The 56910-nt window shown below is 66.4% G+C and carries 54 protein-coding genes, 1 tRNA gene and 1 pseudogene (2 of these 56 cut by a window edge); 22 read left to right on the forward strand and 34 right to left on the reverse strand.

The window, feature by feature from the left end; translation table 11 throughout:
• The 3 genes from argS to NDN01_RS11955 form a co-directional block, all read right to left on the reverse strand.
• A protein-coding gene (gene argS / locus NDN01_RS11945) for an arginine--tRNA ligase (RefSeq protein ID WP_272627669.1) crosses the window boundary here: on the reverse strand, positions 1–1459 show its 5' portion. Its footprint begins 269 nt before the window's first position; 1459 of the gene's 1728 nt are visible here — the first part of the coding sequence; the start codon lies at positions 1457–1459; the stop codon falls past the left edge of the window.
• 198 nt (positions 1460–1657) lie between these two features.
• On the reverse strand, positions 1658–2812 hold the full coding sequence (locus NDN01_RS11950) for a DUF1501 domain-containing protein (protein ID WP_272627671.1): 1155 nt from the start codon (positions 2810–2812) through the stop codon (positions 1658–1660).
• Between the two features lie 3 nt (positions 2813–2815).
• Positions 2816–4327 (reverse strand): DUF1800 domain-containing protein, encoded by a 1512-nt coding sequence (locus tag NDN01_RS11955; protein ID WP_272627673.1) that lies wholly within the window; start codon positions 4325–4327, stop codon positions 2816–2818.
• Positions 4328–4537: 210 nt separating this feature from the next.
• On the opposite strand from NDN01_RS11955, the gene NDN01_RS11960 reads away from it, so the two are divergent.
• On the forward strand, positions 4538–4834 hold the full coding sequence (locus NDN01_RS11960) for a hypothetical protein (protein WP_272627675.1): 297 nt from the start codon (positions 4538–4540) through the stop codon (positions 4832–4834).
• On the opposite strand, the gene NDN01_RS11965 is transcribed toward NDN01_RS11960, so the two are convergent.
• The 20 genes from NDN01_RS11965 to NDN01_RS12060 all read right to left on the reverse strand — a co-directional run bounded on the left by NDN01_RS11965 (position 4831) and on the right by NDN01_RS12060 (position 28561).
• The gene (locus NDN01_RS11965) at positions 4831–6006 is read right to left on the reverse strand and encodes a deoxyguanosinetriphosphate triphosphohydrolase (protein WP_272627677.1); all 1176 of its coding nucleotides are present in this window, start codon (positions 6004–6006) and stop codon (positions 4831–4833) included. The two genes, NDN01_RS11960 and NDN01_RS11965, sit on opposite strands and share 4 nt — an antisense overlap.
• Positions 6003–8189, reverse strand: a complete 2187-nt coding sequence (locus NDN01_RS11970; RefSeq protein WP_272627679.1) for an SPOR domain-containing protein — start codon at positions 8187–8189, stop codon at positions 6003–6005. The genes NDN01_RS11965 and NDN01_RS11970 overlap by 4 nt, the downstream gene beginning before the upstream one ends.
• 111 nt (positions 8190–8300) lie before the next feature.
• Entirely contained in the window at positions 8301–9761 is a 1461-nt protein-coding gene (gene ftsZ / locus NDN01_RS11975) for a cell division protein FtsZ (RefSeq protein WP_272627681.1), read from the reverse strand.
• Between the two features lie 112 nt (positions 9762–9873).
• Complete coding sequence (ftsA, locus tag NDN01_RS11980; protein WP_272627682.1) at positions 9874–11136, reverse strand: cell division protein FtsA; 1263 nt, start codon at positions 11134–11136, stop codon at positions 9874–9876.
• A 5-nt stretch (positions 11137–11141) separates the two neighbouring features.
• A complete protein-coding gene (locus NDN01_RS11985) occupies positions 11142–12092 on the reverse strand; it encodes a cell division protein FtsQ/DivIB (protein WP_272627684.1) in 951 nt (316 codons plus the stop codon).
• Positions 12089–12979, reverse strand: a complete 891-nt coding sequence (locus NDN01_RS11990; protein ID WP_443025244.1) for a D-alanine--D-alanine ligase — start codon at positions 12977–12979, stop codon at positions 12089–12091. Before NDN01_RS11990 ends, NDN01_RS11985 begins: the two co-directional genes overlap by 4 nt.
• 23 nt (positions 12980–13002) lie before the next feature.
• Positions 13003–13941, reverse strand: a complete 939-nt coding sequence (gene murB, locus NDN01_RS11995) for a UDP-N-acetylmuramate dehydrogenase (RefSeq protein ID WP_272627688.1) — start codon at positions 13939–13941, stop codon at positions 13003–13005.
• Entirely contained in the window at positions 13938–15341 is a 1404-nt protein-coding gene (gene murC / locus NDN01_RS12000) for a UDP-N-acetylmuramate--L-alanine ligase (RefSeq protein ID WP_272627690.1), read from the reverse strand. Before murC ends, murB begins: the two co-directional genes overlap by 4 nt.
• Entirely contained in the window at positions 15338–16498 is a 1161-nt protein-coding gene (murG, locus tag NDN01_RS12005) for an undecaprenyldiphospho-muramoylpentapeptide beta-N-acetylglucosaminyltransferase (protein WP_272627692.1), read from the reverse strand. The genes murC and murG overlap by 4 nt, the downstream gene beginning before the upstream one ends.
• Entirely contained in the window at positions 16495–17730 is a 1236-nt protein-coding gene (locus NDN01_RS12010) for an FtsW/RodA/SpoVE family cell cycle protein (protein ID WP_272627693.1), read from the reverse strand. The genes murG and NDN01_RS12010 overlap by 4 nt, the downstream gene beginning before the upstream one ends.
• Complete coding sequence (gene murD, locus NDN01_RS12015) at positions 17727–19100, reverse strand: UDP-N-acetylmuramoyl-L-alanine--D-glutamate ligase (RefSeq protein WP_272627694.1); 1374 nt, start codon at positions 19098–19100, stop codon at positions 17727–17729. The genes NDN01_RS12010 and murD overlap by 4 nt, the downstream gene beginning before the upstream one ends.
• The gene (gene mraY / locus NDN01_RS12020) at positions 19097–20176 is read right to left on the reverse strand and encodes a phospho-N-acetylmuramoyl-pentapeptide-transferase (protein ID WP_272627696.1); all 1080 of its coding nucleotides are present in this window, start codon (positions 20174–20176) and stop codon (positions 19097–19099) included. The genes murD and mraY overlap by 4 nt, the downstream gene beginning before the upstream one ends.
• Complete coding sequence (locus tag NDN01_RS12025; RefSeq protein WP_272627698.1) at positions 20176–21549, reverse strand: UDP-N-acetylmuramoyl-tripeptide--D-alanyl-D-alanine ligase; 1374 nt, start codon at positions 21547–21549, stop codon at positions 20176–20178. Before NDN01_RS12025 ends, mraY begins: the two co-directional genes overlap by 1 nt.
• A 115-nt stretch (positions 21550–21664) precedes the next feature.
• On the reverse strand, positions 21665–23080 hold the full coding sequence (locus NDN01_RS12030; protein ID WP_272627700.1) for a UDP-N-acetylmuramoyl-L-alanyl-D-glutamate--2,6-diaminopimelate ligase: 1416 nt from the start codon (positions 23078–23080) through the stop codon (positions 21665–21667).
• Entirely contained in the window at positions 23077–24804 is a 1728-nt protein-coding gene (locus NDN01_RS12035) for a peptidoglycan D,D-transpeptidase FtsI family protein (RefSeq protein ID WP_272627702.1), read from the reverse strand. Before NDN01_RS12035 ends, NDN01_RS12030 begins: the two co-directional genes overlap by 4 nt.
• The gene (locus NDN01_RS12040) at positions 24801–25409 is read right to left on the reverse strand and encodes a hypothetical protein (protein WP_272627703.1); all 609 of its coding nucleotides are present in this window, start codon (positions 25407–25409) and stop codon (positions 24801–24803) included. The genes NDN01_RS12035 and NDN01_RS12040 overlap by 4 nt, the downstream gene beginning before the upstream one ends.
• Entirely contained in the window at positions 25409–26359 is a 951-nt protein-coding gene (rsmH, locus tag NDN01_RS12045; RefSeq protein WP_272627705.1) for a 16S rRNA (cytosine(1402)-N(4))-methyltransferase RsmH, read from the reverse strand. Before rsmH ends, NDN01_RS12040 begins: the two co-directional genes overlap by 1 nt.
• Positions 26356–26856 carry a division/cell wall cluster transcriptional repressor MraZ gene (locus tag NDN01_RS12050; RefSeq protein ID WP_272627707.1) on the reverse strand — a complete coding sequence of 167 codons (501 nt, stop codon included), beginning with the start codon at positions 26854–26856 and terminating at the stop codon, positions 26356–26358. Before NDN01_RS12050 ends, rsmH begins: the two co-directional genes overlap by 4 nt.
• Positions 26857–27198: 342 nt before the next feature.
• Positions 27199–27543, reverse strand: a complete 345-nt coding sequence (locus tag NDN01_RS12055; RefSeq protein ID WP_272627709.1) for a hypothetical protein — start codon at positions 27541–27543, stop codon at positions 27199–27201.
• Positions 27544–27568: 25 nt separating this feature from the next.
• Positions 27569–28561 (reverse strand): cysteine synthase A, encoded by a 993-nt coding sequence (locus NDN01_RS12060; protein WP_272627711.1) that lies wholly within the window; start codon positions 28559–28561, stop codon positions 27569–27571.
• A gap of 113 nt (positions 28562–28674) precedes the next feature.
• On the opposite strand from NDN01_RS12060, the gene NDN01_RS12065 reads away from it, so the two are divergent.
• The 4 genes from NDN01_RS12065 to NDN01_RS12080 all read left to right on the forward strand — a co-directional run bounded on the left by NDN01_RS12065 (position 28675) and on the right by NDN01_RS12080 (position 31030).
• Positions 28675–30030 (forward strand): hypothetical protein, encoded by a 1356-nt coding sequence (locus NDN01_RS12065; protein WP_272627713.1) that lies wholly within the window; start codon positions 28675–28677, stop codon positions 30028–30030.
• A gap of 32 nt (positions 30031–30062) precedes the next feature.
• A tRNA-Thr gene (locus NDN01_RS12070) sits at positions 30063–30138 on the forward strand.
• A gap of 230 nt (positions 30139–30368) precedes the next feature.
• A complete protein-coding gene (locus tag NDN01_RS12075; protein ID WP_272627715.1) occupies positions 30369–30641 on the forward strand; it encodes a type II toxin-antitoxin system VapB family antitoxin in 273 nt (90 codons plus the stop codon).
• Positions 30642–30670: 29 nt separating this feature from the next.
• The gene (locus tag NDN01_RS12080; RefSeq protein WP_272627717.1) at positions 30671–31030 is read left to right on the forward strand and encodes a type II toxin-antitoxin system VapC family toxin; all 360 of its coding nucleotides are present in this window, start codon (positions 30671–30673) and stop codon (positions 31028–31030) included.
• Here NDN01_RS12080 and NDN01_RS12085 read toward each other — a convergent pair whose 3' ends face one another.
• Positions 31031–31357 (reverse strand): DUF962 domain-containing protein, encoded by a 327-nt coding sequence (locus NDN01_RS12085; protein ID WP_272627719.1) that lies wholly within the window; start codon positions 31355–31357, stop codon positions 31031–31033.
• Positions 31358–31567: 210 nt separating this feature from the next.
• Between NDN01_RS12085 and NDN01_RS12090 the strand changes: the two genes are divergently transcribed.
• The 5 genes from NDN01_RS12090 (at position 31568) to NDN01_RS12110 (ending at position 36447) form a co-directional block, all read left to right on the forward strand.
• Complete coding sequence (locus tag NDN01_RS12090) at positions 31568–33139, forward strand: vWA domain-containing protein (RefSeq protein WP_272627720.1); 1572 nt, start codon at positions 31568–31570, stop codon at positions 33137–33139.
• Positions 33140–33347: 208 nt separating this feature from the next.
• The gene (locus NDN01_RS12095) at positions 33348–33569 is read left to right on the forward strand and encodes a hypothetical protein (RefSeq protein ID WP_272627723.1); all 222 of its coding nucleotides are present in this window, start codon (positions 33348–33350) and stop codon (positions 33567–33569) included.
• Positions 33570–33583: 14 nt separating this feature from the next.
• Positions 33584–33742, forward strand: coding sequence for a hypothetical protein (locus NDN01_RS12100; protein WP_272627725.1), 159 nt, complete (start codon positions 33584–33586; stop codon positions 33740–33742).
• A gap of 67 nt (positions 33743–33809) precedes the next feature.
• Positions 33810–34739 carry a class I SAM-dependent methyltransferase gene (locus tag NDN01_RS12105; protein WP_272627727.1) on the forward strand — a complete coding sequence of 310 codons (930 nt, stop codon included), beginning with the start codon at positions 33810–33812 and terminating at the stop codon, positions 34737–34739.
• A gap of 289 nt (positions 34740–35028) precedes the next feature.
• Positions 35029–36447 carry a M20/M25/M40 family metallo-hydrolase gene (locus NDN01_RS12110; RefSeq protein WP_272627729.1) on the forward strand — a complete coding sequence of 473 codons (1419 nt, stop codon included), beginning with the start codon at positions 35029–35031 and terminating at the stop codon, positions 36445–36447.
• Positions 36448–36531: 84 nt separating this feature from the next.
• On the opposite strand, the gene NDN01_RS12115 is transcribed toward NDN01_RS12110, so the two are convergent.
• From NDN01_RS12115 to NDN01_RS12130, 4 genes are all read right to left on the reverse strand, one after another.
• Positions 36532–37452: a M14 family metallopeptidase gene (locus tag NDN01_RS12115; RefSeq protein ID WP_272627731.1), complete on the reverse strand. Its 921-nt coding sequence runs from the start codon at positions 37450–37452 to the stop codon at positions 36532–36534.
• A gap of 131 nt (positions 37453–37583) precedes the next feature.
• Complete coding sequence (locus tag NDN01_RS12120) at positions 37584–39014, reverse strand: serine hydrolase domain-containing protein (protein WP_272627733.1); 1431 nt, start codon at positions 39012–39014, stop codon at positions 37584–37586.
• A gap of 222 nt (positions 39015–39236) precedes the next feature.
• A complete protein-coding gene (locus NDN01_RS12125; RefSeq protein WP_272627735.1) occupies positions 39237–39827 on the reverse strand; it encodes a helix-turn-helix domain-containing protein in 591 nt (196 codons plus the stop codon).
• A gap of 160 nt (positions 39828–39987) precedes the next feature.
• On the reverse strand, positions 39988–41634 hold the full coding sequence (locus tag NDN01_RS12130; protein WP_272627737.1) for an alpha/beta hydrolase: 1647 nt from the start codon (positions 41632–41634) through the stop codon (positions 39988–39990).
• Positions 41635–42172: 538 nt separating this feature from the next.
• Here NDN01_RS12130 and NDN01_RS12135 point away from each other — a divergent pair.
• The 11 genes from NDN01_RS12135 (at position 42173) to aat (ending at position 52802) form a co-directional block, all read left to right on the forward strand.
• Positions 42173–44902 (forward strand): TonB-dependent receptor plug domain-containing protein, encoded by a 2730-nt coding sequence (locus NDN01_RS12135; RefSeq protein ID WP_272627739.1) that lies wholly within the window; start codon positions 42173–42175, stop codon positions 44900–44902.
• 119 nt (positions 44903–45021) lie between these two features.
• A complete protein-coding gene (locus NDN01_RS12140) occupies positions 45022–45528 on the forward strand; it encodes a DUF1993 domain-containing protein (RefSeq protein ID WP_272627741.1) in 507 nt (168 codons plus the stop codon).
• Positions 45528–45932, forward strand: a complete 405-nt coding sequence (locus NDN01_RS12145) for a hypothetical protein (RefSeq protein WP_272627742.1) — start codon at positions 45528–45530, stop codon at positions 45930–45932. Before NDN01_RS12140 ends, NDN01_RS12145 begins: the two co-directional genes overlap by 1 nt.
• 21 nt (positions 45933–45953) lie before the next feature.
• Positions 45954–46586, forward strand: a complete 633-nt coding sequence (locus NDN01_RS12150; RefSeq protein WP_272627744.1) for a hypothetical protein — start codon at positions 45954–45956, stop codon at positions 46584–46586.
• A 151-nt stretch (positions 46587–46737) separates the two neighbouring features.
• Positions 46738–47199: a uracil-DNA glycosylase family protein gene (locus NDN01_RS12155; protein ID WP_443025226.1), complete on the forward strand. Its 462-nt coding sequence runs from the start codon at positions 46738–46740 to the stop codon at positions 47197–47199.
• Between the two features lie 156 nt (positions 47200–47355).
• The gene (locus NDN01_RS12160; RefSeq protein WP_272627748.1) at positions 47356–47652 is read left to right on the forward strand and encodes a hypothetical protein; all 297 of its coding nucleotides are present in this window, start codon (positions 47356–47358) and stop codon (positions 47650–47652) included.
• A gap of 37 nt (positions 47653–47689) precedes the next feature.
• Positions 47690–49318, forward strand: coding sequence for an asparagine synthase-related protein (locus NDN01_RS12165; RefSeq protein WP_272627750.1), 1629 nt, complete (start codon positions 47690–47692; stop codon positions 49316–49318).
• Between the two features lie 52 nt (positions 49319–49370).
• A complete protein-coding gene (locus NDN01_RS12170) occupies positions 49371–50672 on the forward strand; it encodes a DNA polymerase Y family protein (RefSeq protein WP_272627752.1) in 1302 nt (433 codons plus the stop codon).
• Positions 50673–50799: 127 nt separating this feature from the next.
• Positions 50800–51180 carry a hypothetical protein gene (locus NDN01_RS12175; protein ID WP_272628183.1) on the forward strand — a complete coding sequence of 127 codons (381 nt, stop codon included), beginning with the start codon at positions 50800–50802 and terminating at the stop codon, positions 51178–51180.
• A 121-nt stretch (positions 51181–51301) separates the two neighbouring features.
• On the forward strand, positions 51302–52030 hold the full coding sequence (locus tag NDN01_RS12180) for a ParA family protein (protein WP_272627753.1): 729 nt from the start codon (positions 51302–51304) through the stop codon (positions 52028–52030).
• A 10-nt stretch (positions 52031–52040) separates the two neighbouring features.
• Positions 52041–52802, forward strand: coding sequence for a leucyl/phenylalanyl-tRNA--protein transferase (gene aat / locus NDN01_RS12185; RefSeq protein WP_336298366.1), 762 nt, complete (start codon positions 52041–52043; stop codon positions 52800–52802).
• Between the two features lie 35 nt (positions 52803–52837).
• Here aat and NDN01_RS12190 read toward each other — a convergent pair.
• The 6 genes and pseudogenes from NDN01_RS12190 to NDN01_RS12215 form a co-directional block, all read right to left on the reverse strand.
• Positions 52838–53257: pseudogene (locus NDN01_RS12190) on the reverse strand (DUF2155 domain-containing protein); the annotation flags it as partial.
• Positions 53257–53646, reverse strand: a complete 390-nt coding sequence (locus NDN01_RS12195) for an NADH:ubiquinone oxidoreductase subunit NDUFA12 (RefSeq protein WP_272627754.1) — start codon at positions 53644–53646, stop codon at positions 53257–53259. The pseudogene NDN01_RS12190 and the gene NDN01_RS12195, both read right to left, overlap by 1 nt.
• Positions 53647–53703: 57 nt before the next feature.
• Positions 53704–54672, reverse strand: a complete 969-nt coding sequence (locus NDN01_RS12200) for an alpha/beta hydrolase (protein WP_272627756.1) — start codon at positions 54670–54672, stop codon at positions 53704–53706.
• The gene (locus NDN01_RS12205; protein ID WP_443025245.1) at positions 54669–55166 is read right to left on the reverse strand and encodes a DUF192 domain-containing protein; all 498 of its coding nucleotides are present in this window, start codon (positions 55164–55166) and stop codon (positions 54669–54671) included. Before NDN01_RS12205 ends, NDN01_RS12200 begins: the two co-directional genes overlap by 4 nt.
• 10 nt (positions 55167–55176) lie before the next feature.
• The gene (locus tag NDN01_RS12210; protein ID WP_272627760.1) at positions 55177–55767 is read right to left on the reverse strand and encodes a cold-shock protein; all 591 of its coding nucleotides are present in this window, start codon (positions 55765–55767) and stop codon (positions 55177–55179) included.
• Positions 55768–55857: 90 nt separating this feature from the next.
• Positions 55858–56397, reverse strand: a complete 540-nt coding sequence (locus NDN01_RS12215; protein WP_272627762.1) for a regulatory protein RecX — start codon at positions 56395–56397, stop codon at positions 55858–55860.
• 149 nt (positions 56398–56546) lie between these two features.
• Between NDN01_RS12215 and NDN01_RS12220 the strand changes: the two genes are divergently transcribed.
• Positions 56547–56910, forward strand: partial view of a fatty acyl-AMP ligase gene (locus NDN01_RS12220; protein ID WP_443025227.1) — the 5' portion only. It continues 1373 nt past the right edge of the window; 364 of the gene's 1737 nt are visible here — the first part of the coding sequence; the start codon lies at positions 56547–56549; its stop codon lies off the right edge, out of view.

Raw genomic sequence — 56910 nt, forward strand, 5'->3', positions numbered from 1 at the left:
GCTCCAGTTCGGTGGTATCAAGTTGGGACAGATCGGCAGTGCCGCATGTCATTCCGAACTCAGCCGCCTTCCGATTCAGCCGCGCGATGCGTGCATGAGCATATTGAACGTAGAAGACCGGATTCTCCCGCGACATTTCGACGACCTTGGCGAAATCGAAATCCATCTGGGTGTCGGCCTTGCGCGTCAGCATGGTAAAGCGGACGACATCCTTGCCGACTTCCTCGACGACTTCGGCGAGCGTCACGAAATTGCCCGAGCGCTTCGACATCTTCACCGGCTCGCCGGCGCGCAGCAGGCGCACCATCTGCACCAGCTTCACGTCGAACCGGGTCTTGCCGCCGGTAAGCGCCTGCACCGCGGCGACGATCCGCTTCACCGTGCCGGCATGGTCGGCGCCCCAGATGTCGATCAGCGCATCGGCCGACTGCGCCTTCTGGTAGTGATAGGCGAGGTCGGCGCCGAAATAGGTCCATTGCCCGTTCGACTTCCTGATCGGCCGATCCTGGTCGTCGCCGAACTGGGTCGACCGGAACAGCGGCAGCACCACAGGCTCCCAATCCTCGGGCGTCTCACCCTTGGGCGCTTCGAGCACGCCGTCATAGATGAGGTCCCGCGCGCGCAGTTCGGCCTCGGCCGCCTCGGGCTTGCCCGCCGCCTGCAGCTCAGCCTCGGACGAGAACAGGCTATGGTGGATGCCGAGCAAGGCGAGATCGGCCTTGATCAGCTCCATCATCGCCGCAACCGCGCGGACTCGGAACAGCACCAGCCAGTCGCTTTCAGGCAGTGCCGCATATCTGTCGCCGAACTCGGCGGCCAGCGCCTGGCCCACCGGCACGAGATAGTCGCCGGGATACAGCCCTTCCGGAATCTCGCCGATATCGGCACCAAGCGCTTCGCGGTACCGCAGGTGCACCGACCGGGCGAGCGTGTCCACCTGCCCACCCGCGTCGTTGACATAATATTCGCGGATCACCCTGGCGCCGGCGAACTCAAGCAGGCTGGCCAGCGCATCGCCCACCACCGCGCCACGGCAATGGCCCATGTGCATCGGGCCGGTCGGATTGGCGGAGACATATTCGACATTGACGGTCGTGCCCGCCCCCTTGGTCGAGCGGCCGTAATCGTCGCCCTCTTCATGGATCGTCGAAAGCTCCGCGCGCCAGGTGTCGTCGGTCAGCGCCAGATTGATGAAGCCCGGGCCGGCGACCGACACGTCGCGCACCTCGTCCAGCTTGCCCAGTTCGGCCGATATCTTCTCCGCCAGCGCGCGCGGATTGGTCGCCGCGGGCTTGGCCAGCACCATCGCCGCATTGGTCGCGAGGTCGCCATGGCTCGGGTCGCGGGGCGGCTCGACGGTCACATTCGCGCGATCCAGCCCTGCTGGCAGATCGCCCGTCGCGACAAGGGCATCAAGCGCCGCATCGAGATGCGCGGCGAAACGGGTATAAAGGGTCATTGCTGGTCCGGTGATAAGAGCGAGCGCGGCCCTTAGCGGAAGGCGGGGTATGACTCAAATCGGGAGGAGCCTCTCCACACCAACATCGTCACCCGGGACTCGTTCGGGGGTCCACGGTTCCGCAAATCAACCGCTTTCAGTCGTGCGGAGCGGTGGATGCCGGAACAAGTCCGGCATGATGGTGGACCTTTGGTCGTCTCAGGTTCGGACCAGCCCCTCGACCGGCCGCGCCGCGCCCGCATCCGGGAACAGCGCCTTCATCGCCCGCCCCGGCTCGACCGAGAAATGCTCTGCCACCGCCCCCGCGATGAACGGATCGAGCTGGATCGTCGGCCTGAGGTCGCGTCCTTCGAAGAGGGCGGTCTGACCAAGCCCCGGCCAGTCCGCCAATACCCGCCCGCCCTTCACGCTGCCGCCAAGCAGCATCGCGGCGCTTGCCGTGCCATGATCGGTGCCGCCGGTACCGTTCACCGCCACCGTCCGCCCGAACTCCGTCGCGACCAATATCATCGTGTCCGCCCAGAGCGGGCCGAGCCCGGCCTGCAGCGCGCCGACCATCGCGTCGAGGCCGCGAAGCTGCAGGCCGAGCCGCACCCGCTGCTGCGCATGGGTATCCCAGCCATTGGTCTCGATCATCGCGATCCGCGCGCCATTCTCCGGCACGAGCAGTTTCGCCGCCAGCGCGCCGGTCGCCGCGGCATTGCGGCCGTCGTCATTGGTCATGCCGTTGGTCAGCGCGCGCGTGGCCATCGCCTCGCTCCACAATGCATGAAGCTGGCTGTCGCCCTGATAGAGCATCGAGACCCGATCGAGCAGCCCGGCCGACGCATCGGGCAAGGCTGACGGCGCGTAGGAAGAAACCTCATGCCCGCCGCGCAGCGCCATCGGCACCGTCGCCGAGATCGCGATCGCCCTGGCACTGGTCGGCGGCAGGATGCCGAGCATCCGGTTCAGCCAGCCATCCTTGACCTGATAGGCCCCTGCCCCACCCGTCTCGAGCACATTCTGGCCGTCGAAATGCGACCGATCGCGATAGGGCGAAGCCACCGCATGCGCGAACAGCGCCTGGCCCTGGCCGTAAAGCGTCCCGATGCGGCCGAGCGACGGATGCAGCGCGAACATCGAATTCAGTTTGCTCGCGCTGGCAAAATCCTCGGCCAGCACACCCCGTGCGCCCGCAAAGGCCGGATCACCGACCGGCGCCACCGTGCCGAGGCCGTCCGCCGCCCCGCGCTGGATGATGAAGACGAAGCGCTTGTCGGTTTCTGCCTTGGCGAAGGCGAGGCGCGGCGCGAGGCTCATGGCGAGAGCGCCCATCACGCCCGCACCGACGAAGGAACGACGATCGATCATGAGTTATCTCCGCATGAATTCGGGGGCGACGAGCAGCAGCGCGAGCGCCTGCCCGGCGCTTTCCGCCCGGGCCAGCGACTGCGCCGTCCCGGTCGAAAGAGTCGCGGGGAACAGCCTGGGCGCGAGCGCGCGCGCATCGATCTGCTCGCCCGCCTTTGCCGAAAAACGTTCCGCCGCCTCGACCCGGCGCAGGATCGCGTCGGGCCCTGCCCAACTCGCCGCGATATCGTCATAGCCGGCCGGCGATCCCGGCTTCCAGGCCGGCTGGCCGAGCTGGTTGAGCAGGCCAGTCACCGCCTGGGGTTGGACCGTTTTCATACCGAGAGCACGATAGGCCGAGATCGACCATTCCCAGGGCGTCTTGAACTTGGCCGGCTCGGCGGCCCATGCCGCGGGTGAATCGATCAGTACCCGGTAGACGCTGGGCAAATCCCCGCCTGTCTTCACGAAAGCAGCCTGCATCCGCTGCACCAGCGACGGAGACGGCGTGTCGCCGGTGAAATGCCGCGCAAGCTTGGTCGCGATATGGGTCGCGGTCGCCGGGTGCGCGGCCAGGTCGTTCAAAACGGCCTGCGCCTGGCCCTCGCCATTCTGGCCATAGGTCTTGCCCATGATCGTGCGCGTACCCGGCTCGTGCAGCGGCGCAGCGAAGATGAAGTCGCCCGCCGTGCCCTCTACCCCGGCGAAGCGGGCGCGGAGGCCCCGGGTCAGGCCCGCGACGCTCCACCCGGTCATTGCCCGGGCGAATTCGGTCACATCGGCCTGATCATAGCCGGTGCGCACCCCCAGCGTGTGCAGTTCCATGATCTCCCGCGCGAGATTCTCGTTCAGCCCGAGATTGCGGTTGCCACGCCCCGACGCCCGTGCGCCGACCACGCTGTTCGGCCCGACCGACTGCGCCTGGTCGAGATAGAGCAGCATCGCCGGATGCCGCTCGACCGCGTTCAGCATGTCGCCGAACCTGCCCAGAACATGTGGCCGGATCGCCTCGAACTCCAGCAGGCCGCCCAGGCCGACCACCTGCACCTTGTCGATCGAGATGGCGAAATGGTTCGCCCAGAAATGCACCAGCCGCTCGACGAACGGTGCGGGCGTGACGAGCGCGGCGCTGGCACGCGCCCCTACCGCGCCGACATAATAGTCCCGTGCCTGGCGCTGCGCGAAACGGCGCGCCTGCTTCACCGGATCGTTCGCATCGGCGGGATCTTCCGACTTCGCACCCGCACCCATCATATTGGGCGCCATCCTATCCTGAGTCATCGACGATGGCGCCATCGCGGCGGGGCGTTGAGAATTCCCTGCCGCCCCCTGCTGCCTGAGCATGCGGACCTGATCGAGATAGTCGGCCAGTTCTCCAGCAATCACCTGGCGGTTGGGCTGGGCCGCGATTACCTGGGGTTTCGGATCGAAGGCGTCGAACTGTCCGAGCAGCCATTTGCGCGGATCGCCCGGCACTGCCTCGTCGGGCCGTGCACCCAGTCCGAAACGATTTAACGCGATGCCGGCGTCTGCCATGGTCTCGTTCCCGTCATTTACCCGATCCTTGTATGCTCCTGATGTCGCAAGAGTTTGTCATTTCGCATTCCAGAAGCAATTCATCGTTCGTTTCTTGCAACTGGCCGCGCAATCTTTGCGGTTGGGATTTTGCTGCACTGCAATATCCTGAGCCCACACAACAGAAACGGGGGATGCTGATCTGGCTTTCGAGCACCGAAAGGAAAGATCATGACCAAGACGTTCCTCGCCGCCGCCGCGATGCTCGCGGCCTTCTCCGCCCCCGCCTTCGCCAAGGACAGCGCGCCGGAGCGCCGGTTCACCCGCGACGGCCAGACCTATGTCTATACGATGGTGGCCAAGACGAACCGCGTCGTCATCAGCGGCCGCCGCTATCCGTCCGGCAGCGCGTTCGAGCTCACCGTTCGCGGCGATCAGGTCAGCGGCATCTCGGGCGGCGAGCCCGTGTCGTTCAGCGTAAAGAACGCCCAGGCCAAGCTGACCCCGGTCGCGCTTGCCTCGCGCTAGAACCCCTCCGGCAGATCGATCGGCCCGACCACCTCGCGATAGCGGGTGACGGCATAGCGATCGGTCATGCCGGCGATGAAGTCGGCAATGTGGCGGCTGCGCGCGGGTTCCTCCGCGGGCAGCCGTGCATGCCAGTCGGCAGGCATCAGGCGCGGATCGGCGTGATAGGCACTGTACAGTCCCGCGACCAGTTCCCCGGCAATCCGTGCCGCCTCGAGCTGGCGCGGGTGATGGTACAGATTGGCGTACATGAAGCGCTTGAGCGATCGCTCGGCATCGCGCATTTCGTCCGAGAAGCCGGCCAGGCATGTGCCGGCGGCCCGCACATCCCCAGCGGTTTCGACTCCCGCCATGGCCACGCGGCGGCGTGTCTCGGCGATCAGGTCGTTGACCATCGTGCCGATCTGGGAGCGCACCAGCTCGCCGACCAGCCTGTCGGCCGCGATGTCCGGAAAACGACGCCGGGTCTCCTCCCAGCCGGCCGCGACCACCGGCACCTCAAGCATCTGCTCAAGCGTCAGCAGCCCGGCGCGCAAACCATCGTCGATGTCGTGATTGTCATAGGCGATGTCGTCGGCGATCGCCGCGACCTGCGCCTCGAGCGAGGGCCAGCGGGTGAGATCGAGCGGGAACGCCGCATCCGCCTCGGCCAGCGCCCAGGCAGGCTCAGCGATCGGGCCGTTGTGCTTGGCCAGGCCCTCGAGCGTCTCCCAGGTCAGGTTCAGCCCGTTCCATCTGGGATAAGGGCTGTCGATCACCATCAGCGCGCGCAGCGTGTTGCCATTGTGGTCGAACCCGCCCTGGCCCGCCAGCGCAGCCTTCAACGCATCCTCGCCAGCATGGCCGAACGGCGGATGGCCGATATCGTGCGCGAGGCACAGTCCCTCGGTCAGGTCCTCGTTCAGCCCGAGCGTGCGCGCCACGGCGCGACCGATCTGCGCGACCTCCAGACTGTGAGTCAGGCGGACTCGGAAATGATCGCCATCAGGCGCCATGAACACCTGGGTCTTGTGGCGCAGCCGACGAAAGCTGATCGAATGGATGATCCGATCCCGGTCCCGCTGGAACGCGTCGCGCGGTCCGCGCACCGCTTCGCGCTGCTCCTCATGCAGGCGGCCACGGCTGTTTGCCGGGTCGGCCGCCCACGGCGCGTGACGCTGCCCGTCCCTCACTTGGGGGCCAGCTTCGTGACTTTCTGGCCCGCCTCGCTGGTGAAGGAAAAGGCGGATAGCCCCTCCTTGGCGAGCGCATTGACGAAGGATCGTGCCTCGTCACTGGTCTTGAACGGCCCTGCCAGCACGCGATTGGTCGCGCGCAACGGCGTGGTCCAGCCCGATTTCCCCTTGAACACCATCGGGGCCTTGGCGCGAACCTTCTCCCATTCCTTGGGCAAAGTGTCTTCATTCGCGCCGCCCGCCACCTGGACCCAGATGCGCGAGGGTTCGAGGATCTTCGGATCGTTCTTCTTCTTCAGCTCAGCCGCCTTCTTCGCCTCAGCTGCCTTCTTCGCCTCGGCCAGTTTCTTCGTCTCGGCCGTTTTCTTCTCGGCAAGCGCCTGCTTGTCGGCAGCCGCCTTCTTCTCCGCCGCCTCGCGTGCCGCAGCCCCGGTGTCGACCGGTTCAGGCGCGGCCTGGGCCGGAACCGGGGGCGGCGACTCGGCCCGTGCGGTCTCGATCGGCGCGACCCCCAATTCGGAGCCCGGCACCGAGATATTGGCGATGATGCTGGCCAGGATCGAATCCTCGCTCCGCACCGGCGTCGGTGCCGATGCGACGTGGACCGGGCGCTCGGACGGGGTCGTCGGCGCGGGAGTCGCAGCAGCGAATGCCTCGGGGCCACTTGCGGCAGAGACGGGGGCGGACGGGGCCACCGTCGTCGGCGGGGGTGAAGCTTGCGGGGGCGACGCCTGCGGCACAACGGGAGAGGGTCGCGGCGCGCTTTCCGGAATCCGCGTGTTCGCCTCGGTGACCGGCAAAGAAGACGGCACACTTGCTGGCGGCGCTGCCGCTGCGATCGCCGGGCGACTCGGCAGGTTTGAAGACGCGAGAACCACCGGCCCGGAAGCCGATGGCGGCGGCGAGACCGGCCGGCCGGCCGGCGTCTGGTTCGAACCGCCCGGAATTCGCGTATCCACTTCCGGCGGCAACGTGCTTCGGTCCGCTATCGGCGGCCGGGCCGACGCCACAGCAGTTGGCGGGGTCCGGGACGGCGCAGGCACAGCGAACGACGATCCGGTCGCGGGCGCGAGGGTCATGTTCCGCCGCCCGCTGTCAGGGGTCCGCGCCGGCACCACTGAAGCCATCTGAACCGGGCTCGGTGGCGCGTGGACCGGCTGGTCGACCGGATCGACGCTGGCGACATAGACCGGCGGTTGCGGCAACGGCTCGGGCTGCGGTTGCACCGCTGGCGGTGCCGTCGTCGCGACCTGGATCTCATATTGCTTGCGTTTCTTGCCCCGGCTGCGGCGATCCGCCGACTTGTCGGGCCGTGGCGCAGCCTGCACCGCCGCGACCGTCGTCGCCGCGGGCACGACCGGAAGGCCCGGCTCGGGCGGCAGCGGCGCCAGCACCGGGATCATCCGGGCGTCGGCGGTCCGCTCGGGCGTGGCGCGCAATTCGCCGAAATGGACCGCAAAGGCGCGGTCGGTCGGCCCAAGGCTGGGGAGTCGCTCGAAAAAAGGCTGCAACCCCTGCGCCAACCCCGGTGGCATCATGTTGGTCGCGATCCGCGACGCCCCCTGATCGTCGCCGTTCATTGCCAGGATGAAGGCGCGCGCGCGCCAGGCGCCCCGGTCGCTCTTCCGCAGCAACGGATCGAGTTGCTTGAGCGCCATGTCGCGCTTGCCGGATATGCCGAGCGAGAGAGCATAGCGCCGTATCGTCTCGTCGGCCGACCCGTCCTTGAGGGCCAGGCGATAGTCCCGCTGCGCACGCTCCTGCTGGCCGATCAGGTCATAGGCCAGGCCGCGATCGGCGGCATAGTTGCGCGGGTCCAGCCCCAGCGTCTCGGCCTCGGCGAACCGGCGCAGGGCTTCGCCCGGCCGCTCGGACTGGACGAGGATGCTGCCCATTCCCGCCTTGATCCGCGCGTTGCGCGGATCGAGCCGTTCCGCCCGAGCGAAGAAAGCACCGGCGGCGGTCGGATCGCCGAGCTTCAGCGCCAGTTCGCCGGCACGGACCAGCGCGTTGATGTCGAGAGGATTGGCCGCCAGCAGCCGCATTTCCGCCGCGAGTTCGTCGCCCAGCGGGTTGAGCGGCTGCACCGTCTGCACGGGTTGCACCTGCACGCCAGCCATCGCGCCCGCGAAAGGCACGACAAGAGCAACGACGGACCCGAAAAGGTGGAAAGCACGCATGAGAAGCCAGCCTAGAGCCCAGTCCGGCTGAACCGGCAATGTCCGGATCGGTCGAGGCGCGCCAGAGTGACACGCACCGGCGATGAACCGGCCGCGCACTCCGGCGTCATCTCATTGATTGTTCTGGCGATGCAAGAAGCGCGGGATATCGACCGAATCCTTGTCGGAAGGCTCGTCTTCGCGCGCCGCGCCGCGCGACACGCTCGACATGCGCTCGAACAGAGTCCCCCCCAGCTTGACGCGCGGCGCGGCGGGGACCGGCTCGCTTGCCGGAGCCGGCGCTTCCTCGGCAGCCGGGGCGCCGGGCGACAACCAGCGGCGACGCACTGCGAGATCGGGATCGGGCGCCGCTGCCGGCTCGGCGGCGGTCACTTCCTCGTCGCCGAACACCGGCATGGCTGGAACCTGGGTCTCGCTGCCCAGTACCAGCTCGTCGGCGGCGTCGGGCGCTTCCGCCGCAACCGGCTCCTGGGTGTCGAATGCGACCGGCTCGGCGGCCAGCGGCGCGGGTGCCTCGACGGCGGGAGCTGGCGCTTCCTCCGCCTTCTTCGGCGCGGAGAAGGTAAAGGCGCGCGACGACGGCGCCGGTGCCGCGGCCGGACGCGCTTCCGCCTCGATGCCGGTCGCGACGACCGACACGCGGATCACCCCTTCCAGGTCAGGGTTGAAGGCCGAACCCCAGATGATATTGGCGTCTTCGTCGACCAGTTCGCGGATATGGTTCGCCGCCTCGTCGACTTCGAGCAGGCGCATGTCGTCGCCACCGGTGATCGAGACGATGACGCCCTTGGCGCCCTTCATCGACACGCCGTCGAGCAACGGGTTGGCGATCGCCTTGGACGCAGCCTCGATCGCGCGATTGTCGCCGGACGCTTCGCCCGTGCCCATCATCGCCTTGCCCATTTCCTGCATCACCGAACGCACGTCGGCGAAGTCGAGGTTGATCAGGCCGGGCATGACCATCAGGTCGGTGATGCCGCGCACGCCCTGTTGCAGCACCTCGTCAGCCATCTGGAACGCCTCCTTGAAGGTGGTGTTCGCGTTGGCGACCAGGAACAGGTTCTGGTTGGGGATGACGATCAGCGTATCGACGTACTTCTGTAGTTCCTCAATGCCCGCCTCGGCGCTCTTGGCGCGGCGATTGCCCTCGAACGCGAACGGCTTGGTCACGACGCCGACGGTGAGGATGCCCATGTCACGCGCCGCCTTGGCGATGACCGGCGCAGCGCCCGTGCCCGTGCCGCCACCCATGCCGGCGGCGATGAAGCACATATGCGCGCCTTCGAGCATCTTGGTGACCTGCTCGAGCGTCTCCTCGGCGGCGGCGCGACCGATCTCCGGCCGCGAACCGGCACCCAGGCCCTGCGTGATCTTCGCGCCAAGCTGGATCTTGTGAGCGGCGGTCGACTGCTTGAGCGCCTGCGAATCCGTGTTGGCGACAAGGAAATCGACGCCCTGGACTTCAGCGCGCATCATGTTCGCGATGGCGTTGCCTCCAGCGCCACCAACCCCGATCACCGCGATGCGCGGCGTCAGCTCGTCGACTTCGGGGGGAAGGAATTCGATGCTCATCGCCTGTCTCCGCACCACCCCAAACACCGGGGCGCTCAATAATGATACTGCCCGTTCTGCACCATCCCTTGCGGTGACTCCAGCACGAACAGCTAAGTCTTGTCGTATTTCTTTAATAATTCGCCCGGGCAGTCGCCAGCAACCGCTTGAAGATCGCAAGTCCCTTCGGCCGGTGCACCAACTGATTCGACGGCGACAGTGCCCGCAGATCGACCGGATCGGCCGCGGCGTAGAATGCCAGGCCCGCCAGTGTCGCAAAAGCGGGGCCGCCATGGGCCTCGGGTAGTGCGGTCAGTCCGCGCGGGCGGCCGATCCTGACCGATCGCCCAAGCGCCTGCTGCGCATAATCGGCGATCCCCTTCAGCTCGGCGCCCCCCCCGGTCAGCACGACCTGGCGACCCACCGGTCCTTCGAACTTCAGCTCGACCAGCGCCTTCTGGACCTCGCCCATCAGATGGTCGAGCCGCTGGCGGATCACCGCGATCAACTGCGCGCGGGTGATGCGCGTGCCGTCGCCCGCGCCATCCTCCGCCGAGATCGGCGCGACGTCGATCATGTCGTGATTGTCCCGCGGGCTGGCATTGGCCGACCCGTAGAAGCACTTCATCCGCTCCGCCTGCGCCCGGCGCGTGCCGAAGGAGGAGGCGATATCGTCGGTGATGTCGGCCGCCCCGATCGGGATCGAGGTCAGGCCGACCAGCATGCCGCCGGCGAACAGCGAGACATTGGTGATCCCGGCGCCCATCTCGACCAGCGCGACACCCAGCTCGCGCTCTTCCTCGGACAGGCAGGCCATGCCGGTCGCGACCGGCGAGGCGATGATCGCCTTCACTTCGAGATGCGCGTTGGCGACGCACAGGCCCAGGTTGCGCACCGGCGATCCGTCGGCGGCGACGACATGGATATGCACGCCCAGCCGGTCGGCATGAAGCCCCAGCGGCCGCTTCACCCCGGTCAGCCCGTCGAGCGTGTAGAGCGCCGGTTGCGCGTGCAGCACCATGCGGCCAGCGGGATCGATCGATTCACGTCCTGCCTGGAGCAGCGCGTCGATGTCGGATTGCTCGACCCGGTGTCCGCCAAGCTCGAACTCGATCGAGGCGACGTCGGACACGAGCCCGCCGGCCGAGAAGCTGACCCACACATTCTCGATATTGGTCCCGGCGATCCGCTCCGCCTGCTCGACCGCCTCGCGCACCGCGACTTCGGTCGCCGCCGCATCGGCGATGTAGCCGCGCTTGACACCCCGGCTCTCGCGCTGGCCGGTGCCGAGCACGATCAGCTCGCCGCCATCGCCCTTCTGCGCGATCATCGCCGAAACCTTTGACGACCCGATATCGAGCGCCGTAATCAGTCCCTCGGGTGCTGCCTTCGCCATATGCCTTACCCCTGTACCATCGTGAACGCCGTGTGCTTCGCCTCGATCAGGGCAGGCCGTTGCGGCGCATTCTCATCTTCCGGATCAGCTATAGCACGATTGACCACCTGCCCCGGCTTGCGTGCGACCAGCTTGCTCGGATCGCGCATGTCGAAACGAATCCAGCCCTTGCCCAGCAGCGGGCGGACCCCGTCGAGCTGGGCAAATTTCACCAGTGCCTTGGCCGCATCGGAATCGCCCTCGGGCAGCGCAAGTGTCTCGCCGGATTCGAACAGCAGGTTCCAGCGCCGGTTGCCGACCCAGGTCGCCGCCTTCACCACCGGGCGAAGCGCCGGCGCGGCATCGAGCAGCTTCTGGTACGCTGCCTCCTGCTCGTTCGCGCCCGGGCCGATGACCAGCGGCAGGTCGGGCATTGCCTCTGCTTTCACCGGCTCGAGCCACACGCCATTCTCGGCGATCAGCGAGAGCTTGCCGCGATCCTGCCATACCGCCGTCGGCTTGCGCTCGACGATATGGACAAGCAGCGTGTCGGGCAGCCGGCGCGAGACATGCGCATCGGCGATCCAGCCATAGGACAGCAGCTTCTGGCGGACGTCCTCCAGGTTGACGAGCGGCATCGCGCGGGATTTCTGGTCGAGCGCGACGGCATAGACCGTCATCCGGTCCATCCGGCTGAGGCCGGTCACCTCGACCTGTTCGACACGCAGGCCCGCCCGCCCGACGCCCTCGGCGATCGCGACGCCGATCGCGCCGGGAACGCCGAACCAGGTCGCCGTGGCGATCGCCACCGCGCCCACCGCGCCGACGATCGACCAGGTGGCGATCCGGCGCACCGTATCGTGGCTGATCGGCAGCACCTCGATGGCGCGGTCGACGATCGACGCCTTGGGCTGCTGCCGACGCTTGGTCTGGATCTGCCGCCGCGGCGGCGATCCGCGCTTGATCGTACGGCTCACAGGGCCTCCTCCACGATCTTCTGGACGAGCTCGGCATAGCTCAGGCCGATATAGCGCCCCTGTTCGGGTACCAGGCTGAGCGCGGTCATGCCCGGCTGGGTGTTGACCTCGAGCAGGAACAGTCCATCGATGCCCTGGCTGTCGTCCCAGCGGAAATCGGACCGCGACACGCCCGAGCAGCCGAGCAGGCGATGCGCGTCGAGCGCGATTCGCTTGCAGGCATCGGCGATCTCGTCGGGGACTTCGGCCGGGCATATATGCACCGTCAGCCCGTCGGTATATTTCGCGTCGTAATCATACCAGCCGCTCTTGGGCTTGAGCTCAGTCACCGCCAGCGCCTCGCCTGCCAGCACCGCCGTCGTAAGCTCGCGGCCCCGAATATAGGGCTCGGCGAGCAGTTCCTCGAACTCGCCCCACGGCCCCGTCACGCCACGCGCGATCGGGTTGCCGTAATTGCCTTCGTCGGTGACGATCGCGACGCCGACCGACGATCCTTCGTTGACCGGCTTCAGCACATAGGGCCGCGGCAACGGATCGCCTTCGAACAGCGTCTCGCTCTTCACGATCCGCCCACCGGGCATCGGGATGCCGTGCGGCACCAGGGTCTGCTTGGTCAGCAGCTTGTCGATCGCGATCACCGAGGTGACCAGGCCCGAATGCGTGTATTTCAGCCCCATCAGGTCGAGCATGCCCTGCACCGACCCGTCCTCGCCCGGCGTCCCGTGCAACGCGTTGAACACGACGTCGGGCGCCGCCTCGACCAGCCGCGACGCGACGTCGCGGCCCATATCGATCCGGGTGACCTTGTGGCCAAGGCTTTCAAGCGCGTCGGCCACGCCAGCACCGGACATCAGCGAGACTTCGCGCTCGGCCGACCATCCGCCCATCAGGACTGCCACGTGAAGCTTGCTCACTTCCTCACCCCTACGAATCCCCTGTCGGCGCCGTCGGCGAGCACGCCGACACGCTGAATCTCCCATTCGAGCTCGACCCCGGAGGTCGCCCTCACCTTCTCGCGCACTTCCTCGCCAAGCGCCTCGATCTCGGCGCTGGTCGCGCTACCGAGGTTGAGCAGGAAGTTGCAATGCTTCTCGCTGACCTGCGCGTCGCCGCGGGTCAGCCCCCGGCAGCCCGCCTGGTCGATCAGCGCCCAGGCCTTGTGCCCTTCCGGATTCTTGAAGGTCGACCCGCCGGTGCGCGAGCGCAGCGGCTGCGACGCCTCGCGCTCGGCCGCGATGCGATCCATCTCCGCACCGATCACCGCTGGATCGCCCGGCACGCCCTCGAACACCGCCTCGACCACTACCGCGCCTGCGGGCAGGTCGGAATGGCGATAGACATAGCCGAACTTCGCCGCCGGCCAGACCTCGACGTCGCCCGACCGGGTCACGACAGTCGCCTCGATCAGGATGTCCGACGTATCGCGGCCATAGGCGCCGGCATTCATCTTCACCGCGCCGCCGACCGTGCCGGGAATGCCGCGCAGGAACTCAAGTCCAGCGATCCCGGCGTCGCGTGCTGCGCTGGCGACCGAAATTCCCATCGCCGCGCCGCCCGCGCGTACCCTGTTGCCCGGCTCGATCGCCGACTTCGCCATCGCCTTGGGCAGGCGCACCACCACCCCCGGCACGCCGCCATCCCGCACGATCAGGTTCGACCCGACACCCACCGGCAGCACCGGCGTCTCGGGATCGAGCGCGGCGAGGAAGACGGAAAGATCGTGCACGTCCTTGGGTCGCACCAGCCACTCCGCGGGCCCGCCGGTGCGGAACCAGATGAAATCGGCCAGGCTGCCCTCATGCTGGGCGGTTCCCTGCAGGGGCGGCAAAGCGTAACAGACGGTGCTCATCGCGCTGCCTCGATGGCATCGGCGAGGCCCGCGGCCCACTTAGTAATATCCCCTGCCCCCAGGCAGACCACCATGTCGCCGGGCTGGACGACACCGGCCAGCGCGGTGGCCAGCGCCGCCGCATCGGGCACGATTGCCGCCGACCGGTGTCCGCGAGTCTTCAGGCCATTGGCCAGCGCCTCGGCATCGACGCCATCGATCGGGGCCTCGCCTGCGGCATAGACTGGCGTCACGAACACCATATCGGCGTCGTTGAACGCCTGCTGGAAGTCTTCCATCAGATCGCCCAGCCGCGAATAGCGGTGCGGCTGCGCCACCGCGATCACGCGGTTCGCCACGCCCTCGCGCGCCGCCGACAGCACGGCCCGGATCTCGACCGGATGATGCGCGTAATCGTCGATGATGGTGACGCCACCCGTCTCGCCCACCTTGGTGAAGCGCCGTTTCACCCCGCCGAACTTGCCGAAACCCTGCTGGATCGTCGCATCGTCGATGCCGAGCTCAAGCGCCACGCCGATCGCGGCAAGCGCGTTCTGGACGTTGTGGCGGCCCGGCATCGGCAACTCGATCCCCTCGATCGACCGCGTCGTCCCGTCGCGGCTCCGCACCAGCGCCTCGAAGCGGTTGCCGCCGGGGATCGGCGTGACATTGACCCCGCGCACGTCCGCCTGCGCCGAGAAGCCATAGGTCACCACGCGCCGGTCGCGCAGGCGCGGGATGATGCCCTGCACCTCGGGATGATCGAGGCACAGCAGCGCCGCACCGTAGAAGGGTACATTCTCGACGAACTCGACAAAGGCGTCCTTCACCGCATCGAAGGAGCCATAATGGTCGAGATGCTCGGGATCGATATTGGTGACGACGGCGATGGTGCCGTCGAGCCGCAGGAAGCTGCCGTCGCTCTCGTCCGCCTCGACCACCATCCAGTCGCTCGCGCCGAGCCGCGCGTTGGAGCCGTAACTGTTGATGATCCCGCCGTTGATCACCGTCGGATCCACCCCGCCTGCGTCGAGCAACGCCGCGACCATCGACGTCGTCGTGGTCTTTCCATGCGTGCCGGCGACCGCGACGGTCGATTTCAGCCGCATCAGCTCGGCCAGCATCTCCGCCCGGCGCACCACCGGGATACGCCGTTCGAGCGCCGCCTCAAGCTCGGGATTGCCCCGCTTGATCGCCGTCGAGGTGACGATCACCACGGCGTCGCCCAGATTCTCGGCCTTCTGGCCGATATGCACGGCGATACCCTTGTCGCGCAGCCCCTGCACGACATAGCCCTCGGCCATGTCGGATCCCTGCACCTTATAGCCAAGATTGTGCATCACCTCGGCGATGCCGGACATGCCGATCCCGCCGATGCCGACAAAATGGATCGTCCCGATATCGGTTGCGACACCCCTCATGCGTAGATCGGCTTTCCGTTGGCGCCCATCGGCAGCGGCACGCCGATCGGCATGTCCCCGGGCGTGTCGTTCAGGCTCTCGACCAGGTCGGCAAGGTCGCGCGCGGCATCGGGCCGCCCGCAGCTCCGCGCGCGGCCCGCGGCGTTCTGCAACGCAGCGGGGTCAAGCCCGAGCTTCTGCATCTGCTTGGCAAGCTCGACCGGCGTGAAGCTGCGCTGGTCGATCGTCCGAGCTCCACCCGCCGCCGTCATTTCCCGCGCGTTGACGGTCTGGTGGTCGTCGGTCGCGCTCGGCAGCGGCACCAGGATCGCCGGCCGGCCGGCCACGGTCAGTTCCGCCAGCGTCGACGCGCCGGCGCGCGCGATCACCAGATGCGCCCAGGCAAGCTGCTCGGGCAGGTCGGGCAGATAGGTCGCCAGGTCGGCCGCGATCGACAGCTCGGCATATTTGGCGCGCGCCGCCTCGATATCCTCGATCCGCGCCTGATGAGTCACCTGCAACCGGCGGCGGAAGCTGACCGGCAGCAGCGACAGGCCGTCGGGCACGACCTGGCTCAGCACGCTGGCGCCCTGGCTGCCGCCAGTCACGAGCACGCGGAAGATGCCGTCTTCCTCAAGCAGCGGATAGGGCCTTGACCGAAGCGTCAAAACCGAATCACGCACCGGATTGCCGACAAGGTGAGTCTTGCCGTGATATTTGGGCGCGAGGCGTTCGACATTGGCATAGGACGTCGCGATCGCGCTGACCTTGCGCGCGACGAGCCGGTTGACCCGGCCAAGCACGGCGTTCTGCTCGTGCACCGCGGTCGGGATATTCTCGTGGAACGCCGCGAGCAGCGCCGGTAGTGCCGGATAGCCGCCGAAGCCAATCACCGCGGCGGGGCGGAAGGCGCGGTACAGCTCGATCGCCATCGAACGGCCCTTGACCATCGCCGCCGCGGCGCGCGCCCAGCCCACTGGCCCGCCCGCCAGCCGACCGGCGGGAAGCACATGAGTCTGGATGTCCTCGAACAGCCCGGGGAAGCGCACGCCGCGCTCGTCGCTGATCAGCGCGACATGATGGCCGCGCTTCATCAGCTCGGCGGCAAGCGCCGCCGCCGGGACCATATGTCCGCCCGTTCCTCCCGCGGCGAGAACGAAATGCCGTGCCTGGTTCATTCCCCGCTCCATCGTGCGATATAGGGTGACCGCGATACGAACGGATTGCGCCGGGTGAAAGCCAGCAGCAGACCCATGCCGATCGACAGCGCGATCATCGACGATCCGCCATAGCTGATAAAGGGCAACGTCATGCCCTTTGACGGCGCGAGTCCCGTATTGACCGCCATGCTGATCAGCGCCTGCACCCCGAACTGGGTTGCCAGCCCCGCCGCCGCGAACAGCCGGAACTCGTCCTGCTCGTCGAGCAGCTTGACGAACACCCGCACCACGATCGCCAGGAACAGCAGCGCGATGATCATGCAGGCGATCAGCCCGAACTCCTCGCCGATCACCGAGAAGATGTAGTCGGTATGCCCCTCGGGCAGGCGGAACTTCATCGATCCGCCGCCCGGCCCGGTGCCGCGCCAGCCGCCCGCGGTGATGGTGTCATGCGCCGCATTGGTCTGGAAATGGTCGGAGGCACCCACACCCTCATGGTTCGGGAAGAGATAGGCGTCGATCCGCGTCCGCGCGGTGCCGTAGAAGAAATAGGCCGCGATCACGCCAGCCGGCACGCAGCCGATCAGCCCCGCCATCACCTTGGGCGAGGTTCCGGCGATCATCAGCAGCGCGAGCCACACCGCGGCGAACACCATGGTCTGGCCGAAATCCGGCTGGAGCATCAGCAGCAGCGCGACGAGCGCGGTCATCGCACCGGTGATCACCACGACCGGCAGCGCCTCGTCCTTGGCGCGCATCGACAGCAGCCACGCGCAGGTCACGATGAAGAACGGCTTGAGGAACTCGGACGGCTGAACCAGCGACACGCCGAAATTGAGCCACCGCGTCGCGCCGTTCTTCTCCACCCCGAAGAACGGCACCGCGATCAGCAGCACCAGGCAGACGACCGTGCCGATCAACGCCATCCGCCGCGCAAAGGCGACCGGCAGCATCGAGACGATGAACAGGATCGGCAACGACACGCAGACCCAGGCAAGCTGCCACCAGAGATAGAACAGCGCCGGGAAATGATGCTTCTCGTCGGAATAACGAGTTGCGGCCGCCGGCGACGCGGCGCCGACCGCGATCAACCCGACTGCGATCAGCAACAGGGTCAGCAGCAGCAGCAGCCGGTCGATATCCCAGAACCACATGCCGAGCGCCGAGCGGTCGCCGCGGCCGCCCTCACCCTTCATGCGCTTCCACAAGGTGAGCGTCCCGGTGTTCGCCCCGGCGTTCGTCCTGCTCATGCGAGCCCTCCGACCAGGGTGCGGAACCGGTCGCCGCGATCCTCGAAATCGCGAAACTGGTCGAATGACGCGCAGGCCGGCGAGAGCAATACGGTGTCACCCGGCCGGGCGTTCGCCGCGGCGCTCTTCACTGCCTGGGCCAGGGTTCCGCTTTCCTCGACCGACATGTGCGGCGTCAGGATCGCGGCGAAGCGCGGCCCGGCCTCGCCGATCGTATAGGCGCGCGCAACATGCCCGAACCAGGGCGCGCAGGCGTCGAGATCGTCGGTCTTGGCCTGCCCGCCCACGATCCAGTGAATCCGCGAAAAGGCGGCGAGCGCCGGCGCGGTGGACTCGGGGTTGGTCGCCTTGCTGTCGTTGACGAAGGCAACACCATCCCGGCTGACGACCAGCTCCATCCGGTGCGGCAGGCCGGAGAAGCTCTCCAGCCCGCGATCGATCACCGCGTCATCGACACCGAGCGCCTTGCACGCATCGATGGCGGCGAGCGCGTTCTGCGCATTGTGCGGCCCTTGCAGCGACGGCCAGCGCGACTGGTCCATGCACGTGCCCGGCGCGATCTTCGTCAGATGCTCGCCCCGCGCCGACAGCGACCGGGCGATCCGCGCCGAGGCAGCATCGGCGATCCCGATGATCGCGGCATGATCCGGCGACTGAATCGCGAACAGCCGCGCCTTCGACGCGGCATAGCCCTCGAACCCGTCATAACGGTCGAGATGGTCGGGCGTGATGTTGAGCAGGATCGCGACATCGCAATCGAGGCTCGTCGTCAGGTCGATCTGGTAGCTCGACAGCTCAAGCACATAGACGCCACCGTCAGGCAACGGCTCCTCGCCCAGGATCGGCTTGCCGATATTCCCGCCCAGCCGCGCCGGCACCCCGGCCGTCTCCAGGATATGGTGAATCAGCGCCGTCGTGGTCGACTTGCCGTTGGTGCCGGTGATCCCGACCACCTTGTGCGGCGGCAGGCTGGCCCGCGCCTGAGCGAACAGCTCGATATCGCCGATGACCGGCACGCCCGCCGCCCGCGCCTTCGCGGCGACCGGATGGCGATTGATCGGCACGCCCGGCGAAACGACGAGCCCATCGAAACCGGCGAGGTCAATGTTCTCGGGGTCGGCGAACGACAAAAGCCCTCTCTCCTCTGGGGAGAGGGTTGGGAGAGGGGCAGTAGAAGGCGACAGCGCTTGTGGCTGCCCCTCTCCCCTGCCCTCTCGCGCGGAAAAAAGCGCATCACGCGCCGCCTCGTCCGAATCCCACGCCACCACCTCGGCTCCGCTCGCCACGAGCGCGCGCACCACGGCCGCGCCCGAGCGCGCAAGCCCCAGCACCGCGAAGCGTTTGCCGCGCCATGTGGGGCTGGTGATCACCGAAGCTTCAAGGTCGACAGGCCAGCAAGCGCGAGCACCAGCGCGATGATCCAGAAGCGGATCACGACGGTCGGCTCGCTCCAGCCGAGCTGCTCGAAATGATGATGGATCGGCGCCATCTTGAAGATGCGCCGGCCGGTGCGCTTGTAGAAGAACACCTGGATGATGACGGACAGTGCCTCGATCACGAACAGGCCGCCGATGATGCCGAGCACGATCTCGTGATGCGCGACGACCGCGATGGTGCCGAGCGCCCCGCCGAGCGCTAGGCTGCCGGTATCACCCATGAAGACCGCCGCCGGCGGTGCGTTGAACCACAGGAACGCAAGCCCCGCCCCGATCATCGCGCCGCAGAAGATCGCAAGGTCGCCTGCCCTGGGGACATGGGGAATGCCGAGATAGGTTGCGAACTTCGCGTTGCCCGCCAGATAGACGATGATCATGAACGCGACCGCGGCGATGATCACCGGCATGGTCGCGAGGCCATCCAGCCCATCGGTCAGGTTCACCGCATTGCCGAACGCGACGATCGTGAAGGCAGCGAACAGGATGTAGAAATAGCCGAGATCGACCCACCAGCCATTGGTGAAGGGCAGATAGAGATGCGTGCCGGTCGCATTGTTCTGATGAATGATCAGCCCGGCCGCGATCGCCGCGATGGTGAACTCGCCGACCAGCCGCATCCGCCCCGACACGCCCTTGGTGCTCGCCTTGCGCACCTTGTCGTAATCGTCGAGGAAACCGATCGCGCCGAACCCGAGGGTCACGAAGGTGCAGGCCCAGACGAACGGGTTGCTCAGGTCCATCCACAACAGGATCGACAGCACCAGCGACGTCAGGATCATCAGCCCGCCCATGGTCGGCGTACCGCGCTTGGCCAGGTGGCTCTGCGGCCCGTCGTCGCGGATCGGCTGCCCCTTGCCCTGGCGAACGCGCAGCCAGCCGATGAACCGGGGCCCGATGATTAGGCCGATGATCAGCGCGGTCGCCACCGCCCCGCCCGAGCGGAAGCTCAGATAGCGGAAGAGGTTGAGGACACCGGGAAAACCCAGATAGTTGGCGATGAAATAGAGCATTATGCTGTCCCGTTCGCCAAAGCGGCGACCACGCTCGCCAACCCGACTCCGTTCGAACCCTTGATGAGAACCGCGTCGCCGGGCGCCAGCATTTCCAGCAGGCTTGCCCGCGCGGCAGCGGTATCGGGCACATGGACGAAATCGACCCTGCCCTCAAGCGCGTTCGCGAGGGGCCTCATCGCTTCACCGACCAGAATGACCCGTTCGACGCCCGCGGCGATCACCGGGTCGGCAAGCGCCGCATGATAGGCGTCGCTCTTCTCGCCCAGCTCGCGCATCTCGCCCAGCACGGCAAGCTTCCGTGGCGCCGCTTCCGCGCCCAGCACCGCCAGCGTCGCCCGCATCGATGTCGGGTTCGCGTTATAGCTTTCGTCGATCACCAGCGCTTCGCCGCCGGCAACCTTGACCGTCAGCCGCGCGCCGCGCCCGGCCAGCCCGCCCAGCTCGGCCAAAGCCAGCCCGGCCAGCGCCAGGTCGCCGCCGACCGCGTCGACGGCCGCCAGCACCGCCAGGGCATTCGACACCCAGTGCATGCCCGGCTGCCCGACGGTGAAGCTCAGTTCCTTTTCGCCCAGCGATGCCGTGACGAAGGTTCCGCCAGTCGCGGTGCGCATCGTCTCGATCGCGCGGACGTCGGCGCCCGGATCGATTCCGAAGGTCACGATCCTGGCGGCATGGGGCCTGGCGTGCCCGATCAGCCGGTCGCGGTGCGGGCTGTCATAGGGGATGATCGCGACCCCGCCCGGCTCGAGCCCGGCGAAGATCTCCCCCTTGGCATCGGCAATGGCCGATTCGTCCGGGAAGAAAGCCGTATGGGCTGGCGCGATCGCGGTCACCATCGCGACGTGCGGCCGCACCAGGGTCGTCAGGTGCGCCAGTTCGCCTGCATGGTTCATGCCCATCTCGAACACGCCGAAACGGCTTGCCGCCGGCATGCGCGCCAGGCTCAGCGGCACGCCGGTGTGATTGTTGTAGCTTTTCACCGACCGGTGCGCGGCGCCCGGCGCGCCACGATCGAGTGCCGCGAACAGCGCTTCCTTGGTACTTGTCTTGCCGACCGATCCGGTCACCCCGATGATTTTCGCCGGGGTCCGCGCGCGCGCGGCACGGGCCAGCGCCTCGAGCGCCGCCATCGTATCGGAAACCAGGACATGCGGGTGCGGTGTCGCAACGGCGACAACCGCACCCGACGCTCCCCGCTCGGAGCTCTGGTCGAGGAATTTGTGCCCGTCGCTCGTCTCGCCCTTCAGCGCGACGAACAGGTCGCCCGGGCCGACTTCACGGGAATCGAAGGTCACGCCGGTGGCGGCGAACTCGGTCGAGGCGGTGCCCCCGGTAGCGGCCGCGATCTCGGCTGAGGTCCACAAGCTCATAGCCCCTCCCCTTCAGGGGAGGGGTTGGGGTGGGGCAGTCCCGCAAATGCCGGGGTTGGTTTGAGCCGGAAGGCGCCACCCCTGAAGGGGAGGGGAGAAAAAATGAGATAGTCGCTCACGCCGCCATCTCCCGCGCGACGCTGACATCGTCGAACGGCAGCACCAGATCGCCGACGATCTGCCCCTGCTCATGCCCCTTGCCCGCGACCAGCACGATATCCTGCGGCCCCGCCTCGGCGATCGCCGTGCCGATCGCCTCGCGGCGCGATCCGATCTCCGTTGCGCCCGGCGCACCTTCCATCACCATCGCCCGGATAGCCGCCGGATCCTCCGACCGCGGATTGTCATCAGTGACATAGACCTTGTCGGACATTGTCGCCGCCACCGCCCCCATCGGCGCGCGCTTGCCCTTGTCGCGATCCCCGCCAGCGCCGAACACCGTGATAAGCCGTCCCGAGACATGCGGCTTCAGCGCCGCGATCGCCGCCTCGATCGCATCGGGCGTATGGGCATAATCGACATAGACCGGCGCCCCGCTCCGCGCGATCACCGCGCGCTCGAGCCGACCGCGTACCGGTTGAAGCCGCCCGAGCGCCGCAAGCGTCTGCGCGACATCGCCGCCGGTCGCGATCACCAGTCCCGCCGCGGTCAGCGCGTTCGCGGCCTGATAGGCACCGATCAGGGGCAGCATCACCTTGTACGTCTTGGCCCCGGCCTCGATGACCAGCCCCTGCCCGAGCAGGGTCGGGTCGCGCGACACCAGTTTCAGCGTCTCGCCGCGCGTTCCGACCGTCAGCACGGAAAGGCTTCGTCCCCGCGCGATCTCGATCACTCGCGCCGCATGGGGATCGTCGGCCCACACCACGGCCGCGCCGCCATCGACCACCACTTCCGAGAACAGCCGAAGCTTCGCCTCGAAATAGGCCTCCATCGTACCGTGATAATCGAGATGATCGCGGCTGAGATTGGTGAAGGCAGCGGCCGCGACCGGCAGCCCCTCGGTGCGATATTGCGAGAGGCCGTGGCTCGACGCTTCGAAGGCAACATGACTCACGCCCTCGCGCGCCAGCCCCGCCACGTTCGACAGGAAGGTGACGATGTCCGGCGTGGTCAGCCCGGTCGAGACCTGGTCGTCAGCCGTGGTCACGCCCAGCGTGCCGATCGACGCGGCATGGAAACCCGCCATCCGCCACAATTGCCGGGCCATTTCGACGGTCGAGGTCTTGCCGTTGGTTCCCGTCACCGCGACAGCGGTCTGCGGGAAGGGAGCGAAATAGCGCGCGGCCAACCCGGCGAAACGCTTGCGCGGATTGGCATCCGCGATATGCGCGGCACCCTCGACCCGCGCCTCGGGCCGCGCCACCACCGCGATCGCGCCGCCGGCGATCGCCGCCGGAATGAAGTCCTCGCCATTCACCTGCGCGCCCTCGAACGCACCGAAGACGGTGCCGGGCGCCACCTTGCGATGGTCTATCGCGAAGCCGGTGACCGTTGCGTCCTCCGCTCCACCGGTCAGCGCGCCAAGCTTCATTCGGCGTCCGCCGGGTTCTCGCCCGGGGCATGCCACAACAGCGGCAGCAATTCGGAGACATCGACGTCGCGACGATTGTCGGGCGTCACGCCAAGCATCGCGCCGGTGCGGGAGATGACACGGCTCACGACCGGGGCCGCCGTCCAGGCGGCGGTGGTGAGGCCAAAGGATTCGGCGTTGCCGATAGGCGAGTCGAGCATTGCGATCACCACATAGCGCGGCGCATCCATCGGGAAAGCCGCCGCGAAGGTCGAGACGTTCGTTTTCTTCGAATAACCGCCCGCCCCCGCGACTTCGGCGGTGCCGGTCTTGCCGCCGACGCGATATCCGGGCGCCTCGCCCTTGCGGCCGGTGCCTTGGGTCACGACCAGCCGCAGGAGCTGGCGCATCCGCGCGCTGGTCGCCTCGGAGAGCACCCGGCGGCCCTCCGGCGCCTTGCCCGGGGCGACCTTCAACAACGTCGTCGGCCGCCAGATCCCGCCATTCACCAGCGTCGCATAGGCGTTGGCGAGGTGAAGCGGCGTCACCGCGATGCCGTGGCCATAGGCAGTCGTCATCACCGTGGTGCGCGCCCAGAACACAGGCCAGATCGGCTTCTGCTTCTCGCGCAGTTCGATCTCGGGGCGGGTGTCGAAGCCCATCGCCTTGAACATCGCCGCCATACGGTCCTTGCCGATCTCGTCGGCGATCCGCGCGGTCACGATGTTCGACGAATGGATCAGTGCCTCGGGGATATCGAGGAAACGCTTCTGCGCATGGTCGTCATGGATGGTGAAGCCGCCTACATGCAACGGCTGGGTCGCATCGAAGCGACGCGCCATCGAGGTCACGACGCCGGTCTCGATCGCGTTTGCCATCGTGATCGGCTTGAAAGTCGATCCCAGCTCGTACACGCTCTGAGTCACGTTGTTGCGCAGCGCGTCGCTGCTCGTGCCGGCGATCTTGTTCGGGTTGTAGACTGGCAGCGAGACCATCGCCATCACTTCGCCGGTATGGACGTCGAGCACGACGCCGGTCGCCGACTTCGCCTTGAACGCGATCATCGCCCTGCCCAGCTCGCTCTCCATCGCCGCCTGCACCCGGCTATCGATCGACAGGGTCACCGGGGTGGCGCGCGTGGAGGGGCTCGTCAGCTGGTCGTCGAAGGCGCGTTCGATCCCGGCACGGCCCATGATCCGCCTGTCGTCGCCCGTCGGACCGATATAGCCGAGCACATGCGCGGCCATGGTGGTCTGCGGATACAACCGCTCAGGCTCCCGCGCGAAGGCAAGGCCGGGCTCGCCCAGCGCATGGATCGCGTTGACCAGCGCCGGCGAGGCGTGGCGCTCGAGATAGGTGAAATTCACCGGCAACGTCAGCTTGGCATAATACCAGGACTCGTCATGGCCGGGCACGATCGCGGCAAGCTTCGCCGCCAGCTCGCGACGATCGCCAAGCAGCTTGCCCGGGTGCACGCCGATCGTCCACGCCTCGATCGTCCGCGCCAGCGGCTCGCCGTTGCGGTCCAGAATATCCCCGCGCTGCATCAAGCCCGAAACCGGCCCCTGAGCGCTGGCAGGCTCGGAGACGAAACCGAGCATCGCGATCCGCCCAATCACCAGCGTGAAGCCGGCGGCGAGCAGCAGCATCAGCATCATCAGCCGCACATGCGCCGTCGCGACCAGCGCATGGCGCTGGCCGGTCAGGCGCCGTTGCGGCTGTGGTCGGGCGACGAGTGCCGTCAACGCATCCGCCCCGATTCAGCACGAGCGCCGCTGAACAGGTCGCCGATCGTCGAATCGCTCAGCAGCTTGTGGTCGAGGAGCGCCACCGTCTGGGCCTTGCCGCCGGAAACGGCACGCTCGCGGACAGGTGCCGCGGTCGCCACGACGGCCGCTCGAGACTTGGCCGTCGCGGGCGCGGTAGCCACAGGCGCGGCAGCGGCCGTTTCCACGACACGGGTCACCACTGCGGGCGTCGCCGCCGGGCGCATGGTCGAGCCGTCGGGCAGCGACGGCACGACCAGCGACGCGGTCTGGATCGTCGCGTCATGGCCCTGGTTGAGATCGAGCGAGGCAAGCGCCCCCTCGTCGGACACGAACTGGGCCGCCGCCGGCGCCGTCAGGCGCAGCGTGTCGCCGTTCCATCTCTCGAGCTGGGCGAGGTTGGCGCGCGTGTCGAACTCGGTCTCCAGCGCGCGGATGTCCCGTTGCGCCTGGCCGATCAGCGCAACCGTCCTGTCGAGCTTCTTGCGCTCGGCCGCGACCTGCAACGGCACCAGCAGGAAACCCAGAGCAACGGCAACGCCGGCCAGGAACCAGCCAAGACTTTTCCAAGCATACGCAAGCATCACAACGCTCCTTCAGAAGTCCAGGCCACGGCATCGGTCCGCAGCGCTGTCCGCAACGTTGCCGATCTGGCGCGGGGGTTTCGCGCAATCTCGGCATCGTCGGCGCGCACCGCGCGACCGACCTTCTCAAAACTTGGTTTTGCGTTAACCATCAATTCAGGAAGATGACGGGATCGTCCCGGTAACGATCCGCTGCGCTCGCGCAGGAACCGCTTCACCATCCGATCCTCAAGCGAATGGAACGTCACGATCGCGAGCCGGCCGCCCGGCTTCAGCACGCGCTCAGCCGCGGCCAGCCCGTCCGCCAGCTCGCCCAGCTCGCGATTGATATGGATGCGGATCGCTTGGAAGGTCCGGGTCGCGGGATCCTTCTTGTCGTGCGGCTTGTACCCGAGCGCACGGCGAACGACCTGCGCCAGCTCGCCGGTGCGGTTGATCGGCCGCGCCGCCACGATCGCGCGCGCTACCCTGCGGGACCGGGGCTCGTCGCCATATTGGTACAGGATATCGGCAATCACCGCCTCGTCGGCATGGTTGACGAAATCGGCCGCACTCTCGCCTTCCTGGCTCATCCGCATGTCGAGCGGCCCGTCCGACTGGAAGGAGAAGCCGCGCTCCGCCTGGTCGAGCTGCATCGACGACACGCCGATATCCATCGTCACGCCGTCGACCGGGGTCGCGCCCCGCGCCTCCAGCTCGGCGTCGAGCGCCGAGAAGGTCGTCGGGATCAGCGTCAGCGCGCCATCCGATGCGGCCTCCAGCGCCAGCCCGCCTTCGATCGCGTCGGGATCGCGGTCGAAGGCGAATACGCGGGCGCCGAGGGAGAGCAGCGCCCGCGTATAACCGCCCGCACCGAAGGTCGCATCGACATGACGTTCGCCAGGGGTAATGGCGAGCGCGTCGACGACCTGGGCGAGCAGCACGGGGATATGGGGCTCGGGGTCGCTCACAGCGCGATCCCCTTGAGCTGGCAATGGTAGCGGGCGCAGGACTTCACCATCTCGGCCACGCCCTCGGCCTCGATCAGTGTCTTGGGGTCCCAGATCTCGAAATAGTCGAACACGCCGTAGAAGAAGGCGTTCGCGCCGATCTTGGCGTGGAAGCGCGGGAAGCCCGGCATGATGAAGCGGCCGCTGCCGTCGAACGGCGTCGCCTCTCCCTGCGCCGCGCGGCGCTTGATATTGTAATCATATTCGCCGTCATCGGCGGTGTAGGCCTCTTCGCGCGCGTCGAGCTTGGCCTTCAGGATGGGCACATAAGCGGGGTCATAGGCAATCAGGCAGGGGTGCTTCTGATGGACGCCGATGATGACGGTGCCGCCGTCCTTGCCGTCGGGACGCGGGCTGTTCGCAGCCAGGATGGCCCTGAGCGAAGCGGGGATCGCGACCCGGCCCTTGTCGTCGACAAGGCCAAGTCCGTCTCCCTGATATTCTGCCCTTTGCGCCACGCCGTACCCCGAACTCCAGCAGGCATGACTCCCCCGTCCTCGAAAGACGGCCTTCGCCGCCCTCCAGCGCCACGTCGCGCAGGCGAGATGAGTTTACCCCTGTCAGCACAGGGTTAACTCGGGTTAGTCGGGGATTCAAGGGGAAAGCCGGGGAAAGTCGGGGCAAATGCCCTAATATCTTCGATTCTCCGGGGAATTAATTGCAGTCATTTCAACCTGTTCTCGGTGTGTTCTTGGGATCTCGGGGCTTGGGGGGCGTTTTCCCCGGATCGCCCCGGAGCTGGGCCATGTTTTCCCTGATTCTCCCCGTCGGCGCCGTGGGCCTGACAGGGGATATCGGACTCATTTGGTCTTCGCGGCGTGAGGCTCTGCACGGCGCGAGGCCTGGGCGAGGTTGAGATCGGCCGTGGCGCTCGGCGCGACGCCGAGTTCGGCCAGCGGCTCGCTGGTCGCGCCTTCGACCGGCAGCATCTGGTTGCCGGCCGCCATATTGGCCACCACATCCGGACGGGCGCCGCCGACAACAACCAGGGGCCGCTCCCTGTTGGCGGTGGAGAAGATCGCGGCGGCCAGGCCGATGAGAAGCAGAACCGCGGCGAGGCCGATCATGCCGACCTTCACCCGTTGCGACGTCTGCGCCGGATCTTGAATCATGATTTTCATACGTGTGGCATAAATGTAACGCATGAAAAGAGTCTTGTCGATGGCCCGGCTATTCGCGCTTCAGCCGGTCCGGAACGGTCAGCCCCTTGGACTCGAGCCAGGCCCGATTGTAGAGCGTCGATAGGTAACGGAATCCGGTATCGCACAGGATCGTCGCGATCCTTTTGCCCGGGCCGAGCTCCCTGGCAAGCCGCACCGCGCCGGCGACGTTGATGCCCGACGACAATCCCAGGCAAAGCCCCTCCTCGTCGAGCAGCCGGGTCACCCACTCAAGTCCCTCCTCGTCGGAGATGCGGAACTGGGTATCGATCGGCGCGCCTTCCAGATTGGCGGTGATTCGCCCCTGCCCGATCCCTTCGGCGACCGAACTGCCCTCCGACTTCAGCTCGCCACAGGCGTAATAATCGTAGAGCGCGGCGCCGAATGGATCGCTGAGCGCGATGCACACGCCCTCGTCCTTCGCCTTCAGCCCCAGCCCCACGCCGGCCAGCGTGCCGCCGGTGCCGACCGAGCAGGTAAACCCGTCGATCCGGCCGTCCATCTGAGTCCAGATCTCTTCCGCCGTGCCAACGATATGCGCTCGGCGATTGGCGATATTGTCGAACTGGTTGGCCCAGATCGCGTTGGGCGTCTCCTCCGCGATCCGGCGCGAGGTGTGAACGAAATGACCCGGATTCGAATAAGGGGCGGCCGGCACCAGCACGAGCTCGGCGCCCAGCGCGCGCAGCGTGTCCATCTTCTCGCGGCTCTGGGTCTCCGGCATGACGATGATCGTCCGGTACCCCTTGGCATTGGCGACCAGCGCCAGGCCGATGCCGGTATTGCCCGCGGTTCCCTCGACGATCGTCCCGCCCGGCTGGATCAGCCCACGCTCCTCCGCATCCTCGACGATGAACAGGGCGGCGCGATCCTTCACCGAGGCGCCGGGATTGGCGAACTCGCATTTGCCGAAGATATCGCAGCCGGCGGCCTCGCTTGGGCCATTCAGGCGGACGAGCGGTGTGTTGCCGATCAGGGCGAGCGTGTTGGGGGCGGTGTGCATGGGCGCTAGATAGAAGCGCCACCCCCTGCTGGGCAAGCAAGCGAAACTTGTGTCGGAGGATCGACCACTTCCGCGATAGCCAAGTTCGCCCGATCACCGATAAGATGCGCCCGATGACCACGCCCGATCCCGTTCAAGCGCTTCACGAAACGCTCGTCAGGCGCGACACGCCGGAGACGGTGGCGGCGCTGATCGCATCCGCGCTGCCGCCGCCGCAGGATCGCAAGCTCACGGCCGAGCTTCAAAAGATCATCCGGGGATCGGGGGCGCGACGCTTCGGCTGGTCCTCGATGGCCAGCGTGTTCCGCGCACCGGACCGTATGGACCGGCAGATCGCGAAAGCGCGCGAGCTGGCCCAGCTCTTTCTCGATAATGCACTGCCGGAATCCGACGATGCCGACGCACTCGATTCCTTCATCGCGCGCTTCAACGTGTTGATCGGCAAGCAGCCCGGCCGGGCCAGCTTCAAGCATGACCGACACAATCGGCAGGCGCGGGGCGCGCTCGGCCTCGATATCTCGCGTCGCCGGTATGTGAAGCTGTTCCGCGTCGCCGCCCGCCTGGAACGGCGGCTCGCAGCATTGAGGCGCGAGGAATCACGCCACCGCCTGGTCCTGCTGGGCAAGGCCGCGCTCGCCCCCGACCTGACCTTGGGCGATCTCGGCGGCCATGCGCCGACAGCAGCCTTTGTCGCTTATTATGCAGCGCGCATGAAACTGCGTAGTGAATTCACGATCAGTGGTCAGCAACAACCATTCGATCATCTTGCGGCCGCCCTGCTCGACCTGTGCGCTCGGGATACCCGGACCCGCTGGTATGCGATCGCCCATGTCTTTCCGCGCCATGACGTACTCTCGCATCTGTCGGATGCCGAAAAAGGCCAGCTGCTCGGCCGCTGGTTCGATATTCTGAACGAGATTTCGGATCGGCTCGAGGCGGCGTACCGGACCACCGACATCGATCTTGCCAGCATGATCGTGAAGCGGGGCAATGATTCGTCGACCTGGAATCTGCTTGCCACCGCATGGAACCGAGCACGCGATCACTGGATGGCCTTGATCGTCGCGCTCGGCCTGGAGCCGGTGTTCGAGCAGATGCTACCCGGCAAGGTCATGCGCCTGATGGCAGCGGACGTGGCTTATTGGCACCGCAGCGCCGGTGGCGGAATCCATCCCGATACCTTGGTCTGGCAGGCCCTCCCCAAACCATGGGAGGTGCTTCACGGAGAGGTGAAATGCACCCGCGAAAAGGTCGAGGTCGCCTGCGCGGAAAAGGACGTCGACCCGATCAAGGCCGGCTGGACAGCGCCGCAGTCGCGTCGCGCCGTGGCGTCCGCAAAGCCGACACCCGAACTTGTCCATGGGGTTACGGTCAACAATCCCTATTTCGCCTCGTTGCTTCGTGACATGGGTGCTTTCAGCGGCAAACCTCCACGAAAGCGATTCTTCGACCTGCTGTTCGGCGATTGACAGACAACCGCGCGAAAGATCAAAAGTCAGGTGCCCCCCGGTAGCTCAGTGGCAGAGCAGTCGGCTCGTCTCCGACCGGACGCTGGTTCGAGCCCAGCTCGGGAGGCACCTTATTCTCCCGCCGTTGTATCGATACGAGACGCTGGGTCAACTTGACAGCCGGTGGCGGCGTTGGAGCCCTCAAGACACGAGCCAGGCGTCGCCGATCATGCGAATTGTAGGAGCCGGCGCGCGGCGCGCACGGTAGTGTGGGCAAGCAAGCTAGATCATCGCCCCTAAGTTCGCCGTTGTCGCGTCCGCGTACCCATGGTAGAATTTTCCACCTAGGAGGTAGAAACATGGGCGTTCAGCTCAACATCAAGGACGAAGAAACCGTCAGGCTGGCCCGCGAACTCGCCGCCGAAATGGGCGAGAGCGTTACCCAGGCGGTACGCATCGCCCTTCAGGAACGGCGCGCTCGCACGCCGCCGCCGCGGCGCCGGGCACGCGTCGAGGAAACGATGGCGGTCGTTCGCGGTTTGCAAGACCATTGGAAACCGGAGCTTCGTGATCAGGAATTGTCGCTGACGCACGGCGACCTGCTCTATAATGAGGATGGCTCGTTCAAGTGATTGTCGATACGTCGGCGATCATTGCGATCTTGCGAGACGAGCCTGAGGCGAGAGCCTTTCTGGAGGTGATGGCCACGGCAACGAGCTTGCGGATATCCGCCGGTTCCTGGCTGGAACTGACGGTGGTCACGACGCGCGGGGGCGATGCGTTGATTGGCGAGGCTGCCGACACGTTGCTGGCACGCTTCGACGTCCAGATTGAGGCTGTAACTAAGGAAATCGCGACAATCGCGAATGACGGCTATCGGCGATATGGTCGAGGCACCCGGCATGCCGCCGATCTCAATTTCGGCGATTGCTTCGCCTATGCACTCGCGAAAGCGACGGGCGAACCGCTCCTCTTCAAAGGCGACGATTTCACCAGGACTGATATCGTCCCAGCCCTTTGATCAGACAATCCCCGCCGCGTGCAGATGCGGCCCCAGCCGCCCGGTCAGCCACAGGAAGAACATCCGGTAATCGCTGAACAGGGACCAGAGCGGATAGGTGAAGGTTGCCGGCCGGTTCTTCTCCACCGCGAAATGCGCGCCCCAGGCAAAACCGTATCCGGCGAGCGGCACCAGCGCCCACCACCAGCCACCCTTCGTCAACGCGAGCGCGAGGAAGACGAAGGTCAGCGCCGTGCCGACATAATGCAGTCGCCGCGTCTCGGGCTTCGCATGCTCGCGAAGATAATAAGGCCAGAATGCGGCATAAGTGGTGATCTGCTGTACCATGAGTCGGGATGCTAGCGTCGCGGCCAAGCATGTCGACCGATAATTTCGGCACGCCTTCGGAGCGGGAATATAGCTCTCGGAAAGTACGGTTTTCCGCCGGAATCCAATATCCCCTCATGAGATAGGAAAACGCTTGCCAGCCCGAAAAAGCCGTGACACAAACACGGCGAAAATGAGGCCCAAATAAGGCAAGCATCTAGGGAGCATGTCATGAAGTCCAAGACGATCCTGTGCTGCGTCGCGTTGGCGGCGGTGACGGCCGGCTGTTCGAAGCCGGGCGGCAACAATTATTCGACGCCCAGCTATGAAGCGAGCGACACCGCCGAGGCTGGACTGGTCACCCCCGATGCAAGCGGCGAGAAATACAAACCCAATGCCATCTCGCCGGTGCACATGGTCGCCGACGCGCCCGTCTCGACCTTTGCGGTCGATGTCGACACCGCCGCCTATGCCAATGTCCGCCGCTTCCTCACCCAGGGACGGAAGCCGCCGGTCGACGCGGTCCGCACCGAGGAAATGATCAACTATTTCCGCTATGACTATCCCCTGCCCTCGGACCGCGAGGCGCCGTTCAGCGTAACCACCGACGTCGCTCAATCGCCCTGGAACCAGGAAACGAAGATCCTGCGCATCGGCCTGCGCGGTTATGACCTTCCCTATGCGCGCCGCCCGGCCGCGAACCTGGTCTTCCTGGTCGATGTCTCGGGGTCGATGGACGAGCCGGACAAGCTGCCCCTGGTCAAATCCGCCCTATCCACCCTCGCCGACAATATCGGCCGCGAGGACCGGGTCGCGATCGTCGTCTATGCCGGTGCGGCCGGCGTGGTGCTCGATTCAACCAGCGACCCGTCGGAGATCAAGGCGGCGCTCGACACTCTCAGCGCTGGTGGCTCGACCGCCGGCGGCGAAGGACTCCAGCTCGCTTATTCGATCGCCCGCGAGCATTTCATCAAGGGCGGCGTCAATCGAATCCTCCTCGCCACGGATGGCGACTTCAATGTCGGCATCACCGACCAGAAGGAGCTGGAGACGCTGATCGAGCATGAACGCGACGACGGCATCACCCTCACCACGCTCGGCTTCGGCCAGGGCAATCTCAACGACTCGATGATGGAATCGATCGCCGATCTCGGCAACGGCAACTATGCCTATATCGACAGCGCGATGGAGGCGAAGAAGGTCCTCTCCGAGGAACTCGCCTCGACTCTCTTCACCATCGCCAAGGACGTGAAGGTCCAGGTCGAGTTCAATCCCGCCTATGTCAGCCAGTACCGCCTGATCGGCTATGAGAACCGCGCGCTGGCCGAGCAGGATTTCGACAACGACAAGGTCGACGCGGGCGACATTGGCGCCGGCCATCAGGTCACCGCGATCTACGAGGTCGTGCCCGCCGGAACGAAGGGCTGGATGTCCGACCGCCGCTACACCGACAACCGCCGCACCGCGCAGACCTCGGGCAGGCAGGACGGCGAGCTGGCGTTCGTCCGCCTGCGCTACAAACTGCCGGACGGCGACACCTCGCGCCTGATCGAACGCCCGGTCGATGCCCGCCAGCTCGCCACCCATTCCCTGCCACAGGGCGACATGGCCTTTGCCACCGCGGTCGCCGCCTTCGGGCAGAAATTGCGCGGCGACACGCGGCTCGGCGACCTCGGCTATGCCGATATCCGCCGCCTCGCCGGTAATGCGGACGGCTATTGGCGACAGGAATTCATCAAGCTCACTGAACTCGCCGAGGCGGGGCAGGTGCCTGCGGCGTCGCGCCGGGGCTGGATCGGCTAGGGAGATCCAGCTCAGCCGCGATCGTCGCAGCAGGGAGCGGCCGGGGATGTGTCCAACCCCGGCCGCTCTTCATCTTTACGCGTTCCTTATGCCGATGCCCCCAGGTCGCCGTCGAAGCTTAACGCCCCCCGCGCCTATCTGAGGGCCGCGGCACGACAACGCGCCGCGCCATCGTCGGCGGCCCCCTTGCCGGCGCAGGAGCATCCCGATGCAGACCCGTCCCGCCGATCCCGGTGCGACACCCCATATCCTCCAGGTCGGGCAGGATCGCCGCGGCCGCTGGATGGTCCAGGAAAATCACGGCCTGATCGAGGGCGTGTTCATCTCCCGCGACGCGGCCCTCCATTTCGCCCGCCTCGAACGCCATGCCTTTCCCGGCGCGACGGTGGAACTCGCGAGCCACCCGCTCACCTCGACCCTCGCGGCCTGACATGGAGAAAGACGATGTCCCCGGATCCCACCGGCCTGCTGGTCATCGCCCTGATCGGCCTCGCCCTGACGAGCCTCGCCCTGCTCTGTCGCCTCCGCACGATACGCACGCCCAGCCGGCACCCGGCGCCCCACCCCGACATCACCCTCGGATTCAGGGATCCCTGGCGCTGAGGCCCTTCCGCCGCCCGGTTGATCGCGACCCCGGCAATCATTGAATCCCCCCTTTCAGGAGCCACCCATGGCAACCCGCCTTGCGTTCGACGACATCACGGACCCGGACCCTCTCCCGGCCGGCGTCGAAATCGCCCTCGCCTATGACGCCGCCGGCACGGACTATCGTGACTATGCCGATGGCGACGCATCGTCCGGTTTCTCCGGCCGCTACGACTTTGCCGATCGCGAGCTGTGGCTGCGGATCGACAAGACCCTGATCGAACTGCGCGCCCAGGGCCGCCACGCCATCCGTATCCTCGATCTCGGCTGCGGCCCGGGCACCTGGCTGCTGCGCACCGCCGCCCGCGCCCGCGATCTCGGCTTCACCGCGATCGAGGGACGCGGCATCGACATCTCCCCGGCGATGATCGCCCTCGCCAACCAGGCCGCCGCCCGCACGACCGACCCGAGGATCGGCCTGACCTTCGACGTCGGCGACATAGTGGAGACGCTCGAACAGGAGGGCCGCCATGCCTGCGACATCGCGCTCTGCCTCTACGGGGTGCTCAACCATGTCGCGCCGTCCAGCTACCCCGCCGTGGCACGCGCGCTGGCCGGGGTGACCGACGGCGCGCTGATCGCCACCGTCCGGTCGACCGGCAGCCTCCCGTCGATCTTCATCTCGGGGCTGGAGAAGGCGCGGCATTTCCACCAGGACCATGAGCATGACCGGCTCGAGATCGACCTGCTCGACGGTCGCCACCTCGAATTCGGTCTTCACCTGTTCAGCGCCCGCGAGGTCCGCGCCCTGTTCGCCCCTCACTGCGCGATCCGCGAGATAGCCGGCATCGACGTCTTCCACAGCCGTTTCCGTCCCGAACGCGACTGGAATCCGGCGACCGAGGACCCGGCGCTCGAGGCAAGCCTCGCCCGCCTCGAACATTTCTGCGCCACCGATCCGACCTTCATCGATCGCGCCGCGCATATCCTGCTGCTCGCCGGGCCGGCCGAGTAGAATGAAGGCAACCGCCGCCCCTCTAGGCTGAGGCTGCTGCCTTTGTCCCATTGCCGCTCCCCGACCGTTCGCGTCGCGCGCCCCTCGAGACTCGGTACGCCCTCACCGGCATGCCCGAACCCGCGCGGCGCGAACGGAAAGGGCGTCTAGGCCCCCGTCATCACCCCGGAATAAGTCCGGCACGGCGGAAATCATCGAAACGCTTGAAACGCCACCGCCAGCCGGAAGCGTTTGACACCCCCCGAACCGCCCCCTTAGCCTGCCGCTCAAAACCCCGGGGGAACCATCAATGAAACCACTCGCCACAGCCGCCGCAACCGCGCTCGCCCTGTTCGTCTCCCACGGCGCCACGGCCCAGACTCAAGCCCCCCGCCCCGACCAGCTCGCCTTCCGCGATCTCTACCGGGAACTGGTCGAGACCGACACCTCGGTCTCCACCGGAAGCTGCACCGCCGCCGCGGAGAAACTCGCCGCGCGGCTGAAGGCGGCCGGCTATACCGACGATCAGCTCACCCTGTTCAAGGCCGACGGCTTCCCGCTCGACGGCGGGCTGGTCGCGCAACTTCCCGGCACGTCGCCCAAGGCGAAACCGATGCTGCTCCTCGGCCATCTCGACGTGGTCAATGCCCGCCGCGAGGACTGGCAGCGCGATCCGTACAAGTTCATCGAGGAGGACGGCTATTTCTACGGTCGCGGCACCTCGGATATGAAAGCGATGGTCGCGACCTGGGTCGACACGCTGATCCGCTTCAAGCAGCAGGGCTACAAGCCCAAGCGCACGATCAAGCTCGCCCTCACCTGCGGAGAGGAATCCGGCGCCCGCATGAATGGCGCCCAGTGGCTTGCGGAGAACCGGCCCGAGCTGATCGCCGCCGAATTCGCCCTCAACGAAGGCGGCGGCGGCCGTACCGACGGGCATGGCAAGGTCGTCACCCAGGCGATGCAGGTCGGCGAGAAATCCAATCGCAGCTTCGAGGTGGAGACGACCAACCCCGGCGGCCACAGCTCGATCCCGATCGACGACAACGCCATCTACGAACTGGCCGACGCGATCGAGAAGCTGCGCGCCTACACTTTCCCCGTCCGCTTCAATGACACCACCCGCGCCTTCTTCGCCAAGGCAGGCGCCGAGCGGAACGACGAGACCGGCCGCGCCATGGCGGCGCTCGCCGCCAACCCGGCCGACCGGGCGGCAGAGGCGATCGTCTCGGCCGACCGCACCTTCAACTCGATGCTTCGCACCACCTGCGTCGCGACGATGCTCGAGGCGGGGCATGCCGTGAACGCGCTGCCGCAGCGCGCCAAGGCGACGGTGAACTGCCGGATCGTGCCCGGCGAGGATGGCGATACGACCCGCGCCGCGCTGATCGCGGCGATCGGCGATGCGAAGACGAAGGTCACAATGGTCGGCCGCCTCCGCCCGGTCGCCGTCCCGCCGCCGCTCGACCCGAAGATCATGGGCCCGGCGGAAAAGCTCGTCGCCCGCTATTTCCCGGGCGTCTCGCTCATTCCCACCATGTCGCCCGGCGCCACCGACGCCACCTACCTCGCCCCGATCGGCATCCCGACCTATGGCGTGCCCGGAAGCTGGGGCGACCCGGACGGCAACGGCGCCCACGGCCTCAACGAACGGCGCGAAGTGCGGTCGGTCTATGTCGGGCGGGATTTCCTGTTCGACCTGGTAAAGGCTTATGCCAGCGGCAGCTAGGCGCCGGCTCAGGCTATCCGAGACCGGCCTTCGGGCGTCGAAAACAGCCGCTGCCGCCCCCTGACCGGGGCGGCAGCGATCCGTTCACGCCTGCGCCAGCGCATAGTCCAGCGCCGCGCACACGGCGGTCACCTGCGCATGGTTGCACTCCTCCGGCGTAGCGGTCGCGCTGTCGGGATAGACCTCGGTGGTGGTCGTGTAGCGCGCACCCGTGATCGAGGTGCAAAGCGCATAGTCGGCCAGCGGATATTCGATCACACCGTGCGCGACCACGGGCGAACCGATGATCTCTCCCTTGTCGTCCGGCGGGGCGATATGGGTCACCCGTTCGACCGCGGCGATGATGGCTTGCTGGAAGCCCGGCTGCGGATTTGCGCTGTCGTCCACCAGATAGAAGCCATCGGGAATGGTTTCCGGCTCATAGGCCTTGCCGTCGCGCGCGGCCAGAGCCGGACGGAACTCGCCCTCGTCGCTGTCAGTGGTCTCGTGCAGGTCGATATGCAGCAGGAACGTTTCGTGCACGGAGGCAACGAGCTCGATCAGCGCGGTGGCTTCCCGCGCCGGACCATCGGCCCGGAAATTCCGGTTGGGGTCGACCGCGTCATAGTTCCAGCGGTTGATGCGTTCATAACCCCATGGGCTGACACAAGGCACCACCAGTAGATTGACCTTGCCCGCATAGGCGGCGGCGCGCTGCTCGAGGAAGTCCAGCGCCCCCATCACGCCGCTGGTTTCGTAACCGTGCACGCCCCCGGTCACCAGTGCGGTGGGCAGCGCGGGGTCGACATGCCGGTCGCGCAAGGCAAGCAGCGTGTAGGTTTCGCCAGCATAGTCGAGCCGGCCATAGGCGATTTTCTCGTACCGGTCGGCCAGCGCCTCGATGCGCGGGACGACGTCCTCGTCATAGCGGCGCTGGCGCGATTGCCGTGCCCGCCACTGGTTCAAGTCATCCTCGTTCCATGGCTGACCGGGGGTGCCCACGGGGTAGAAGCTGGTGTTCGTCATCTCATTCTCACTGACCGGCCTTCCGGCCCCTTCGATTGCAGCGCCGGGAATGTCGGTCCGGGCGCATGCCCGGCCTAGTCGTCTCGATCGACGATTGGCAAATCATTCGCCCCTGCCGCGTGACCGCCGCCTCAACGGATGCGGGGAATCCCGCGAATTTCGAAAACCATCCGCCCTTCCCGTTCGCCGAGGGTCGCCACCACCCCCGATTGGGAATCGACAAATCGCCCGTTGCCCAGCGGAAGCAGCTCCGCAATCTGCACGGGGCCGATCAGAACCAGCAGCGCATCCCCGGCCGGCGATCGCTCGAGCCGGCAGGAATCCGAACTGGATCGGTAAACGCCTTCGTAGCGAAGCAGATCGCCCGGCGGGACTGATGCGCCGGCGACCTTGACCGGATCGAACCCCGACCAGCCATTGGCCTTGGCGATCGCCTGGATAATCTCCGCCGCCAGTTCCTGACCGCGATCGCCATTGGTCATCACGACCACGCCCTGCCGCCGCTCCGGCAGCCCGATCATCATGCCGCGGAAGCCGAAATTCGCGCCGCCGTGGAAGAAGCGAAGATCGTGCCCGCTGCCCGCGACCGACACACCCAGCCCCCAACCGTCCTTGTCGGGCGTCAGCATCGCCCGCGCGGTGCCGGGGCGCAGGATCGCTCCCGGCCGGCCGGCATAGGCATCCTCGATCCCGATCACCCAGCGGGCAAGATCGCTAGGCGTGGTCCACAGCCCGGCGGCGGCCATCTCGGGATAGGTATTGTAGCGCCCGGCGAGCGGATCGCCCTGGTAGAGGTAGGCGGTTGCCGCGCGAGCGACGAGCGCCTGCGGCAGCGGCTGCAGGAAACCGCTGTCCGCCATTCCCAGCGGCGCAAGCACGCGCTGCTTCATCACCGCGTCGAACGGCTTGCCGGATACATCGCCGATCAACTTCTGCACGACCGTGAAACCGCCGCCTGAATAGCGGTTGATCGACCCGGGCTGGACGTTGACGACCACCGGCACGTTGTTGGCGGGCGCCGCGCCGGACAGAATGGCGGTAAGGTCGGGCAGCGGTTTCCCCGGCGAATAACCGGTGAAGCCGGAGACGGTGAGTCCGGCCCGGTGGGTGACCAGATGGCGCAGCGTGACGGGATGACCAGCGGTCAGGTCGTTCTCCGGGATCGTCCATCCGCGCAGTTGCTGATTGACCGGCCGGTCGAGCGCCAGCTTGCCCTCGTCGACCATCGTCAGCGCAGCGCTGGCCGTCACTGCCTTGCTCATCGAGGCTGCCTGGAAGAGGGTACGGACATTTACCCGGCGGCGCGCCTCCCGGTCCGCCCAGCCTCGGGTCGCGGTCCAGGCGATTCGCCCCTTGTCGATGAAGACGATGCTGATCCCCGGGACGCGAAGCCGCTCCATCTCGTCGGCAAGGCGACGCGGGGAATAGTCGCGCCCCTCGATCTGCACCTTGGGATAAAGCTGGTCCAGCGGCTGCTCGGATCGCGGCGACCCGGCCGAGACTGGTTGCGAACAGACGATCAGGGCGGAACAGACCGTCGCGCCACGGAGAATAGAATGCATCGGCCGCTCCCACATTCGATGGCGAGGCGGCGCATCGCCGGCCCGCGTTTCCCAGCCTCAAGACCCCGGGGTGCTTTGCCCGATCGTCATTCCGCAACGCCCGATGGGCCGCCAGCCCGTTTCAGGGGCTGCTCCCGGTGGTGAAGCTTGGATATCAGTAGGATAGGAAAAATTCTCTTGCAAGAGAATTTTTCTCATATGGCAATCGAAGCCTGCGGCGTATCATACGTTCAGATTGACCGAGACGATCCAGGCCTCGCCCTCCCCGGCATTGAGATAAGCGTGGCCCATGCGGCTATCGATATAGGCACCCTCGCCGACATCGAGCACCCGGGGTTCGTAGAATTCGGTATGGATCTCGACCCGCCCCTGTACGACCAGAACGAATTCTTCCGCGTCATGGCGCAGCAAGTCGCCAAATTCTTCCAGCGTATGCGCCTTGCACTGGCAATGGATCGGTATCATCGCCTTGACGCGCAAGTCGTTGCACAAATAATGATAATTATATTTCTGGGTCTCGACCAGCAGTCCGGAACCACGGAGCGCCCAGCTGATCCGTCCCGTCGGCGCGGCCCGCACGCTTTCCTGTGGCGTCTCGGGCGAGAGGAATTCGGAAAAGCTGACGTCGAATGCTTCGGAGATTTGCTGGATGCGATCATAGTTCAGCGTCAGCAGACCGTGCTCGACCTTTGACAGCGTCGACAACGGGATGCCGGACTTCTCGCTGAGCTGCGCCAGGCTCCACTTGCGCGACTTGCGCAGCGTCTTGATCCGCTGCCCCATCAGCTCGCCATGCTTACGCGAAACGTCCATCGATAATCCTTGGCGCCTGCGCTTCCCTGGGATGAGGAAGCGTAAAATTCTCTGCGGGATAGCTATCGATATCGCCAGGGTCAAAAGCCCCCGGCCATCATTCTCGCATGGAGAACGACCGGGCGCCCTATCCCGTCCCGCGGACCGGCGCCGCGCGGGGTCAGGGCCGCCGCAATGCGTCGATCCGCCTGGTCAACTGCTCCTGTTCGGCGGCTGATTTCGTCCGCCACCAGTCAGCGACATAGCCACTGCTCATCGGTACCAGCCGGCCGGGCCACCGGGCCATCTGGGCTTTCGGGAAGTGGTTATCGATACCGCGCAGATAATGGTCGAAAAAGCCCAGCACCATGTCCTTCTGCGTGTCGATCAGGTCGCGCGCAGGCGCGCCGCCGAGCAGCACTCCCTTGAGCGGCTGGCGTATGAACAACGGGAAATCGGTGATGCCGACATGCTTCGAATCGACCAGCATCACGCGATGGAGATCAGGAAGGCGGCCGGCGTCGGCGAAGCGTTCATAGGAAAATTCGTTGCTGCCACGCGGCTCGGCCGGCACCGGCGCGCCGAGCAGCTTGAATATATTGAGCGGATCCGAATGGAACATCAGGAATGGCACCGGCATATTGCGATCGAAGGCGTCATAGCCAAGATCAGTGCCGTCCAGGTTCACGCCGGCCGCGCAGCGCCGGTCGACCATGCATACCGCGCCGGTCGTTGCCCCGCCGAACGACATGCCCAATTCACCCACCCGGTCATAGCGGCCGGCGGCGACCAGCCGGGCGACCGATGCCGGCACCGCCCCCTTCTGCAACTGGTCGTGCACGAACAGCCGGTCCGCCAGCCAGGTCGTGGCGCTGCGCATGCCGATCCGGTCGTTCGTCCTGACGGCATCCGCACGCAGCTTGAGCATCGCGTCCAGGCGATCGCCGGGGCTTACACCGGTAACCGCCTTCACAAGAACAGGGTCGGGCTTGCCGTCCGACTTCTTGCGCTGGGGCATCGGCTCCATCGGAATCACATCGCCATTGGGAAACATCGTGGCGCCGGAGTCGCCGGCATGCTGGATCGAGACGATCATGTAGCCGTGGCTCGCCAGTTGCTCGAGCAAGGCGCTGTTCTGCGCCAGGAATGCCATATAGCCGTGGCTGAAGAACAGCACCGGAAGCTGATGGGCGCCTGGCGCCAGCGGCGCATCCTCATAGGCATTCGACATGACGTGCCGCAAATGATCGAAGAGCAGCGGGAAACCCACGGCCTCCCCGATCGCACGAGCCGAACTATGGGCTTCGGCCCTGGTCAAATAGGGGCGAGGGCTCATCCCGCGGACGTCGCCCGCCGGGTACCAGATGCGCACCAGCAACCGCCTCGGCTGGTCGGCCGGAACGCCGGAGACGCCCTTGCGTGAAGGATCGTCGAGCTCGAAGGTGCGCACGCCGACCGCATATTTGCCGTCGGGCCTGGGCAGCGGCCGCACCGGAAACATCCAGACCGGAAACAACAGGGGCAGCGCCAGGAACAGCCACAACAGCCCCGTCACCCAGGGCAAGCGCCAGGGCCTTGCCGGACGCCCGGCCTTTTCGGCACGCGCCGCCCGCCAGCGCGACGCCCCGATGGCTGACAGCGCCAGCAGGCCAAACAGCACACAGCCGCCGACCTGCCAGCGATCGATCGCAATCCCCCAGATCGCCGTCGCGATGATCGCGATCGCCAGCGCCGACAGCACCGGCCGCCGCCGCTGGTCGCGCCAGAAGAGCCAGCAGCCGATAAACCCGGCCATCAGAATGACCTGCAACCAGTCGACGATCATCATCGGACGCATCCTCCCAACGCAATGCTCGCGCCCCGGTAACCGCCTTCCGCTGGCCTGTGCCCGTTAGCGGGCAGGAAGGCGCATCCGCAGGAAATCCCGTGACGCATTCGGAACGCCTCTAGCCGCCAGAGAAACGCCTGTCGCCATTTTTTTCTTATCAGAAAATTTCTCTCAGCCGTTGCACCCGATCGCGGGACATTTTGCGATCATGGTGGCGTCCGCCTCACCCTGTCTCGACATCGCGGTAGAGTCCGAAATGCGGCAAAAACCACAAATTCCGCCACTGCTGACGAAATGAAGGAACCTATCCCCGGCCTCGACGCCACGATCGAGCGGCGCGCATCGGACGCATCAACCAGTAAATGGTAATGCGAGACAAATTCCCCGATATGAAATATTTTCTAATCAGGATTGATTTTTGCCCGGTGGGCCGCATATTCAGCGAACAGCCCGAAGATGGCGACCACCTGCCCGGCACAGAATCAGGAAGCAGGCCGGGATGCCCAATCGGGAGGAATGCATAAAAATGGGGAGGACCATGAAGTTCAATCATCTGCACTGGCTCGCCGGCACCGCGCTGTCCGCCATGGCCATCGCGTCGCCGGCCTTCGCGCAAGAAGGGAATGCCCGGGTTGCCGAAGCCACCTCACCCGATACCAGGCCCGACGAGGATATCGTCGTCACCGGTTCGCGCATTCAGCGCTCCGGTTTCGATGCACCCACGCCGACCACCGTCCTCGATGAGAAGGCGCTGAGCATCGGCGATCGTCCCGGTATCGCGCAGGCGCTCAATGACGCGCCGCAGTTCCGCCCGTCGCTGACGCCCGAAACCACGGTCGCCAACACCAACGCGGCCGCGACCGCGGCAGATCTGCGCGGCCTCAACCCGGTTCGCACACTGACCCTGCTCAACGGCCACCGCTTCAGCGGCAGCAATGATCTCAATTCGGTCCCGCAGAATGCCGTCAAGCGTGTCGACGTCGTTACTGGCGGCGCGTCGGCGGCATGGGGCTCAGGCGCCGTCGCCGGCGTCGTCAATATCGTTCTCGACGACGATCTGACCGGACTGAAGATGGGAGTCGATTCGGGGATTTCCTCACGCGGGGATGGCGGCCGCTATGGCGCTGATCTTGCCTGGGGCAGCAAGTTCGCCGGCGGGCGCGGACATATCCTGATCGCCACCGAATATCAGAAGAGCGACGGCGCGCTCGATCGCGCGTCGCGGCCCAATATGAACGGCGGCATGTTCCAGCGCGCCGACGGGCAGCTGGTTCTCGCGAGGGACGTCAATTTCACCATCGCCAACAACGGCGGCGCGATCGTCAACCCGTTCACCGGCGCCCCCTATAATCTGGTGTTCAATCGCGATGGCTCGATCGGGCCGCTCACTCTCGGCAGCGAGACTGCGGGCCAGCTCACGATCGGCGGCAACGGCCAGAACCTGACACAGTATCTCAACGTCAGCACGCCCTATGAGCGCATCAACCTGCTGGCGCGGGCGAGCTATGATGTCACCGATTCACTGAAGGTCTGGGCCGACTTCAGCTTCAACCAGATGACCGCGAGCTTCGGCTTCTTTCCGGACACGGCGCTGGCGGTCATCATGCCTGACAATGCGTTCCTGACCCCGACCGCCCGGCAGCAGCTCGCGGCCGCGGGCGTGAGCGGCCCGTTCATCCTGGGCCGCCTGCTCGACGATGTCGGCCCAACCCACCTGCTCAACTACGCCTATAACCGCCGCAACCTCGAAGGCGCCGTCGGTTTTGAAGGGAGCTTTGGCAGCGGCTGGAAGTATCAGGGCTATTACGATCATGGCGAGTTGCGGAACCGGCAGTCGCTCGACAACCAGCGAATCCCCGCCAATTTCAACCGCGCCCTCGACTCGGTACTGGTGAACGGCAAGGCGGTGTGCCGTGTCAACGCCGACGCCAACCCGGCCAACGACGATCCGGCCTGCGTTCCGCTCAACCTTTTCGGCAACGGAAACATCTCAGACGCGGCGCGCGCCTATTCCTTCGCCAAGGGGAGCGGGATCAGCACCAACAAGCTCGACGCAGCCGGCGTCAGCCTGAGCGGCCAGCCCTTCTCCACCTGGGCAGGACCGGTCGATCTCGCCGCCGGCAGCGATTTCCGCTGGGAAAAGTTCGTCACGAACTACACCGACCCCCTCTCCCAGGCCATGGCGCTTGCCCCGCTCAACTTCGCGCCGACCAATGGCGGCTTCAGCGTCAAGGAATTTTTCGGAGAGCTCAACGCGCCGTTGCTCAACCAGCCGGGCGCGATCAGGCTCGAGATCAACGGCGCGGCGCGCTATTCCGACTACAGCACCAGCGGCGACATCTGGTCGTGGAAATTTGGCGGCACCGCGCGGCTGTTCAACGATCTTCTCCTGCGCGGGGTCTATTCGCGGGATATCCGCTCGCCGAGCATCACTGAATATTTCCTCGGTCGCTCCACCAATCTCGGGGCGGTGCTCGATCCCTACAAGAACAACAAGTTGGTCCAGTCGGTCTACAATTACTCAAGCGGCAATCCCGATCTGAAACCGGAAGTGTCGCATACCCTGACCGTCGGCGGCTCCTATTCGCCGCACGGCATCCCCGGCCTGCGCGTGTCGGTCGACTATTACCGGATCAAGATCGACGGCGTGATCGTCACCCTGCAGCCGCAGGACGCCCTGAACCTGTGCGTGGCACAATTTCCCGGCGACAATCTCTGTGGCGGCCTGATCGAACGCGGCTCCGACGGCGAGATCAAATCCCTGATGCGCAAGATGATCAACCTTGCAAAATACCAGACGAATGGCCTCGATATCGAAGCTTCGTATCGCAGGCAGCTCGGATCGGGCACGCTGAGCGCCCGCATCCTCGCGACACATGTCTTTCAGCTGCTGATCGACGATGGGGTCAAGACGACCGATCGCGCCGGCATCATCGGAAGCGAAACCAGCTTCTCCACCCCGAAATGGCGCGGAACCGGGTCCATCAGCTACGACGACCGGAGTTTCGGCACTGATCTGCGCCTGCGCTATGTCGATGGCGGCCTCTACAGCAACCAGGTCGGCCCCAACGGGAAACTGTCGCTCAACAACGATGTGGCCAGCCGCCTCTATGTTGACCTGGGATTGCGGTTCAGGACAGGGCCGTTCACGCTGTACGGCAACGTCAACAACCTGTTCGATCGGCAGCCGCCGCTCAGCTATTACAGCAGCCCGAACTATGACGTGATCGGCCGCTACTTCTCGGCGGGCGTCAAGCTGCGGTTCTGATCCCTCTCATTGTCGGCGGTCCGCCTGCGCGGCCGCCGACATCGTTCCTGGCCAGGCCCTGGCCGCATTCTGCATCGCCCCATCGACGCCCCGCCCCCACCCCGCTACACCGCCGCCCCATGACGACTCAGCTCTACGATCTCACCATCCCGGTCTTCCTCCGGGGCTTCCACGCCATGTCCGGCTTCCTCGCCAAGGGTGAGGCCTGGGCGGCCGAAAACGGCGTCGATTCAGCCGCCCTGCTCACCGCGCGGCTGTTCGAGGATATGGCGCCGCTCACCGGCCAGGTGCAACGCGCTAGCGACGCGGCGAAGTTCACCGCCGTCCGCCTCGGCGGAGTCGAGAATCTGGCCATGGCCGACGAGGAAACAAGTTTCGCCGACCTGCAGGACCGGATCGCGAAGACGGTCGCCTTCCTCAAGGCGGTTCCGCGCGAAGCGATCGACGGCAAGGAGGATGCCGCCGTCACGCTCACCACCCCGCGCGCCACGTTCGATTTCACCGGCCGTGATTATGTGCTGAACTTCGTCCTGCCGAACTTCTATTTCCACGTCACGACAGCGTACGGCATCCTCCGCCACAAGGGCGTGCCGGTCGGCAAGATGGATTTCCTCGGCGGAGTCTGATGCCAGTGCCGGGTTCGACCGCAACGCCGCTGCGTGCAACCGCGCTGGCCGCCGCCCTGCTGCTCGCCGGCTGCGGCGGCGCTGGCGCTGGGGGCAAATCCGGCGGCACGACGGCGATGGCGTTCACGCCGATCGCGCCGGGCACCTTCGCTGTCGTGATCGATCCGAACGCAAATGTCCCGAAGACCGAGGCAGCATTCCGCAAGCAATGCGCTGGCAGGCAGGATTGCACCATCCTCGCCTGGACGAAGGCGGGCGCCGCCGCGCACGGCATGCCGCTCAGCGACCAGCAAACTGCGGCGCTCGCCCTTCGCTATGTCCACCGCGCGGCCGGCCAGGACGAGATGATGTGGGATTGCGTCAACTTCCCCACCGCCAAGGCGCCTTGCCTGTCAAAGGCGTGATTTGGGGCTGAGCCCGACGCCTTGCTCACCAACGGCTTTGCCGTTCATGTCGAGCAGAGATCGAACAGGCGCAGCCGTATCGAGAGCTCGTATCGAGGTACAATTGAAGCGCGAAACACCTGTCCCTCGATACGCCATCTCGACACGCTCGACGGCTACTCGGGACGAGCGGACATGGTCCGGATGCAGCGCTCGGTACCTGGCGCCGATTCAAACCCACGCCTCGTCATGCTGGAATCGCCCGGAACCCCACGCCCCTTCCGGCGCGGGAAAGAGCCCGAACTATTCGATTCCGAACGCAGGAAAAGCGTGATGAAAATCCGATACCCCTCGCGAAATTCGGTAAATATTCTGGCAGTATCGTGGCAATATGCCGGATCGCCGCTCGACGCGAATGGGCAGTCCCCAGACCATCCCGGATGTCGTTCTTCACTATTCGTCGTGACACATCCAAGAATGCCGGATTCCACCTCTCTCGTGGACGCGTCGCGAAAATCGGAGAATATTGTGACATTTTCCACAAACCGGCCCGCATCGGGCCACGAATTCATGGCGATTATTGTTACGCCGCTCCAATATCTCGCCGATCCGCCCCTGCCCCGGTGGCTGCGGCCGACCCCGATTCAATCCTGCCATCAGCGCGGCTATCCATGATCGCGCAGGGGTCACGCTTCCTGCCGCTCTTTCCACCGTGCAGCTCTTCATCTGATCCTCGCTGAAGATCGTTGCCACCGGCTTCGACAAGTGTGCCGCGATCGGTAAAGCAGGTGTCGTGGTCATCGCGAAACGTTCCTTTCCCCCGGTCGTGAACCCCGAGGTCCGGCTGCTGATGCTCGGCAGCCTCCCCGGAGACCGCTCGCTCGCCGCGGGGCGCTATTACGCTCACCCCCAGAACCAGTTCTGGCGCCTGATGTCGGGCGTCATCGGCCGCGATCTCGTCGTGCTCGACTATGACGACCGCCTCGCCGCCCTGCTCGCCGCCCATGTCGGCCTGTGGGATGTCGTCGCCAGCGCCCGCCGCGACGGCAGCAGCGACGCCGCGATCCGCGATCCCGTCGGCAACGACCTGCCGGGACTGGTGAGCTCGCTCCCCGCCCTCCGCACGGTCGGTTTCAATGGTGCGACCGCCTTCCGGCATGGGTCGGCGCGGCTGGCCGGGGTCACTGACATCTCGCTCGTCGCTCTTCCCTCCAGCAGCCCGCTCCACACCGTGGGGATCGCGGCGAAGCAACCGCTATGGGATCGGCTTCGCGAAGCCCTGAGCTGATCCCTCCACCCTGCCCCCAACCGGCTCTGGTCCGTCCGGCTCCGGCAAGGGAACATGATTGCTCCGTTTCGGCGGTATATCCGTCTCCTGTCCCGCCGGGGACATGATAGACTCTTCCATGCGCTCGCCGATAAGCGAGCCGACAGGGGAGCCGATATGCCAGACGACGAGGGAACCCGGATTCCGACCGGTGACGACATGTTCGAACATCCCGCCGAGTTCGCTTCGGACCCGAATCCCCCGGCGCCGGGCACCGCCGTCGGAAAGGGCACCGCCGGCCAGGATGCCCAGCGCCGTCGCAACGGTGGAGATGGTGGTGGAGGCGGTGGGGGTGGTGACGACGGCGATGGCGATGGGGGCAGCAGCAAGCGCATCTCCGGCACTGACGCGCAACGCCGCCACAGCGGTGGCAAGGGCACTGCCGGCCAGGACGCCCAGCGCCGCCGCAATTGACCTGCCCCCCGGTCTGAACACCTGGCTCTGAACATCGATGCTTTCCCTGCATCTGTTGGCGGGCGATGCCGGGCTCGACTGGCACCGCACGGCGACCGGCATCGCCCGCGGGTCGAGCCAGGTCGATCCCTATCGCCATGATGCCCTGGAGGAGGTCATCGCCGTCAACGGCGAGCGGCTGCTCGTCTGCGTGCGGGAACGATGCGCTGGACTGATCGGGCCTGAGATCGACATCCTCGCCGGGTCGGCGTCGCCAGCCCCGATCGACGCCGAACGGTTCGACCGGCTGGTCGGCAGCCTGCGCGCCTGGCCGCTGCAATGGCACCTGCTGATCGTCGATCGCGATACGGCCCGGCTTGAGGCGGGCCATTGGGGCACGGCGCCGGTTTTTCTCGTCGCCCGGCCCGGCGGCGAGCTGCGGGGGCATTGGGATGCCGACCGGCTGTTGCCTGGCCTGGAGCGCACCAGTCTCGATCCGGCCCGCGCCGCGCGCTGGATCGCCGAATATGACGCGCCTTATGCGCGACGGACCCTGTTTCGCGATCTGATGCTGCTCACCGAACGGGCCGTTGCGACGTGGCGCCGGGCTCCGGGCGGGGATCACGGACTGGACATCGCCTATCCCGCTCCATGGCCGCGGCCAGTCCCCGGCACCCTCCGCCCGGAGGCCGACCCGCTCGACGCATTCGAGGACATCCTGCGCTCCTCGATGCGTCGATGGACTCGTCTCGCGCGGGAAACGCTTGGCGCGGAGTTGAGCGGCGGCCTCGATTCCGGCCTTGTCGCGGCGATCGCGTCGCGGGAATCGGCGAGCCCCTTGGCAAGCTACGGACTCGCCATCCCCGGGATGGCGGACGCCGTCGCGGATCAACCCGCGCGCCGGGCGGATCTGATCGCGGCGTTCGGCCTGCGCGACACGGAAATCCCGATGGAGGATTTCCTGCCGCTTGCGCCCGGCAGTTGCCGGCTCGACGGCAACGCGCCGGTCCTCCCGTGGGAGGAGGGCTATTACGAGGCGATGGATCATCTGCTGGAGCGGGCCTATGCGGCGGGCACGCGGGTGATGCTGACTGGCTTCGGCGGAGACGAGCTTTGCGGCCTTCGCCCGTCCGAACAGCGCGCGCTTGGCCTCGCGCCGGAACCGGCCTGGTCCCTCTCGCCGCCGGAAGGTCCCGCCTTTCTCACTCCGGTGGCAAGCGCTACCCTGGCGACGTCGCCGGACCAGCCGCCCCGCGCCGCGAGCTGCGATTCATCGGTCGAGGTCGCCGCGTTCAGCGCGGCACGCTATCTGCGGCATGGCATCTGGCCGGTTCATCCGTTGTGCACGCCGGAACTTGTCCATTTCTGCGCGCGCCTCCCCGCCGCCTGGCGCGCCGACCGCACCATCGAGCGCGCCCTGCTCGCGCGGCTCGGCGCGACGCGGCGGGTGACTCATCCGGCCTTTCGGGACGATCTTTCCCCGGCGCTCGTGCGCGGCATGCGTTTCAGTGCCCGGCCGCTGCTCGACCGCCTGTTCGCCCAGTCGAACCTTGCCGGACAAGGCATCGTCGATGGCGCCCGGCTGCGACGCGATTATGCCGAATGGTGCGAGCGCGACGACACTGATGGAGCCGAACGCTATTACGCCGTCGCGATCCTGGAACTGTGCCTTGCCAGGATGCGCTGAGGCGATCGGCAGCCGACTCCCCATAGCGCCATGTTCATGATATGTTCCGCTTGTGCCGGACGACTCGCCCCTCCTGCCCCCGCGCCCGCTGCGCTGGCTGTTCCTCGACCTGAACAGCTATTTCGCGAGCGTCGAGCAGCAGCTCCAGCCTGAACTGCGCGGCAAGCCGATCCTTGTCGTCCCCGTGCACAGCGACACCACCGTCGCCATCGCCGCCTCGGTCGAGGCCAAGCGCTACGGCATCTCCACCGGCACGCCCGTGTGGGAGGCGAAGCGCCTGTGCCGGGACCTTATCGTCACGCCCGCCCGGCACGAAAAATATGTCGAGTTCCACGACGCGATCATCGAGGAGATCTGGAAGCACATTCCCGTCACCCGGGTCTGCTCGATCGACGAGGTCGCCTGCCGCCTGCTCGACAACGAGAATTCGGTCGAGGCGGCGGTCGCGCTCGCCCGGCGGATCAAGGCCGGCATCCGCGCCAATGTCGGCGGGTGCCTCACCAGTTCGGTCGGCATCGCACCCAATCGCCTGCTGGCCAAGCTCGCCTCGGACATGATGAAACCCGACGGCCTGGTCGTGATGACCGCGGACCAGCTTCCCCACCGCCTGTTCGACATGCCGCTCCGCGACATCGCCGGCATCGGCGCGAAGATGGAGCGGCGCCTGGCGCGGGACGGCATCAACGACATCCGCCAGCTGTGCGAGCGCCGCCCGCGCGATGCCGGCACCGCCTGGGGCGGTACCAATGGCGACCGGCTCTGGTATCTGCTCCACGGCGTCGACCTGCCGGAAAAGCCGACTCAAAGCCGCTCGATCGGCCACAGCCATGTCCTGTCGCCCGGCAAGCGCGGGGTCGAGCCGGTCCGCCTCACCGCGCGCCGGCTCGCGCTCAAGGCGGCGAGTCGGCTGCGGCGCAAATCCTATCGCAGCCGCCTGCTCGTCCTCCACGCCCGGTTCGAGGACGACAAATCGACCTGGCGCGCCAGCATCCGCCTGCCCGCCACGCAGGACAGTTTCGCGGTGCTCGCCGGGCTTGAAGCGTTGTATCCCCGGCTCGTCGCGGTCGGGCGAAGGCGACCCGGCGACTTCCAGATTCGCATGGTCGGCGTCACCCTGGCCGAAATCGAACCAGTCGCCGGGGAACAGGATTCGCTGTTCGCCCTGCTGGATCCGGACGACCCGCTGGCGCGCGAGACTCGCACCCTGTCGCTCAGCCGCGCCATGGACCGGATCAACGAACGATTCGGCCGCAACGCGGTCAGTGTGGGGCCGCTGCATGGGGGCAGGCTCGACCGAGTCGGCACGAAGATCGCCTTTGGAAGAATCCCGGAAATGAGCGAGTTTCACGAATAGTCCGATACTTGGCCCCTGCTTTTTCACATGACGTTTTTGTGACCGCCCGGAATGGGTCGGGCAATCCTATAGGATGTGATAATAAGCTATTGACGGAGCGATTTCCGTGGGCAAAGCAGCCCGCGACATGACGAGCCGCCTCCTCCCCGCCGCCGCCGTCGCGCTTCTCGCGCTTTCGGCCTGTAACAACGACAAGCCGGAGACGGTCACGCTGACCGCGCCGGATCCGCAGGCGGCCGAAATCGCCAATCGCGCGCCGGTCGAGCTGCCGCCGGCGATGAAGGCGGACGTGACCATGCGCTGCAAGGACAACAGCCTCGTCTATGTCACCTTCTTCCAGGGCGACAAGATGGCCGTCGTCAAGCTCGCCAAGGACGGCCCCGCCACGAAGCTGACCGCCGCGAAGGAAGGCGATCCGCTCAAGGCCGAGGGTTATTCGCTGACCGGCAACCCGAAGAACATCAGCCTGACCGCACCGGGCAAGGGCTCGACCACCTGCCACCAGTAAGGCGGTCGTCCGATCGATTTCAACGAGGCCGGCGGAGCGATCCGCTGGCCTTTTTCATGGGCGCATGGTTGCCTCGCCCGCCTCCGTGGGGCACGATGGCGCTACCATATTAGGGGCGAGCATGGCGACGATCGCGATCTACAGCCTGAAGGGCGGCGTCGGGAAGACGACGCTGGCGGTGAACCTCGCCTGGTGCGCCGCGACACTCTCCGCCCGCCGCACCCTGTTATGGGATCTCGATCCCCAGGCCGCGAGCAGTTTCCTGCTGTCGGGCAGCAAGGCGAGGGAACAGGCCCAGTCGGTCTTCTCGAAGGATGTCGAACCGGAGAAGCTGATACATCACACCGCCATCGACCGCCTCGACCTGATCGGCGCCGACGCCTCGCTGCGCGGGCTCGACCTGCTGTTCCACGAGCTCGACAAGAAGAAGCGCCTGCAGAAGCTGCTCACCGGCCTGCGCAAATCCTACGACCGTATCCTGCTCGATTGCCCGCCGGGGCTGACCGAGACAAGCGACCAGGTGATGCGCGCGGCCGACCTGATCGTGGTGCCGGTGATCCCCTCGCCCCTGTCCGAACGCGCCTATGCCGAGGTGGTGAAGCATCTCGGGGGTGCCCTCGGTGCGAAGGGCGCGCAGGTGATGCCGGTCCATTCGATGGTGGATCGCCGCCGCAAGCTCCATGCCGAGGCGCTTGAACGCCATGCCGACTGGCCGGTGGTGCCGATGGCGAGCATCGTCGAATCCATGGCGGTCAGGCGTGCGCCGGTCGGTGCCTATGCCGCGAAGTCACCCGGCGGCCAGGCCTTCGCCCAGCTCTGGCAGGCGGTCGAGCGCCGCCTCGCCAGATGAACGCCCCCCGATGAGATCGGGGCCGCCCGACGTGTCGGCCGCCTTTGCGCCGCTCGATCCGCAGCTCGTGCTCGGCGCCTATGCGATCGGGGTCTTCCCGATGGCCGATGCCCGCGATGCCGACGGGGTCTATTGGGTCGAACCCAAATACCGTGCGATCCTGCCGCTCGACGGCTTCCATTTGTCCCACTCGCTGCGCAAGACGATCGCCGCTGACCGTTTCCGCGTCACCGCCAATGCAGCGTTCGAACAGGTGATCGCGCTCTGCGCCGAAGCAGCCGAGGATCGCCCGGACACCTGGATCAACCCGCAGATCGAACGCGCATCGATCGAGCTTCACCGCCTTGGCTTCGCGCATTCGATCGAGGTGTGGGACGGCGAGCGGCTGGCCGGCGGCCTCTACGGCATCGCGCTCGGTCGCGCCTTTTTCGGCGAATCGATGGTCAGCCGCGCACGGGACGCGTCGAAGGTCGCGATGGCATGGCTCGTCGCGCGGTTGCGGGCTGGCGGCTTCAGCCTGCTCGACTGCCAGTTCATGACCGATCATCTCGCCTCGCTCGGCGCGGTCGAGATCCCGCGCAGCACCTATGTCGGGTTGCTGTCCGCCGCGGTCGAGGGCGTGGTCGGCGCCGGAGCCTCGACGGCGGGTGCAGCCTCGGCCGGCGACTTTTTCGCGCTCGACCGGGGCTTGTCCTCGTCGCTTCCTACCGGCACCGAATCGGGTCCGCCGACCGGGAAGGTCATTGCGCAGCTCTTGGTCCAGACGTCGTAGATCGGGTGCTGGACGACGTTCAGCGCCGGACGCTCCTTGTACAGCCAGCCCGAGAAGACCCGCTTCCAGGTGCGATCGAGCTGCTGCACGTCGAGCTGCACGAATGCCCCGGTATAATGGTCCTGCTCCCACGGCGCTGTCTGCTCGCAGGCGCGCAGGCGGACGATCACGTCGCCGACGCGCACTGCCTGGCCCGGCTTGAGCGTGACTTCGCGCGCTGCGCCGTTCCGCTTGTTGAGCAGCCCGATCACCGCGACGCGCTGCACCATCGGCGTCGCGCCGAACGACGGGTCCGCCCCGCTTGGCACGTCCACCGTCACCACATCGGATGGCGGCTGATCCTCGTCCAGCGCGGTTTTCGGCACAGGCTTGGCGCCGGGCGTATCGGTCTTCCGGTCGCACCCGCCAACGGCGAGCAGCGTCAGGATCGCCGCGCCGCCCAGCAGCCGACGCATCACTCAGGCATCCAGGCTTCGTAATCGCCCGTTGCGGCGGCGCGCTGGCCGCCCTTTTCCAGGGCACCCGGTGGACGATAGGCAAGCGCGGTGCCGGTCATGTTGGGCACCGCAGGCTTTTCCCAGACGCGCGGCGCGGGGAGCGACCGATCCGGCAGATCGTCAACCTGGTGGTGAAGCCAGCCGAACCATTCGGGCGAGATGCGGCTCGAATCATTCGCGCCGTCATAGATCACCCAGCGTCGCGTGATCCCGTTGGGATCGGTGCCGCCTTCGTAATAGACGTTGCCCAGATGGTCTTCGCCGACCTGCGTCTTGCCGCGCAGGCCGATCATGGTGCCCCAGCTGGCGCCGTTCCACCAAGTGAATGGATTGAGGTTGATGCCCATGCGCCGCCGCTTACCCGTTGCTCGCCACGCGGGCAACTGCCCTCGCGTCGATAGGCCTCAACGCGCCGTCCCGGCCAGGATCATGGTCGCGATCGTATCGGTCACCGTCGGGTCGATCGCGACCGCCGGATCGCCATAGGTAGCGACATTGGCGCCGCGCCCGTCGCTCGCCACTGGCTTCAGCACATGATTGACCCCGGCAAGCGTCACCATCTTCGCCGCCGGCCGCGCATTCTTAAGCAGGGCGGCATCCTCGATCCCGACCTGGATGTCGTTCTTGCCCTGAAGGATCAGCACCGGCCCCTTCACTGCGGCGACAAGTCGGGCCGGGTCATAACGAAAGGCGTCGATCAGGTAGGATTGTACACGCGGATCGAACAGGCCGGCGACCGCGGGATGCAACGTCGCGACATCGACCTTCCTGCCCGCCTCGAGCGAATCGATCGCGGCGAGCGCCGACGGCAGGATCGGCGCATTTGCGGGATTGGCGCGCAACTGGGCGCGAAGCACTTCGCCCATCGGACGCCCGGCGGTCGCGACCAGCAGCAACCCGCATATGTCGGTCGCCTCCTGTGCGGCGGCCAGCGCGACCAGCCCGCCCTCGCTATGCCCCAGCACCCAGACACAGGGCACGCTGTTGCGCTTGCGGATCACGCCGATCCAGCCACGCACGTCGCTGGCATAGTCGGCGATGGTCACGTCGTTCGCATCGGCAATCGCGCCGGCACTGCCGAACATGCCGCGCTTGTCGATCCTGACGCTGCCGATCCCGCGCGCCGCAAGGCCTTCGGCCAATTGCCGGAACACGGCGCCGCGCACGCCCAGGGGGCTGTCGCCATCGCGGTTGGTCGGTCCGGATCCGGGAATGATCAGCACCATCGGCGCCGGGGCGCCGTTCGGCCCGGACGCTTCGACCAGGGTTCCCCGCAACGGTCCCGATGGCCCCGGCGCTTCGATTGCCCCATCCGGCATCGGCCGGACGATCGCCTGGGGCGACATCATCGCCATCAGCAGCGCGCCGATCACTTCTTACCGTGGCCGGTCCAGGTCACCTTGTCGCCTTCCGCAATGCCAAGTTCGGCCGAGCGCCCGCCATTGATCTCAAGCACCGCCGCCACCGGCTCACCCGACGGAATCGGCGTTTCGGAGAAGGGCACGGTATTTTCGGCGATCGTTGCGATCGTGCCGTCCGCGCGTATGAAGATGATGTCGAGCGGGCTCGGCGTGTTCTTCATCCAGAAGCTTGCCTCCTTCGGTGCGCCGCCCGCGGGCGGATAGGGCGCGAACAGCATGCCGCCGTTCGGGGCGATCCCGGTACGGAACATCAGACCTTTCTGCTGTTCCTGCTCCGTCTTCGCGGTCTCGACGACAAAGTCGTGGGCGCCGGTCGAGCTGGCGATGGTCAGCGAAACCGTCCTGGCGGCAGTCCCCGCGGCGGAAGAGGCGACCGCCCCGTCACCGGAGCAGGCGGTCAGCATCAGCGCCGCCAGCGCGAACGTGGCCGCGAACTTCTTCGGCATCATGACAGAATCAGCCTTCCTCTTCGACCACCACCGCAAGCGGGCCCTTGCGCCCCTCGACGATTCGCGCCCGCAGGCGCCGGTCGGGCTCGACTTCCGCGATACCGGCACGCCGCAGCGTTTCCATATGGACGAATATATCGGCGGAATCCGCGCCGCGCACGAGGAATCCATAGCCTTTCAGGCGATTGAACCATTTCACCGTCACCGGTTCGAACGGCCCGGCATTCTCGACCAGCGCTGAAGGATCGACCCGGTCATCGCCCTGCCGCACCCGGATCGTCGGCTCCACCGCGTTGCTCAGGTCGATCGCGACGATCTCGCTCGCCTGGAAACCACGGTCGCGCTGCACGGCAAGGCAATCGACACGCGCGCCTTCAGGCAGGCTACGCCGCCCGTGCGGCTGAAGGATGGAGAAATGAATCAGGACATCGCCCACCGAAGGATCGTCGGCGACGACGAAGCCGAAGCCGCGCGTCACGTCGAACCATTTGAGGATACCCGAAACCGCAAGCCCACCAGCCGTCGCGGCCGGTGACGCCTCGATCGTCGTGTCATCCCAGGTCCGGCCCCCGAACGCCGGTTGCGGATCGTTACGCATAACCAACTAGTCCCCCGGACGGCACATTAGCACGGATCTTTGCTAGGACAAAAACGACGATTCCACCGAAATTCATCCGAATTTGCCGATTCATTCAAGCGCGTCGATTTTCTCGCCCGGCGCCATCGACGCGATACGGCGCGCCAACGTGAAATCATGCCCCCCGCGAATCATCGCCGCGATCTGTTTCTCGCGCTGCGGGCGATCCGGCGCGACGGTCGCGAACGGGCCGATCCGGCGCTTGCGGGCAAAGGTCAGCGCAGCCTCAAGCCCGCGCGCCTCGATCCCTGGCGCGAGCGCCTCGGCATCCTCCTCATCGATACCTGCCTGGCGAAGCACGCCGCTCACCCGCCTCTTGCCCAGCCCGCGTCGTGCCATCGCGGCGGCACGCGCCTCACCGAACGCCCGATCGTCGATATAACCCAGTTTGGCGAATTTCTCGGCAAGCCCCTCGGGGTCGCTGCGGTCGCCCTCCCAGCCCCGTTCCCGGATCTTGCGGACCAGATAGTCAGTGAGTCTGCCACGGGTCGTCGCAAAGCGCTCGACATAGCGCAGCGCCAGCCTTTCGAGCGATGCCGCATCGAGCGGCGGCGGCGGGCGCCGCTCTCGGCTGTTCCGGGTATGAGGCATCACGCCATGATTGTGCCACACTCGGAACGGATTTTGAACGCTTGGAAGCGGCAGAAGTGCACGCTTCATAAGGAGCGGCTTTTGGGGAAAGGCCGCGATCAAGGGCGCAAGGACAAATGGTTAGTGATGTTCGGGGATCGGGAGAGCTGTTGGCCGAGCGTGCCGCGCTGACGTCGACCCCCACCAACGATCCGCTCGCGCGGCGCTTCGCGGATTTCGAGACGCTTGGGGAAGCGCTCGATTATGCCGCCAGCGGCGTTCGCGGGCTCAATTTCCACGATGCGCGCGGTGGCCTCGTCCGCCCCTATTCCTTCGCTGAACTGCGCGAAGATGCGCTGACGATGGCGCGCCGCCTGATCGCTGCCGGCGTCACGCCCGAGGATCGTATCGCGCTGGTCGCCGAGACCAGCCCGGATTTCGCCGCCCTGTTCTTCGGTGTCGTCTATGCCGGGGCCTGGCCGGTGCCGCTGCCGCTGCCGACCTCGTTCGGCGGCCGCGATTCCTATATCGAGC

Source organism: Sphingomonas sp. QA11 (assembly GCF_028473665.1).
GTDB lineage: Bacteria > Pseudomonadota > Alphaproteobacteria > Sphingomonadales > Sphingomonadaceae > Sphingomonas > Sphingomonas phytovorans.

Bases quoted from the DNA above. Each gene is read 5' to 3' on its own strand.
- NDN01_RS11950 (WP_272627671.1), bottom strand. From the start codon at position 2,812: ATGATCGATCGTCGTTCCTTCGTCGGTGCGGGCGTGATGGGCGCTCTC.
- NDN01_RS11955 (WP_272627673.1), bottom strand. From the start codon at position 4,327: ATGGCAGACGCCGGCATCGCGTTAAATCGTTTCGGACTGGGTGCACGG.
- NDN01_RS11960 (WP_272627675.1), top strand. From the start codon at position 4,538: ATGACCAAGACGTTCCTCGCCGCCGCCGCGATGCTCGCGGCCTTCTCC.
- NDN01_RS11970 (WP_272627679.1), bottom strand. From the start codon at position 8,189: ATGCGTGCTTTCCACCTTTTCGGGTCCGTCGTTGCTCTTGTCGTGCCT.
- ftsZ (WP_272627681.1), bottom strand. From the start codon at position 9,761: ATGAGCATCGAATTCCTTCCCCCCGAAGTCGACGAGCTGACGCCGCGC.
- ftsA (WP_272627682.1), bottom strand. From the start codon at position 11,136: ATGGCGAAGGCAGCACCCGAGGGACTGATTACGGCGCTCGATATCGGG.
- NDN01_RS11990 (WP_443025244.1), bottom strand. From the start codon at position 12,979: ATGGGCGGATGGTCGGCCGAGCGCGAAGTCTCGCTGATGTCCGGTGCT.
- murB (WP_272627688.1), bottom strand. From the start codon at position 13,941: ATGAGCACCGTCTGTTACGCTTTGCCGCCCCTGCAGGGAACCGCCCAG.
- murC (WP_272627690.1), bottom strand. From the start codon at position 15,341: ATGAGGGGTGTCGCAACCGATATCGGGACGATCCATTTTGTCGGCATC.
- murG (WP_272627692.1), bottom strand. From the start codon at position 16,498: ATGAACCAGGCACGGCATTTCGTTCTCGCCGCGGGAGGAACGGGCGGA.
- NDN01_RS12010 (WP_272627693.1), bottom strand. From the start codon at position 17,730: ATGAGCAGGACGAACGCCGGGGCGAACACCGGGACGCTCACCTTGTGG.
- mraY (WP_272627696.1), bottom strand. From the start codon at position 20,176: ATGCTCTATTTCATCGCCAACTATCTGGGTTTTCCCGGTGTCCTCAAC.
- NDN01_RS12025 (WP_272627698.1), bottom strand. From the start codon at position 21,549: ATGAGCTTGTGGACCTCAGCCGAGATCGCGGCCGCTACCGGGGGCACC.
- NDN01_RS12030 (WP_272627700.1), bottom strand. From the start codon at position 23,080: ATGAAGCTTGGCGCGCTGACCGGTGGAGCGGAGGACGCAACGGTCACC.
- NDN01_RS12040 (WP_272627703.1), bottom strand. From the start codon at position 25,409: ATGCTTGCGTATGCTTGGAAAAGTCTTGGCTGGTTCCTGGCCGGCGTT.
- NDN01_RS12055 (WP_272627709.1), bottom strand. From the start codon at position 27,543: ATGCGTTACATTTATGCCACACGTATGAAAATCATGATTCAAGATCCG.
- NDN01_RS12060 (WP_272627711.1), bottom strand. From the start codon at position 28,561: ATGCACACCGCCCCCAACACGCTCGCCCTGATCGGCAACACACCGCTC.
- NDN01_RS12065 (WP_272627713.1), top strand. From the start codon at position 28,675: ATGACCACGCCCGATCCCGTTCAAGCGCTTCACGAAACGCTCGTCAGG.
- NDN01_RS12075 (WP_272627715.1), top strand. From the start codon at position 30,369: ATGGGCGTTCAGCTCAACATCAAGGACGAAGAAACCGTCAGGCTGGCC.
- NDN01_RS12085 (WP_272627719.1), bottom strand. From the start codon at position 31,357: ATGGTACAGCAGATCACCACTTATGCCGCATTCTGGCCTTATTATCTT.
- NDN01_RS12090 (WP_272627720.1), top strand. From the start codon at position 31,568: ATGAAGTCCAAGACGATCCTGTGCTGCGTCGCGTTGGCGGCGGTGACG.
- NDN01_RS12095 (WP_272627723.1), top strand. From the start codon at position 33,348: ATGCAGACCCGTCCCGCCGATCCCGGTGCGACACCCCATATCCTCCAG.
- NDN01_RS12100 (WP_272627725.1), top strand. From the start codon at position 33,584: ATGTCCCCGGATCCCACCGGCCTGCTGGTCATCGCCCTGATCGGCCTC.
- NDN01_RS12105 (WP_272627727.1), top strand. From the start codon at position 33,810: ATGGCAACCCGCCTTGCGTTCGACGACATCACGGACCCGGACCCTCTC.
- NDN01_RS12110 (WP_272627729.1), top strand. From the start codon at position 35,029: ATGAAACCACTCGCCACAGCCGCCGCAACCGCGCTCGCCCTGTTCGTC.
- NDN01_RS12115 (WP_272627731.1), bottom strand. From the start codon at position 37,452: ATGACGAACACCAGCTTCTACCCCGTGGGCACCCCCGGTCAGCCATGG.
- NDN01_RS12120 (WP_272627733.1), bottom strand. From the start codon at position 39,014: ATGCATTCTATTCTCCGTGGCGCGACGGTCTGTTCCGCCCTGATCGTC.
- NDN01_RS12125 (WP_272627735.1), bottom strand. From the start codon at position 39,827: ATGGACGTTTCGCGTAAGCATGGCGAGCTGATGGGGCAGCGGATCAAG.
- NDN01_RS12130 (WP_272627737.1), bottom strand. From the start codon at position 41,634: ATGATGATCGTCGACTGGTTGCAGGTCATTCTGATGGCCGGGTTTATC.
- NDN01_RS12135 (WP_272627739.1), top strand. From the start codon at position 42,173: ATGAAGTTCAATCATCTGCACTGGCTCGCCGGCACCGCGCTGTCCGCC.
- NDN01_RS12140 (WP_272627741.1), top strand. From the start codon at position 45,022: ATGACGACTCAGCTCTACGATCTCACCATCCCGGTCTTCCTCCGGGGC.
- NDN01_RS12145 (WP_272627742.1), top strand. From the start codon at position 45,528: ATGCCAGTGCCGGGTTCGACCGCAACGCCGCTGCGTGCAACCGCGCTG.
- NDN01_RS12160 (WP_272627748.1), top strand. From the start codon at position 47,356: ATGCCAGACGACGAGGGAACCCGGATTCCGACCGGTGACGACATGTTC.
- NDN01_RS12165 (WP_272627750.1), top strand. From the start codon at position 47,690: ATGCTTTCCCTGCATCTGTTGGCGGGCGATGCCGGGCTCGACTGGCAC.
- NDN01_RS12175 (WP_272628183.1), top strand. From the start codon at position 50,800: ATGACGAGCCGCCTCCTCCCCGCCGCCGCCGTCGCGCTTCTCGCGCTT.
- NDN01_RS12180 (WP_272627753.1), top strand. From the start codon at position 51,302: ATGGCGACGATCGCGATCTACAGCCTGAAGGGCGGCGTCGGGAAGACG.
- aat (WP_336298366.1), top strand. From the start codon at position 52,041: ATGAGATCGGGGCCGCCCGACGTGTCGGCCGCCTTTGCGCCGCTCGAT.
- NDN01_RS12195 (WP_272627754.1), bottom strand. From the start codon at position 53,646: ATGGGCATCAACCTCAATCCATTCACTTGGTGGAACGGCGCCAGCTGG.
- NDN01_RS12205 (WP_443025245.1), bottom strand. From the start codon at position 55,166: ATGCCGAAGAAGTTCGCGGCCACGTTCGCGCTGGCGGCGCTGATGCTG.
- NDN01_RS12210 (WP_272627760.1), bottom strand. From the start codon at position 55,767: ATGCGTAACGATCCGCAACCGGCGTTCGGGGGCCGGACCTGGGATGAC.
- NDN01_RS12215 (WP_272627762.1), bottom strand. From the start codon at position 56,397: ATGCCTCATACCCGGAACAGCCGAGAGCGGCGCCCGCCGCCGCCGCTC.